Here is a 46,274-nt window from a genome sequence, read left to right on the forward strand (position 1 = left end):
AAAACATCTCGTTTACGAGACATGAAAGTGGAATCGGCAGCACTCAACGGACAAAAGTTACCCCGGGGATAACAGGCTTATAGCTTCCAAGAGTTCACATCGACGAAGCTGTTTGGCACCTCGATGTCGGCTCGTCGCATCCTGGAGGGGAAGCACCTTCCAAGGGTTGGGCTGTTCGCCCATTAAAGCGGTACGCGAGCTGGGTTCAGAACGTCGTGAGACAGTTCGGTCCCTATCTGGTGTGGGCGTTAGGAAATTTGAGAGGAGTGACTCCTAGTACGAGAGGACCGGAGTGAACGAACCTCTGGTGTACCGGTTGTTCTGCCAAGGGCATTGCCGGGTAGCTACGTTCGGAACGGATAAGCGCTGAAAGCATATAAGCGCGAAGCCGACCTCAAGATTAGATTTCCCCATTAGACCCCATGTAGACTACGTGGTTGATAGGCACTAGGTGTAAGGGCAGTAATGCTTTCAGCCGAGGTGTACTAATGGTCGATCGACTTTTTACTTATTTTTGTGAGCTTGGCCTTCGGGCTGATATCGCAAAAATTGAGATTTGTTTGACTAGCAATTTGGGCACGTAAACTTGAGAATCGAGTAGGTTGCAGGATTTATCGTGCAGCTTGCCCGGTGCTTATGGCGAGAGGGCCACACCCGTTCCCATCCCGAACACGGAAGTTAAGCCTCTCTGCGGCGATGGTACTGCATTAGCGGGAGAGTAGCGCGGTGCCGGATTAATCAAAAACCACCCTTTACGGGGTGGTTTTTGGCGTCTAAATTGTCATCGTGAGTATCGCGCGGCCATCTAATAGTGAAGTTGCTTTTCTTTTGCGACTATGAGAAATTTGAGGCAACTAGGAGGGAATTCAAATGCCGATGCCAGAGGGCTCAAACCCCGGAGAAGACGAGCTAAAGGGTTTAGGCCCCAATGAACTAGCTCAAGCTAGAAAATACGCTTCGAAAGAAGATTGGTCTGCTAGACAAGTTGAAGGTGACACTGAGGACAAAGAAGCGGCTGAAGCTAATGAAGAAACCTTGGCTCGTGCCGCTAATATGATAGTGAAGAATACGGGTGAAAAGCTCCCAGACGAGCTAAGATCAGCACAGAAGACCGCTCGGAAAGAGGCCGATGAACTGAGAGATTCTCTGCAGACTAACACAGACATCAGAGATGCTAACCTTTGGCGCTCAGAGCAACATTTCCGTAAAGACGAAGAGGGCTACAAAGAGCAAGCCATCAAAGACGCGAGAGAGGCAGTTAGTGAGGCCCACCCCGACGGCATTGACGTGAAGTACCCACCCTATACAGACGAAACTCCACCAGAAGTTAAATAGCTGAAAGATTCTTAACAAACCCACCCTTTACGGGGTGGTTTTTGGCGTCTAGGCAAGCTAAGATAAGCATAATCGTGATAGCCTTGCCTTATTCTATCTTGCGCCATCCTAGGTTTAGGATCGTGACTTTTATTCTGCTCGCAGTCCTAATGGCTGCTATCGGAATCTATTTGATTTATCACGCTCGGGCCACCAATGCTGACATCAATAATGACGGCAAAGTCGACGTCAGCGATCTTTCAATTCTGGCCAGCAATTATGGTTTGGGCGGGAAGACCTTTAGCCAGGGTGATCTCAACGGTGATGGTTATGTGACCATTCTAGACATCTCGATTCTAGCGGCCAATTGGGGCAGGATAACCATTTCGCCGCCGTCTAGTATTAACACAGATTGCTCGACCGACGTCACCGACGCCATGCAAGCCTGGTTGGATAGTGTGCCCAACAATTCAGTCATTGAACTAAAACCCGGGGCCTGCTATCGGTCCGAAAATACACTAGCCCTCATCAATAAAACCGGGATTATTCTAAACGGCAACGGCGCCACCATCAAAGCCATAACCGATGGATCTGGTACGTCTAATCGCTATAAGAACGACCCCGATTGGCCTAGAAACCGCTACCATCTAGGAATCATCACAAGCACTAGCATTCAAGTTAATAACTTGAAGATTATCGGCCCTAATCCCTCGAACGTTTATCTTGGCAACGGTAATTTTGATGATACTTGCTACAATCAAACCCTAGAGGCTCAACACGGCATCATTGTTGATAGCTCTTCCGGCGTCGTTATCGATGGAGTGACGATAAATAATGTCTACGGAGACTTCGTTAATTTTACTGGCGGCAGCGAAGCTACTTGGTCTAACGGGGTAACGCTCAAGAATTCAACACTAAGCAAAAACGGCCGGCAAGGCCTCGGGCTGACTGGCGTCAAAAACTTAACAGTCAATAATAATACAATAGATAACGTTTGCCGGACGGCGCTGGACCTTGAACCCAACTCGGATACTGGCGGGGTCACAGATGCGGTATTTCAAAACAACACTTTTGGGGCTGTCCGCTTCAGTTTCTTCAGCGCTGGTGGCAGGAGTGCCAATATTCACCGCATCACCATCCAAAACAATAACGTTCAGCGCTTTAGCTTTAGTGCTGAGACAGGACCGCTGGCGTTGCCGTTTGGTCGCCGCAGTGGTTTTTATGTCATCGGTAATACTCGGGGCGATCCGGGGATTAATGAAGACAACATGAGTTTTGTGGAAATTGATGACATCATTGTCTCGGGTAATCACAACTTCTATCAATCACCCAAAACCGCTAAAGAAGGGGTCACCCTAAATGACACTAACCAGGTTAAGGTTTATCGCAATGACTTCAATAACTCGCCGGCGCCGCTGGGGCTAGTTGGGACCAATACCTCTGTAATTGAATGCGAGAACAAATCTAACGGCGTCTATTTGCCTACTTCATTAGTACCTTGCCCAGGTGGGTTATAAACCATAAGTAAAAAAATCGCTTATGCTATTGACAGCATAACCGCATTATGCTAGAATTTGCCCAATTTGGTGGTGCCAGCGTCCTCAACCAAAAATCATAAGCATTATGGCTAGCTTTTTGTTGAAACGTCCAAAGGCAGATGAGGGTCCGCTGTGGCACCATATAAAGTAATTAAGCACTAAGGAGTTGACTATGTCAGGCACAAACCTAGGTGGCACTAAGGCTGCTAAGACCAACAAGCAACGCTACGGGCTGAACTTCTACCAAGAAATCGGCCGCATGGGTGGTAAAAAGAGTACGGGTGGAGGCTTTGCCAAAAACCCTGAACTGGCTCGCGAAGCCGGCCGCAAAGGCGGCTTGCGATCACGCCGCTCAAAGAAAAGCGAAGCTAGCGACCAATTAGCGGCTTAAAGCCACTAAACTAAAAAAGACCCCTCGGGGTCTTTTTTAGTTGTGAGCTAGCCTGGGGCGCTCGAAATTATCTATGACTGTGCGTTTAACGCGGCTGAGTTGATTTTGATTAGTGGTCCACCTGGAGCCACAAATGAAGCAGCTGAAGCTGTGACGGCCGCTCTGGAGGCTAAAGTTATCACAACTGGGGCAGGTCGCCCGTTTGCTCAGCCATTCGTCGTAGCTGGCGATGCAGCGGTTAATGTGGGCCTCATCGATTTTAATGCTATAAGTCATAGCCATCCGGCGGACAAAGTCCCAGGCGTCCATTTCCATGGTTAGAAGTTGCATATCGTAGGTGTAATATTTATGACCCAGATAAGCGTGGCCGATTTCGTGTAATAAGCCGATTTTACCGTCGTTACGCTTCAAGCGCTTAGGGTCATAAGTAATGGTTTGAGCTTTGGGTGAGTACATAAAAAACCTTCCAGGGACGAATGTATACTCAGGAAAGTTCTTCAAAAAATCCAAAATTGTGCACCCTCCAGTAGCCAATTACAGTATAGTTTTGCGGCCACTTGCTGTCTAGCATTAGAGCAATAGCCGCTCGGCCTGGCTGGCCAGGAGTAGAGCACCAATAACCGGGGCCGTTTCAACATACTTGGCCAGCTTAATTGGGGGGATGCCATAGCGAAAATCGGCCGCCATATAGTGAGCCAAGGGTCTCGCAAAACGGCGCCAGTGGACGCTAACCCCACCTGCTAGCACCAATACATCAGGGGCGTAGACGGCCACTAACGAACTCAAACCCGCGGCCAAATGCTGAGCGATTTGATCCCAAGTTTTGGCGTCATGAATCTCGTAAGCAAACTTGCCGTATTGGCGCTTGATAGCGCGACCTGAAGCCAGGGCCTCAAAGTGGCCGCGAGCGCCACAGCTGCATTCAGGACCATCTTGAGCGATCGTGATATGGCCGGCCTCAATGTTTCTAGCGGCTCCATGATAAACTTGGCCATCCGTGATCAAACTAACACCAATACCAGTGCTGATAGTGACGTAGAGGACCCTTTGGTAGTCTTTGCCGGCACCCAAAATGGCTTCGGCCAGGCCGCCGCAAGCAGCATCATGCTGCACGACTACATTGGCGTGAAGGCTGCGTTCCAAACCGCGCTTAATCTCGACGTTATGCCACGGCAGATTAGGTGGCGTCAGGATGACACCTTTATGGAGATCCAACGGCCCGGGAGTTGAGACACCAATGCTGGCCACCGGCCGACCGGCTGAGACCTGATGCACCAATTCAATCATGGCCGCGAGGGCTGCCCGCGGGTCTTTGGGGGTGGCGATTTTGTGCGAGCGAATCATCCGGCGTCCGTCGTTTGAAGCCGCTGCTAGCAGCTTGGTACCGCCGATGTCGATGCCAACATACATACATGTATTGTAGGCCGAAAAGCCATGATAATCCAAAACCTTAAGCGAAATAAGCGAGAAGTGTGTTGACAAAAAAATGCAATTGTGTTAGACTCTTAAACCATACCGTGATTATTGCCGAGGTGGTCCCAGGTTGGGGCTTTGTAAGTTTGGTATATGAGTGCTCACCTCCTTATATGCCATGTACCTTCCAAAAGCCCCATCCTCGGATCGGCTCACAAATGGCTCTCAAGTTGCTTGGGATGCGGCGCGCAAGCGATCCCTTCCTCAGCAGCTTGAGGGCTTTTTGATTGCTAATCTTTACAGATGGGGTGTCATTAGGTTAGAATAAGCCTAAATCGCCGCCGCATTTTGGGCGGAGAAAATTTGTTCGAAGGAGGAAGCCAGCCAAGAGGGCTGGCCCTGTCTACTATGCCTAGTAAAAGTAAAATCGAAAATCCAACCATGGAGGAGCTGTTAGCTGAGCAACCGGCCGTTGGCATGGCCGTGGGTGATGTGGCCGAAGGGACTGTGATTGCGGCCGAAAAGCATGAGGTCTGGTTAGACCTTGGCATGCGTGGCACCGGTCTAGTGGTCGGTCGCGAAATTGAACAAGCTAGTGATATCAAGCCGGGCGACGTTATTAGTGCTAGCGTGTTAGAACCTGAAACTGAGGGTGGTTACGCCGTTTTAAGTCTAAAGAAAGTGGCCAAAGAAAAGGGCTGGGAAGTCCTGGAGGAACGGGCTAAAACCGGCGAGGTCTTCAGCGTGCATCCCTATGATGCCAACAAAGGTGGCCTCTTGATCGAGGTCGAAGGCATCCGCGGATTCTTGCCAGTTTCGCAATTATCAGCCGAAAACTATCCCCGAGTATCTGGTGCCGACAAAGATGAAATCTTACATCGCTTGGTTAGCTTAGTTAATAAACCCTTGCAGGTTAGGATTCTGGACGTCAATCGCCGCGAGAGCAAATTGATTCTATCGGAGAAAGCCGCTCGGCGCGAGGACACCGAAGGCAAGGTGGCCAAACTGAAAGTCGGCGATGAAATTGAAGGTGTTGTAACCGGCGTAGTCGATTTTGGCATCTTCGTTAACGTCGATGGCATCGAAGGCTTGGTCCACATATCGGAAATCGCTTGGGACCGAGTTGAGAGCCCCGCCAAATACGTCAAAGTCGGGGATAGCGTCAAAGCTAAAATAATTTCGATTGATCGCGATAAACTGTCGCTTTCAATGAAACAGCTCCAGCCCGATCCTTGGCTCAAAGAAATTGCCAAACTGAAAGTTGGCGATGAGGTTGAGGGCAAAATCACGCGGATCACACCTTTTGGCGCCTTTGTCCAAGTTACCCCTGCCATTGAAGCTCTGGTGCACATTTCGGAACTGAGCGACGAGCACGTCGAAGACCCCAACAAATTGGTCAAGCTGGGTGAGAATAAACAATTCCGCGTTATTGCCATTGATCCGGAAGCTCACAAACTTTCCCTAAGCTTAAAAGCCAAAACCACCAAACCCCGGGCCAAGGCGGCTAAGAGTGAGGACTAGTGGCCGAAGTTCGGCGAATGTGTCGAATTTGCCGGCTGCACCATCCCAAAGCTGAAATGACTAGATGGGTCATTGACCGAGGCGAACCAAAACCAGACCCAAAACAAAATCAGCCCGGCCGAGGGCTCTACACCTGCAGCCCAGAATGCGCCACCAAATTAACCAAACTAACAGGTCTTAAACGATGAGTGAAACGACAGATCAGTTAAAAAGCGTGGAACTACCAGCCGTTATTTCGGTCGGCGACTTTAGTCAGGCCCTGGGTCTGCCAGTCACTAAGGTGATGGCTGAACTAATGCGCAATGGTGTGATGGCAACCATCAACGAGCAGATTGATTTTGACACTGCGGCTATAATTGCCAGCGACTTGGGTTTTGAAGCCAAGCCAGAGGCCGAGGTGGCTAATGTGGCGTTGCCCCAAAGCGATCTGCCTAAAGGCGAGGGTGCACCCAGGCCGCCAGTAGTGGCCGTTATGGGCCATGTTGATCATGGTAAAACTTCTTTGCTCGATGCCATTCGCAGTGCCGATGTGGCCTCGGCCGAAGCCGGCGGCATTACTCAACACATCGGCGCCTACCAGGTCAAACGCAACGACCGGCTGATTACATTCTTGGACACACCGGGGCATGAAGCCTTTTCGGCTATTCGAGCTCATGGTGCCAGAATCACCGATGTAGCCATCATTGTGGTAGCCGCCGACGACGGGGTTAAGCCTCAAACCAAAGAGGCCATTCGATTTGCTAAAGAGGCTGGTGTTCAGATAGTGGTGGCAATTAATAAAATCGACAAACCCGGAGCCGATGTTAATCGGGTCAAGCAAGAACTCAGTGAACTCGAACTGGTCCCAGAGGATTGGGGCGGCCAAACGGTGACAGTCGAAGTCTCAGCCAAAAGTGGCACCAACATCGATAAATTATTAGACATGGTCTTGCTGGTGGTTGACCTAGAAGACTTACGGGCCAGAATTACTGGTTTAAGTGATGGCGTAGTGGTCGAATCTCATTTGGAAAGCGGCCGCGGCCCGGTAGCCACCCTCCTGGTTAGTAATGGCCAGCTGGATATCGGTGACGTTATCGTCTCCGGTGCCACCTACGGCAAGATCCGGAGCTTACAAGACTACCTAGGCCATCGGATCAAGCACGCTACCCCCGGGACCCCGGCGGTGGTAACTGGACTCAAAGCCGTTCCGGCCTTTGGTGATCCGTTCCGCGAGGTCGAGGACGAGCGTCAAGCCAAAGTCGATACCGTAAACGTAGCCCGTCAGAGCCAGGTCAAGAGTTTAATGGGGGTTAAAAAAATCGGCTTCGAAGAAATTAAAAGTGCGATTACGGCCGGTAAGGTCAAAGAGCTCAATATCGTCATCAAAGCCGATGTCCAGGGTTCGCTGGAAGCCCTATTGGAAAACCTGGGCAGCCTGCGTAATGAAGAAGTCGGCGTTAAAGTTGTCCAATCCGGGTTGGGCGACATTGCCGAATCAGACGTTACTAGTGCTAAGACGGCCAGTGCGCTCCTGATCGGCTTCAACGTCGGCATCAGCTCACCGGTGCGTCAATTAGCGATCAGAGAAAACGTTAAGATCCAACAGTACAAGGTCATCTACGAATTACTAGATGATATTCGCAATGTGCTCTCTAGCATGCTTTCGCCTGAAGTCATCGAAACCACCGCTGCCAAACTGGAAATTCTAGGTGTCTTTAAAACCACCAAGACCCAAGTCGTTTGTGGCGGCCGAGTTACTAGTGGCAAAGTAGAGCCAAACCTCGAAATCAAAATTTTCCGCGCTGGGCAAGAGGTCGGGCGCGCCAAATTAGCCAGCTTGCAAAAGAATAAGCAAGCCGCCAAAGAAGTCCTAGAAGGGGAGGAGTGTGGGTTGAGTCTTAATACCACCACTAACATTGAACTTGGCGATGAGCTCGAATTCTACACCACCGAGGAACGGTCCCGTAGTTTATGAGTCAAAGAACCGAAAAGGTTAAAAGTCTGTTGCGCCAAAGAGTTGCAAGTGAACTGAGCCAAGCCATTGGGCCCGGCTCAGCCAATATTACGGTGACGGCTATTGATGTCTCCCCAGATTTAAAACAAGCCACTGTCTGGTTAGGTCTGCTGGGTCAGCCCAAAGATCAAGAGGCTCTTTGGCAATCAGCTGAGGCTGTGCGCCCAGATGTTCAAGCTGCGGTGGCTAGCGTCATGACCACCAAGTTTGTACCGAAATTGGTTTTCAAACGCGATCTCAGCGGCGACTACGCTCAGCACATCGAATCGATTATTCGAGAGCTTTAGCGCTTTTGTGATATAGTTTAGGCAAATAGGAGGCCCAACCTGATGCCAGGGGAAACCAACCCGACGCCGGATGAAATTACCGCCGAAATTGATCGAAACACCATTCAAAGCGACCGAGAAGAGGCTGGCGAAAAAGCCGGATATATCCTAGACAAAGATCTAGCTCGGGCCATGGCCGAAAAACAGCTCGAAGTTCGCAATGAGGCTGAGGCCAAGGAGGCTGAGCTTAAGGCCAACCCAAATAATGTTCGCAAAACCGATAACGAATTAACCAAACGAGCCAGGACTCGCGTCGAAAAAATCTTATCCAAAAGTCAGTCCGAGGGCGAAGCTGCTGGTCGGGCTCAGGTTGAAAGCGGGTTGAAGGAGCGGGCCAAGAAAGAGGCTGGCTATGAAGCCAATGAGGACAAAGCCTTTGAAATGGCTTCGGCCGAATACGCTGATCGGACCATGGCCGATAACCTGACAGATATTGGTAGCCCGGATCTAGCCAAGGGGCGAGTTGAGCAAGCCAAAGCTCAAGGCGAAAAAGCTGGGCAAACTTATAAAACTGAAATGGATAAGGCGCTAACGGATGTTGATACGGTTAGTCGGGGGCCAGCTGGTGGTCGGGCTACCCTGCGGGGCGAACAAACCAAAATAACTGACAGCTACATTGAGGCTGTGGCTGGTCGTGGTGCTCAGCCGGTTTTCGAGATGGATAAGGGCCGAGGATCGACCAAAATTCATGAAAGCTATTATCAAGCGGGGGTCAACGCCGAGACGGTCTCAGTCGTGCGCCAAAACGCCCGCACCGGTGAAGTTATTTCGGTTCACACTATGAAGCTTGAACGAACACCATTTACTAACAAAAGGGGAGTCAAAGTACCTTCTGGCGCGCTGCAGCAGGCTATGCAAGAGCCTAGGGCTAAGGACAAAGAGTTGGGTGGCCAAGCCATTTCCGGCCGCGGTACGCCACTGGAGTTTCCACCCGGAGCTTCTAGTGTCGGCGAACTTAATTATTTGCGCCAGACCGGTTTTGGCTATAACCCCGGTGAGCAGTTTAGCCTTGGCCGAACTGAATCGGCCTTGAATGAATACCGCAAAAAGCAACGCCAGCAATCTCGAGCCTCCTTTTGGGATCGCCTGTTTGGCGGCTTATAATTTACGGCCGGCTAGGAACTCTCTGCCGGTCATTTCGCGTTTGCCAGCCGGTTTGAGGCGCTCAATAACTAAGGCACCGGGATTGGCATAGACAGCCAAATCTTTATTAGCTGTTACAAAAACCTGCCCAACAGGGCCGTTGGTAGGTTCGGTGTGGGCTTTGGTGATGGCCACATCAGTTTGCAAAAGATTAGTATAACTACTAGGCCACCCCAGATAAGCTCGAACCTCGCGTTCGATTTGGACGGCCGGTTTATGCCAATCGATCAGGCCATCGGCTTTGGCTAATTTGTGGGTAAAGGTCGGTTGGCCAACTTGAGGTTTGGGTTTGATGCTACCGGCTAAATAGTTGGGTACAGTTGCGATCAGCATTTGGTTAGATAACTTAACGAGGTTGTCGGTTAACTCAGAAATAGTTTCGTGGCCAGACATTCGGTAAGTTTGCTGGACTAATATCGGTCCCTCGTCCATGCCAGCAGTAATTAGCATAATGGTCACCCCGGTTTCACTAGCGCCCTCTAGGATGGCTGGAGTAATCGGATCGGGTCCCCTCCACTGGGGCAAGAGCGAGTAGTGGCTATTCAAAATTCCCAGGGGGAAGGCATCAATAGTCGGTTGAGAAACGATGATGCCGAAATCAACCACCAAACCAGCCCTCGAGCTAAATTGCGCCAATTTAACTTGCTGCTCCAGCTCAGCCTTGTTGTCAGCGCAAATTACGGGAATTGAATGCTGGCGGCCCCAGACCTTAACCGGATGCTCAACTAGTTTGCCATGGACCTCGCGATCCGGGCGAGTGATTATGGCCTCTAAATCAAAAACACCACCTAAACCCTGGAGCGTAGCTAAACTAACGGGTCCAGTACCAAAAAAAACCAGTTTGGGTTTAGCTGTCATCGCGGACGGCCTCGACCGGCGTAAACTTACCCGAATCTTGGAGCTGGAAGAGATCATTCGGGCTTTTAATGTGGTCGATAAATAATAAGCCTTTGGTGTGATCAATCTCGTGCTGAAAAACTCGGGCCAAAAAGCCATGGGCGGTCAGGCGAACTTCTTTGCCATCAAGATTCAGAGCCTTAACTTTAACTTTAGGGTAGCGCTCAATTTTGCCGTAAATATCCGGCACACTCAGGCAACCTTCCATATCGTGAGTGGGTTCGCCTTCACGTTTAACAATTTCGGCATTTATAAAAACCATGAAACTAGTGTTAGCGCGATTTTCAAAATCTTGGCGAATAATGATTAAGCGATAGGCCTGAGCAACTTGAATTGCCGCCAGAGCCGCACCCAATTCGTGCGGCCGGGATTGTTCCCAGTCCAAGGTGGCGGCGATCATGTTTTCGGCTAGCTGGCGGATCGAAGCATCGACATGACCAATTTTGGTCGATCGTTGCCGGAGCTTGGGATTAGGGAGGTGAATAATATCGTCTTTGGTCATATTAGAGCAGGTTAATGGGGTCTAGATCGCTGGTCCAACCAGTTGGAACTTGCCGGGCAACCTCGATTAAGTTCTGGCGCCGGCGAGACTTGGCAATGATTTGCCAGTGATTTTGGCCGCTGGCAAATTGGCGAAAGGCCGGGGCCGGGCCAGTCACGATAATGTTCGGATTTGCGGACAAGTCTCGAGCCAATTTGATTCCAGCAGTTTTGGCAGTGGCTTCAGATTTGTGACTGTAACTTAATTTTAGCAGATAGTAGTAGGGCGGGTAACCAAGTTCCTGACGCTCACTCAACTCACCGTTGGCAAACCGCCAATAATCATCATGTGCCAGAGCTGCAATGGCCTGGTGATTGGGTGAATAAGTTTGAATAATAGTCCGACCTGGGTGGCTGCCTCGACCAGCCCGGCCACTGACTTGGGTTAATAAATTGTAAGTCCGCTCAGTAGCACTGTAGTCGGGGAGGTAAAGCGAGGTATCGGCAAGCACTACGCCAACGGTTTCCATGGCAGGCAAATCTAGTCCTTTGGCAATCATTTGGGTCCCGATTAGGACATCGATCTGGTGATTGTTAAGGTCTTGGTAGAGTTGGTCAAGGTTGGTTGAATTCAGGCTATCCTTATCGAGTCGCATGACCCGAGCTTTAGGAAAAACCAAATGTAACTCATCTTCAACCCGCTTGGTTCCAAGGCCCAAGAAACGCAGTTCGGCCAGGCCACAGTTGGAGCAGACGGCCGTGGGAGCCTTTGAGTAATTACAAATATGACAGAGCATTAGGGCTCGATCGGCATGAAAGGTCAGGGGCAAGCGACAGCGTGGGCAGAGGGTTACATGCTGACAGTTGGTACAGAGCTGGCTGCTGGCACTACCCCGGCGGTTTAAAAAGAGTAGGGCCTGGCGCCCTCGTTCAAGCGTTTCATCCAAATGGCTTAAGAGGGTTTGGGAAAAGATTTTGTGGCCGCGAAATTCGCTAGGGTCTTTTAGATCAACGATAATCGGCGGTGCTGGGGCAATTTGGTTATAACGCTCTCTTAGCTCAACTAATTTTATAACTCCTTGTTTGGCCAAAAAGGCCTCGCGCAACCCCGGAGTGGCGCTGCCGAGTAATAACTTGGCTTGGTGTAAGTGCGCCAGTTTTGCCGCCACAATGGCGGCCTCATAGCGCGGCGCTTGCTCTTGCTTGTAAGAGCTTTCGTGGCATTCATCGATGACAATTAACCCCAGCTGCTTAATTGGCAAAAACAAGGCTGAGCGCGGCCCGACCACAATTTGGGGGTCGCTAGATTCTAGAACCTGGCGCCACACCCGAAAGCGCTGAGCCTCTGTTAGACCAGAATGGGTCAGCAAGACCTGATTACCAAAACGGGTGCGAAAACGAGCCTCGGTTTGGGGGGTCAGGGCGATTTCTGGCACCAAAATGATACTCGAGCGTCCGGCGGCTAGGGTTTGTGTGACAATCTCCAAATAAACCTCGGTTTTACCGGCACCGGTCACACCGCGCAGCAATATAGTGGTTTTATCGCTTGAAGCGATGGCCTGAACAGTCGTAGTTTGTTCTCCAGTCAACTTTGGTATCTTGATTTCGGATTTAGTAGGCGACTTTTCGGTCGTGGCTCGGCGGGTTTTGAGGGCCCCGGCCGGAATGATGGTTTGCCAAGCTGCGGCGGCATCGCAGGCATAGTAGTGCCACAACCAATCGCCAAGCTCGACTAGCTGTGGTGGCAGGGCAGCCAGATCCAAAACGCGCTCCACTGCCTTAGTGGTAAAACTGGGTTTTGGCACGCTACTCAAGATAACCCCAGCCATTCGCCTCTGCCGCAGGCTAACTTCGACCAGCTGGCCAACCGCCAGCTCCCGCTCAGCGTGGTAGGTCAGGCCAGCACCGCCGGTGGGTTGAGTTACTCCAACCAAATAATAATGTCTTGCCATAGGGTTATTATAGAGGAAGCCGACACCTTAGGCTGCGCCTAGAGGCTAGAAGCTCTAGATTGACGCCAGCAGGCCGTCTGGTTATAGTCCTTGCAAGAGCCATGACAACAAAGACCAAACTCATTTTAATTGGAATTTTAACCCTGATAGTTGCGGTGCTGGCCTATCCCAAAGAGGATAGCTTACTGCATAAAATCGGCTTTAAACATTCACACCTCCAAGTTCGAGAGGGCCTTGATTTGCAGGGGGGTGCTCATTTGGTCTATCAAGCCGATTTAACTCAGACTAAAGCTAGCGATCAGGCCGCTGCCATGGCTTCGCTCAAGGATGTTATTACTAAGCGAGTTAATAGCGTTGGTACCTCAGAAACCAATGTTCAACAGCTTGGCTCAGATAAGATTATCGTTGAATTACCAGGAGTAACTGATGTTACCGCAGCTGAGAATCTGATTGGCCAGACTGCTAATTTGGTTTTTCTGGAAATTGATCCCAAAACCCAAGGCGCTAGCGACACTGGGATTTCAGGCAAGGACGTTCAAAAAGCTACGGCTGACTTTGATCCCCAAAGTGGTCAACCAATTGTGACGCTGCAAATGAAATCGGGGGACTCAACCAAACGTTTCGGCCAAGTTACCACCCGCATCAACCAAACCGGCACCCAGCTCCTAACCCTACTGGATCAGGATCCGATCTTTGGACCCGCGACCGTCTCGAGTCCGATTACCGATGGCAAAGCTCAGCTATCGGGTAATTTCGACGTCAAAACCGCTAAACGCATCGCTCAATTAATTAACGCTGGCGCCCTGCCGGTACCAATCCACCCGGTCCAACAACAGACGGTCGGGCCGACTTTGGGTCGGGAGTCGGTTCGCCATAGCTTGGTAGCGGGTGTTATCGGGCTGGGTGTAGTGGCCCTGTTTATGATTATGTATTATCGCTTGGCCGGCGTGGTGGCTGTGGCGGCGCTCGGAATTTACACCGCTCTAACACTAACAATCTATAAACTGAGCGCTTTTACGCCTTACGGAATAGTTTTAACACTGGCAGGTATTGCCGGCTTCATTTTAAGTATTGGTATGGCGGTTGATGCCAACATTTTAATTTTCGAGCGGATGAAAGAAGAATTGCGGGCCGGCAAGAGCTTTGTAGCGGCAGTTGAGGCTGGCTTTGATAGAGCTTGGCCCAGCATCCGTGATTCCAACGTCTCAACCCTAATTACTTGCGTGATTCTGTACTCATTTTCGAGCTCAATTCCAATCATCCGCGGTTTTGCTGTGACGCTTGGATTGGGAGTCGTCATCAGTATGTTTACGGCCGTGGTAGTGAGCCGAACTTTCCTGCGGGGCATCATCATGACCAAAGTTGGCAAGAACCCTAAACTCTACGGATTAAAGCTGGAGGAGTCGCCCAAATGAACATCATTGGCCGCCGCCGAATCTGGTACTCGATTTCATTAGCAGTCATTTTGCCAGGGCTAATTTCGCTAGTGGTCTTCCATTTAAAGTTGGGTATTGATTTCAAAGGCGGCTCCTTGCTCGAAATTCAAGGTGGGGGGAATGCTAGCGCCATTACGGCTCAGGCCAAAACTTTGGGTTTTCAGGACGTAACTGTTACCTCTGGCAGTGGTGAACATTTGCTAATTCGCTACCGAGATCCCGGCAGCCCAGATCAAGCCGAAGCCCGTCACAAGGAATTCAAGGCTGCCTTAGCCACTACTGGTTTGAGTGAAATTAGCTATAGCACGATTGGTTCAAGTGTTAGCCGCGATATTACCCGCAATGCCTTGCTAGCAATTGCCGCAGCCTCATTTGCCATCGTTTGCTACGTGGCCTTTGCCTTTCGTAATGCGCCACCGCCGGTCAGCCCGTGGAGTTTTGGCGTTACCGCGATAATTGCCTTGTTGCATGATGCCTTCTTTGTACTAGGTGTTTTTTCGCTGCTAGGACACTTCTTTGGCATCGAGGTTGATGCCTTGTTCGTGACTGCGGTTCTAACCGTTATTGGCTTTAGTGTCCACGATACCATTGTGGTGTTCGACCGCATTCGCGAGAACTTGCGCCGCGAACGGGCCAGCTTTGAAACCGTCGTAAACGATAGCATTCTGGAAACCTTCGCCCGTTCCATTAATACTTCGCTAACCGTGCTACTAACGCTTCTAGCGCTCTTCCTCTTCGGCGGCGAAAGCATTCGCTACTTCGTGCTAGCGCTATTAGTCGGGGTAGCATCCGGTACTTATTCATCGATCTTCAACGCCTCACCACTGCTAGTGAGCTGGCACAACTATAAATTGAAGCGAGCTAAAGCCAGGCCATGAGTCTTCAATTCGAACTAATGAATTATGGTATCGTCAGTATATGATTGAGCACGAAACAGGTAACGAGCGACAGCCTACAAGCCGTGGTGCGGGTATTATCTTTCATATCAAGCCCACCGATCAATTGATGTTTTTCTTGCGAGACGATCGGCCCGATATATCATGTCCGGGCATGATTGATATTATTGGTGGTCACCTTGAAGGTGACGAATCCCCGGAAGAAGCTGCTCGTCGGGAAGTCGGTGAAGAATTAAAAGACAAAGATACAGGTCAGTCCTTTGTAGCGAGCGACATTAAGCTCTTCAAAACTTGGGTTGATGATAGGCCTGGAGAGCATAATGTATTTGTAGCTGAGCTAGATAGTGTACCAAATCTTAGAACTGACGAGGGTCAGGGCCTGGTTTTTTTGACTAGAGAACAAGCTCGCAGTACTAATTTTGCATATGGTTATAGCGAAGTGGTTAATGAATATCTCGATTCTCTTGAGGCAACTTCGGAAAACCCAGCTTCGTAGTTTAGTGTTCCCAAATCCTGGCGATACCAACGCCTAGCTGCGGTTCCGGTTTGCTCTTGGCTCTGGCTTTTTTCTTGTTCAAAGAGGCCAATGTGCCGCAGTCGGTACAGAAGAGGCCATAGGTTGTAGCGAGGTTTTTGGGGTGGGGGCAATTGTTCATAATCTTTACACCAGCTAGTAACAATGGTAACATAGCATAAGCGAAATCCAAGAGGTGGACGTAGCTGTAGGAGGGCCTGGATGCTCGATCTCTTTATCACATCCAAAACGCGGCGTAAGATTATTACGTTATATACCAAGTATCCGGATTTTCGGATACATGTGCGCGGTTTGGCCAAAATGATTAAAGAAGATGCTGGCAATGTTCAGCGCGAGCTCCAACGCCTAGAAAAGGCCGGTTTTGTCAAAAGTGCCAAGGAGGGTAACTCCAAGGTTTACTTTGCCAACCAGCACTTTAAGCTCTACCGAGAGCTCCAAGGCATAGTCTTAAAATCTCAAGTGAGGCATATAAAAGCATAAAAACCCCAACAAAATGTTTAAAAAATTCAGACAAAAAACTAACCAAATAAATATCACAAGCAAGTACCAACTCCGCAATCTCTACCAACCCGAACCGCCGGCCAATTTTGTACCCCGCAGCGATCCCAGCTTTGCGGGACTGCGTCGTTGGATTTAATTAAACTCAGCCTGGCAGTACCAACGGGTTGTGCTAACCTAGGGGTATGCCTGAAGTTAGACAATCCACCCAGTTATCAGCTCTGGTAGCGCAGATTTTGGCTCAGCGCGGTTATACCACGCCGGGTCAGATCCAAGAGTTCCTGGATCCTGATTATAATAGTGGGCTGCATGATCCATTTTTGTTAACCGGAATGGCAGCGGCGGTTGAGAGAATTATTAGCGCCATTAAAAATCGCCAGTCAATTGGCATTTACGGTGATTACGACATTGATGGCTTGACTGCCAGTGCCGCTATGCTGGACTTTCTGAGTAGCCTGGGCGCCAAGGCTGAGGTCTACATTCCTGATCGATTTGAAGAAGGTTATGGCATAAACACCGAAGCCTTAACTAAACTCAAAGCCAAGGGCATTGATCTAGTCATCAGTGTTGACTGTGGTATTACCAGTTTGGCTGAGGCCGATTGGGCTAGGACCAACAAGCTTGATTTAATTATTACTGATCACCACTCGGTGCCGGATCAACTGCCGCAGGCGTTAGCGGTTATCAATCCCAAACAACCTGGCGACAATTATCCCTTCAAGGATCTGGCTGGTGTTGGGGTGGCCTTTAAGTTGATTCAAGGTATCCAACAAAAGTTGGGGCGGCCGGAGCCCGGCCAGGAAAAGTGGCTGCTTGATCTAGTGGCCTTGGGTACGGTTTGTGATGTCGTGACTTTGGTCGGTGAGAATCGCCTGCTGGTGAAATATGGGCTAAAAGTTATGGCCAAAAGCCGTCGGGTGGGTTTAAAGGCGTTGGCCGATGTGGCGGGTATCGATCTGGGTGGAATTTCTAGTTATCACTTGGGCTTTATGCTTGGCCCCAGACTAAATGCGGCTGGCCGGTTGGAGCATGCCCAAAAGGCCTTAGCCCTATTAACGGCTACTAATTCTAGTGAGGCGGGGCAACTAGCGGACTATCTTGATGGCTTGAACCAAGAGCGGCGTGACCAGCAGGCCCAAATTTTGGCCGAAGCTGGGACTCAGGCCGAACGCTACCAAAATGATCCCATCTTAGTACTAGCTAGCCCAGATTGGAGCCATGGCATAGTGGGGATAGTAGCTTCAAAACTAGTTGAGCGGTGGCATAAACCAGTTCTGATCATGCAAATTATGGGAGATTTGGCCAAAGGATCGGCTAGGAGCACAGCAAATTTCAATTTGATTGAAAACTTACGGAAGCTAGACGAGCGCTTTGTTAAACTGGGCGGCCATCATTTTGCCGCTGGCTTCACAATTAAGAGCGCCGATATCGAAAAACTCCGCGCAGAGTTGATTGAACGAATGGCTGCTGCAGACCCGGCGCGTTCAGAAGGAGAAGAGGCTGACCTTGAGGTCGATAATTTTAGTAGCTTGAAGCTCGATTTAATTCGCGAAATCGATTTACTAGAGCCCTTTGGCAATGGTAATCCTAAACCTATCATTGCCATCCCAAACCTGAAAGTGGTTAGGGTCGGCCAGGTTGGAAAAGATCAAAAACACCTTAAACTGGCCTTGGCTGATACCGGCGGCGAAACTCTAACAGCCTTGGGCTTCAATATGGCTGATCGTCACCCCAACCTCAGCATTGGGCAGTCGATTGAGGTTAAAACGCAGCTAGTTTCGAACGCTTTCTTTGGCCAGCCCGAACCAGAATTAGTTCTGATAAGCTTGCAATAAAAACGAATTTTGAATAAATAAGTTTATCAATTAATTTTCGTACTCAAATTTAATAACATTTGTGTTCAGAAATCCGCAATTTGCGCCCCTCCATCAAGGATGATACGCTTGCGGTCTAGACAGCGGTGGAGTAGCGATGGCTAAGAATAAGTTTCAAAATGTTCGCGGAATGCCCGACATTCTGCCTCCAGATCAACCTCGTTACGAGCAGGTAATGGGGCTTTTTGAGGTTTTGGCCAGCGACGCCGGCTACGAGCGCATCGATACACCAATCATTGAAGATTCAGGGCTATTTGAGCGCAGCGTTGGCCAAGAAACCGACATTGTGTCCAAGGAAATGTACACCTTTAGTGATAAATCGGATAATCAGTTAACGCTTAGGCCAGAGCCAACTGCCGGCGTTGTTAGGGCCTACATTCAGCATGGTATGGCTTCACTGGCGAAGCCAGTTAAGTTATTTGTAGCCGGGCCAATGTTTCGCTACGATCGGCCGCAGGCCGGCCGTCAGCGCCAATTTACCCAAGTGGGGGTAGAGGTCTTCGGCGAATCAAACCCGAGCATTGACGCCCAGGTGATTATTTTGTCGCATCGCTTTATTACTCAATTAGGGTTAAGGGATGTTTCGGTTCAAATCAATTCGATCGGCGATGAAGTTTGTCGACCAAAATATAAAACCGCTTTGGTGGAATATTTGGAAGGCCAAAAATCCCAGCTGTGTGAGGATTGCCGCCAGCGACTTAAAACCAACCCGCTCAGAGTTCTAGATTGTAAGGAGCCGGGATGTGTGAAGGTGGTGGCAGGAGCACCCCAGATCCTGGATTTTCTCTGTAAACCCTGCCGGGCTCATTTTACCGGAGTATTAGAGTACCTGGATGAATTTGAGGTGACCTACGAGCTCAATCATCTCTTAGTTCGAGGGTTGGATTACTATACACGGACCGTTTTTGAGCTCTACGGCACCAGAGAGGGGGCTCAAAGTGCCCTGGGTGGAGGTGGCCGCTACGATAAGCTGGTCGAAGAATTAGGCGGCCAACCAACCCCAGCTGTTGGCTTCGGCTTAGGCGTCGAACGCATCATCATCGAACTTGATCAAAATAATGTCCCAGTGATCAAAAGCACCGGTCGCAAGGTCTTTGTGGCAAGCCTAGGTGAGCCGGCTAGACTAGCTGGCTTCAAACTAATCGAAGAGCTGCTGGATGCCCGGGTCGGCGCCGTGGGCGTGATTGATAAGGACGGCATCGCTTCACAGCTGACCAGGGCCGATAAATTGGGTGTGCCTTTTGCCATCATCATTGGTCAAAAGGAAGTTTTTGATAAAGTCGTGATACTAAGAGATATGACTTCCGGTGCCCAAGAAATGATCCCGCGCAATAAGATCGTTGGCGAATTGCGCAAACGCTTCGACCAAAAATAGACTAGCTAGTTGACAGTTAGAACCAAAGTGGTTAATCTATCTTAGTTCTTGTGGTCTATTCGCCAAGGGGGCGTGGTGGTACAAACCAGTCGTTATGTACATGTTCGGACGACTACCAGGCAAATGGCTGAGGAGCGCCAAGAGCTGATAGAGACGAGATTGTATCAGCTCAAACAGCTGTGCCTTGAGCAATCGATCGATCGCCTCGGAGGGCAGTGGGTCAGCGAGATGATAGGCGTATGTGCCATGCGACGGTTGGAAGCAATATTGGAGCTTGAACCAATCGTCCTTCCGGGGGAGCGGCCGGTCCAATCAACGTATCAACGGCCCAGCCGGCCAACTCGGGAATACATGATCGCCGACCTGAGGGATTCTGGCTACAAAGGCAAGTTGAGGTCGTTGAGCACCCGAAAGCTCTACTGCCTCTGGCGCCAACGCTGCGATGAAGCTAGCTAGTCGCATCGGCCCTAGTCCATACCCCGTCCAAGTGACGGGGCTTTACTTTTTTAGCTATAATACTGGTTATGAAAGACTGTTTGTTTTGCCAGATTGCTGGTGATAAATCTAAACTGGTTTGGGAAAACGCTATCGCAGCTGCCTTCCCGGATATCAACCCTAAGGCGCCAGTCCATGTATTGTTAGTGCCCAAAAAACATATTGAGAGCTTGGATCATTTGGAAGATCCAACTCTTGGTGGGCAGCTGCTGGAAGCTGTAGCGGCTTGTGCCAGGAGTTTGGGTATTGGCGGTGGCTACCGGGTGCAAATCAACGTCGGGCGCACCGGCGGCCAGATCATCGATCATCTTCACATTCACATCATGGGCGGCCAGCGCTTCCGGGACTAAGCGTCTTGATAAACAGCTCCTGGTATAGTAGACTACTCAGGTTAGAATCATTACTCACCCAGGAGGTGAACTAAACTTGTTACAAGTTACCCGTAAAGACGACCGCGAAAGTCTCGAAAACCTAATCCGACGCTTTAATAAAAAAGTTCAGCAGTCGGGTGTTTTGGGTGTGGCCAGACGCAAAAAATATTTTGAAAAGCCTCTAAGTAAACGCGAACAGCGCGAGATTGCAATTCGCAAACGAGCTCGCAAAGAGATTAAGGCCAAGCAATACCTAGGAATCCGTTAATGTTGGTTGATCAAATCAATCAGGAAACCACCCAGGCTTTGCGCGATGGAGCATCCGACAAGTTGGCGGTTATGCGCTTAATTAAAACCAGTTTGAAGAACGAAGAAATCAAACAAGGCCACGAGTTAGCTGATGGCGAAGCTATGGCGGTGTTAATCAAAGAGGCCAAACAGCGTCGTGATTCAATTGCGGCATACGAAGGCGCCGGGCGAGGTGATCTGGCCGCGGCCGAATCGGCTGAGCTGGACATCATCCAAACCTATTTACCAAAGCAATTAAACCCAGACGAACTCAAAGCGCTAGTTAGCGAAGCCATCACTGACGCCGGCCCCAATCCCCAGATGGGAGCCATTATTGGTGCCGTCAAAGCCAAGGCTGGTCCGAGTGCCGATGGGTCAGAAATCGCTAAATTAGTTCGCGAGAATTTAAGTTAGTGGCCCTCAAATTAGCCCTTAGCGGCCCTTTACCCAAGGGCGTTAAAAAGGCTTTACTAGAAGCTGTTATCACCGCTCTAAATGCCACGGCGCAGAATCTGCCAAACGGCACAATTAACCTTAAGCTAGTTGACGATAGCGAGATTCGAGCCTTAAATAAGAAGTATAGCGGCAACGATTACGCCACCGATGTGTTGAGCTTCAATTACTTAGAAGATGGGGCAGAGCCGGGTGGCGAAATCGGCGATATGGCGATAAGCCGTGAGACGGCCGAACGCCAGGCCGCTAAAGCCGGTACCGATCTAGAAACCGAAATCGTTTTGCTCTTCATCCACGGCTGCCTCCATCTGATCGGACTTGATCACGCCGACTCAAGCGGCCGTAGGCGAATGGAGATCATCCAGGCCGGGCTGATGCACGATTTAGGATTAACCTATAGGAACTTTGAATGGGATTCATCCGCAGCCTAACAGATGCTATGAACGGGGTAATCAGCGTTCTGCGTAGCGAGCGCAATGCTCGAATTCACGTTGTGATAGCGCTACTAACGCTCTTACTCGGTCTGATTTTAAATATTTCCAACGCTGAGATGGCAGCGATTTTCTTTGCTATCCTACTGGTCTTTTTGGCTGAACTCTTAAATACAGCTATCGAAGAAACCCTAAACTTAGTTGATGGCAAAGAAAATCCCAAGGTTAGGCTGATCAAAGATATGACGGCCGGGGCGGTCCTAGTAGCGGCTTGTGGTGCTATTGTCATCGGTATCGCTATCTTTTGGCCCTATATATTGGGATTGGTATGGCAGGGCTAGTCGATATTATCCTAGGGCCCCCAGGTTCGGGGAAATCCGAACAGGCTAGCCGGCTGGCCGCCAGCCACCGCTACGTCCAGATATCGACCGGGGCCTTGCTGCGGGCATCAAATGATTCGGCCATCAAGGCTACGATCGATTCGGGAGAGTTGGAGTCCAGCGAAGTCGTTGAAAAGGTTCTGCTGGCCGCCATTGAGCAAATTGACGCTAGTCTACCAATTCTGCTTGATGGTTTTCCCAGACTCAAGGCTGAGGCTAAATGGCTAGATCAGGCCCTAAACAAACTAGGCCGGGAGTTGGGCCATATTTTCGTTATCAATGTTACTGAAGCCGAAGCTCTCAAACGCCTAGAGTCTCGCGGACGCTCAGATGATCCTAAGGCTGTGATCAAACATCGGTGGCAGGAATACACTACCCAGACTGAACCAGTCATTTCTAGCTACCGTCACGATGGGCGCTTAATCGAAATCGAGGGGGCTGGGACGCCAGAAGAAGTGGCTGAGCGCATTGCTGCAAGCCTATGATGAACCGCGTCAAAACTGAGAGCGAAATTACCGCCATGAGAACGGGTGGCCAAATTTTGGCCCAGGTGCTGGAATTTTTAAAACCCCAAACTGTGGCTGGGATCACCACTGGTGAGCTATCGGGCCTAGCAGCCTCGGAAACCAAGCGCTTGGGCGGCGGGACGCCGATTCTGGGCTATGAGGGCTACCCCGAACCAATCTGTATTTGTATTAACGATGAGGTCGTTCACGGCATACCTGGAGATAGGGTAGTTCGTGATGGTGATATTGTCTCGTTTGATTTTTGTGTTTCATACGATGGCATGATTACCGATGCTGCTACCACCATCGGTGTGGGAGCGGTCTCAAAGGAGGCCAAGCGTTTAATGCATGCCACGGCCGACTCACTGGCCCTGGGTATAAAAGCTGCTCAAGCGGGCATTGTGGTCGATGACATCTCGGGTGTCATCGAGGACCGTTTGCGGCGCGATAAGCTAGGCGTAGTTGAAGCCCTCTGTGGGCATGGGGTTGGTCACGGCATTCACGAGGATCCGGAAATACCCAATTTTCGGACCGGCTACCCTGGACCAAAATTATTAGCCGGCATGACCATTGCAATTGAACCGATGGCCACACTGGGCCATCACGCCGTCCGGTTGGCTCCTGATCGCTGGACTTTCAAAACGGTTGATGGCAGCCTGTCAGCTCAATTTGAACACACTATTTTAATAACTGATCGGGGCAGCGAGATTCTAACCAAGGCCTAGTGTATACTGGAGCGTGATACGCTTGAAAGCCCAGACCCTGGCAGTCTATAATAACCTAGAAAAATAGGAACAAATTTTGTGTCCGCAAAACAGCCCGAACAAACTTACATAGGTCTCGACATCGGCAGCACCAAAGTCTGCTGCGTGGTTGGGCTAGCCGAGGAAGGTGCCACCAACCCCAGCATTATCGGCGTTGGCACCGCACCGACTACTGGCATGCGTAAGGGGGTGGTGGTAGACGTTGAGGAAACCGTTACTTCCATTACCACAGCCGTTGATGAAGCTGAGAGAATTTCTGGGGTTACGATTGATCGAGCGACTATCAGCATTGATGGTGCCCACGTCACCAGCCTTAATTCCAAAGGCACTATCGCTGTCGGTCGGGCTGATCAGGAAATCACATTGGATGATGTGCATCGGGCCGAAGAGGCCGCGACCGCGGTTCAATTGCCGCCCAACCAAGAAATTTTACAAGTTTTCCCCCGTAGTTATAACGTTGACACTCAAACCAATATCAAAGACCCAGTCGGCATGAATGGCGTTCGTCTGGAGGTTGAAGCCCACATTATTACCGGAGCCAGCCCAGCCATTAAAAACCTCAATCGCAGTATTTATCAGGCTGGTATCGATATCGAAGGTCAGGTGTTGGTACCGCTGGCGGCCGCTCGGGCCGTGCTGACCAAGCGGCAGAAGGAGCTCGGTGTGGCTCTAGTCGACATCGGCGGCGGCACCACTGGCATTGCGGTTTTCGAAGAGGGGGATGTCCTCTACAGCAGTGTGCTACCGATCGGGGCCGGACATATTACCAATGATCTAGCGATTGGCCTAAGAACCAGCATCGATGTAGCCGAAAAAATAAAACTCAAATACGTCAACGCCCACCCGGGTAAGGTTAGTTCAACCGAGAAGTTACGCATTGAAGAACTAACCTCAGACGAAGTGGTCGTCTCCCGGCGTGAACTGAATCGAATTGTCGGCGCTAGACTAGATGAGATGATGCAGATGATTAAAGCTGAACTTAAGAAAGTCAGTAAAGACGGGATGCTACCGGCCGGCGTGGTCTTAACTGGTGGTGGCGCTAAGCTACCGGGACTGGCTGATCTGGCCAAACAAGCCTTAGGCCTGCCAGTCGCAATTGGCAAGCCGGAGGGTTTGAGCGGCATCGCTGATCGCGTGAGCGACCCAGCCTACGCCGCACCAGTCGGTTTGATGTTAGAAAATATGGCCTATTCGCATACCGAAGACAAAGCCAACCTCAAAATTGGCCAGACCGTTGACCGCATCAAAAAGACACTTCGCAACCTGTTACCATAATTATCTTTAAGCCAACTGCGGCTGAATGAACCGCTACATAAATGAAATTGTTCAAAAAAAGTATTCGCCAGTATTAATGTATTCAGGGCGAATAAAAAAGTTGCATTAACTAGGGCGTTTGCATATACTAACGACTGTACCCACGTGGGAATTGTTGGGTTTTTTATAACCAAATTAGAATTAAGGGTTTTCAAATAAAGGGGAAGATGGCAGAGATAATTCCAGAAGTTCAGACCTTTGCTCGGATTAAGGTGGTTGGAGTTGGGGGAGCCGGCAGTGCCGCCATCGAGCGTATGATTACATCGAGAGTCCAGGGAGTGGAGTTTGTCGTGGTTAATACCGATGCCCAGGCTCTGCACTATTCTAGTGCCCCCAGGAAAGTCCACATTGGCAAGGAAACCACTCGGGGTCTTGGTTCTGGTTCGGATCCAGCCGTTGGGCGCAAAGCCGCTGAGGAAAGCGAAGCTGATATTTATGAAATGCTAAAAGGCGCCGATATGGTCTTCATCCCGATCGGGGCCGGCGGTGGCACCGGTTCTGGTGCTGGACCATTCATTGCTGGCGCGGCCAAGGAGCTGGGCGCTTTGGTGGTCGGAATTGCTACCAAACCATTCACCTTCGAAGGCGAACGCCGGCGGCGTAATGCCGATGTGGCCATTGATGAGCTCAAAGATAACGTTGATACCCTGATTACTATTCCGAATGATCGCTTGCTCCAAATGATCGATCGCAAAACCTCACTAATGGATGCTTTCCATGTGGTTGATGAGGTCTTGCAGCAAGGCGTGCAAGGGATATCGGATCTAATTACCATTCATGGTTTGATCAACCTAGACTTCGCCGATATTAAGGCCATTATGACTGATGCCGGGTCATCGCTGATGGGCATCGGCAAAGCCGGAGGCGAAAATCGCGCCATTCAGGCTGCCCGCCAGGCTATCGATTCACCGCTACTAGAAGTCAGCGTCGAAGGCGCCAAAGGCGTATTGTTCAACATTACTGGTGGGCGCAACATGACCATGCACGAAATCGACGAGGCTGCCAAAACCATTACCGATGCGGTTGATCCGGAGGCCAACATTATCTTTGGGGCTGTACTTGATGAAACCCTCGATGACGATATCAAAATCACGGTGGTAGCGACTGGTTTTGCCGGCCATATTAAATCGACCCCAGAGACGGCCGAAACCGAGCCGCTGTTTGAACCCGATGTTATTACCGAGGCCCGCCAGCCCTTCATCAACGAGCGACCCCAAGGCTTTGGCGAACCAATTCCAGCCGAGGTCGAAGAGCCTGAGGTTCAACCTGAGCCGGCCAGACGCTCGGCGCTGGCTAGCATCGAGCCCGAACCTGACCCTAGCGAACTCGATACCACCATGAGTGTTGATCAAGCCATCAAAAGCGCTGATAAGCCGGTGGAAGCCAAAAGTTCAGTCGTAGCGGATGTTAGTAGCCTCAATTTAGAAGATGACGATTTAGATGTACCAGCCTTTATTCGCCGCAAAGTCGAATAGACATTCAAGATAATCGTAAAAAAGTCTTGACGAGGGTAGTAAGCCTAGCGTTATACTAGTATAGTACTTACGCTATATATGGCGTCTAAACAAATATAAGTCCGAATTCTTAGGAGGGGAAATGAAATGCCGCGAGTGCGATTATCTCGATTCGAAAGTCATTGAATCGCGGGATTTAGATGAAGGCACCGTGGTCAGGCGCCGCCGTCAGTGTTTGCGCTGCGGCCACCGCTTTACAACTTACGAGCGCTTGGAGATGCCCTCAATCGCTGTCGTCAAAAAGGACGGCCGGCGAGAGTTATTCGATCGTAGGAAGGTGGCTGGGGGGATTTATAAAGCTTGCGAGAAGCGACCGATTGCTATTGCCTTGGTGGAAGAAATCATTGCCCAAATCGAACGCGAAGTCCGTGGGTGGGGGGAGGCCGAGGTCGAGAGCGATCGCATCGGCGAATTAGTCATGCAAAAATTATTTTCGCTCGACGATGTGGCCTACGTTCGCTTTGCCAGTGTTTATCGCAGTTTTGCCGACGTGGCGAGCTTTGAACAAGAATTACTGAGGCTCAAAAATAAGGGGACTTAAAGGGGTTTTTGATGGTTGGTTTTTGCCCCAGGGCAGGAACGAGCCATCAAGCTCGAAGAGAACGTTGACAATATGTGACTAGCTAAATGGTCATGGCATGAGCGCCAGACTGACTGTACGGGCTATGAGGGTGCGTTAGGGGGTAACGTGCCCTGGTAGTCCGTACAGTCGAAGGCAGAACACCTCTGCTGCTCTACGGCAAACGAAAGTCTGCCGCCAGCGGCAGAAAGGAGCTACTACCATGACCGCAACCATCGAACTCGAGCGACTGACCAAGCTGGACGCTCGGATCCAGGGGGCGTTTGCGATGGCCACCATCTTTGAGCCTCCGTACAACCCTAATTCCCTCAAGGTCTTCAACAAGCGTTATCCGCGCAAGGACGACGATGGTGAGCCGACCGAATCGCCGGCCGAAACGCATTGGCGAGTCAACGTCAACGTAGCCAGCGTTACTGTGCTCTACGTCGAAGGGGCCGACTGGGAAGAGGGCGACGTTGAGCCGGAGAGGATCGACCTCACAAGGCTGACTTACGAGGAGATGCCGTTCCCATACCGCACAATTGTGCGCCAGTTCAACTGGCAGCTTGAGCACGGACGGAAGCTCAAGAGCTTCTGGGACTTGGTGGAAAACGGCATCGACGACTGGTTGGAGAGAGCCGCCGCCTACTACGAAATGACCAGCCGGCTCATTTTCATCCCGAACTCTCCCACCTGGACGGGTGCGGGTACACCGCTTGGTCAACTCGCCGCCTGCTTCGTACTTCCCATTGAGGATACATTGGTGGACGGGTATGCCAACATCATGAAAACGGTGCGGGATGCCGTTGCCATTCAGAAGACTGGCGGCGGCAACGGTTTCTCGTTTGGGCGCTTGCGTCCGGAGGGGTCAATTGTTCGGTCGAGTATGGGGCAGTCTACCGGAGTGGTTGGCTATCTGCGGATGTACAACGCTGTCTTTGAGGAGATCCGGCAGGGCGGTAGCCGGAGGGGGGCTAACATGGGTGTCTGCCCAATCTGGCACCCGGATGCCCTAGCCTTTATTCGCGCAAAGGTAGAGGAGGGCTTACTCAAAAACTTCAATATCTCGGTCGGCGTGACTGATCGCTTCCTCGAAGCCGTCGAGAACAACAGCGACTGGAACTTCCACTTTCCCGGACCCGATGGCCCCGTGGCCAAGGTTGAGTGGAAGGGCGAAAAGGTCACGAGTATTCCAGCTCGGGAACTGTGGGATTACATTGTGCGCTGCGCCTGGGAGAAGGGCGATCCTGGCCTCCTCTTCATCGACGAGGCCAACCGGTTCAACCCGTGCCCCACGCGCTACACACTGGAGTCCACTAACCCTTGTGGTGAACAGTGGCTTGCGCCATACGAGAACTGCTGCCTCGGCTCGATTGCCATCCAGAACTTTGTTCGTGAAGATGGCAGTCTTGACTGGGGCGAGTTCGACCGCTACCACCGCTTGGCCTACCAGATGTTGGATGACGTGGTCGATGCCAACGGCTACGTGCCCAGCGTTCCGGAGTTGGAGTTTGCCGCCCAGAACGGTCGGCGGGTTGGTCTGGGAGAGATGGGAGTGGCCGATGCCATGGTCAAAGTCTTCAATCCGGGTCGGGGCGCTATTGGCGTTCGGTACGGCTCTGAGGATGGGCTCGACTTCGCTAGCCAGGTGGCTGAGCGGATGCGCTTCATCTCCATGATGTCTGCTATCGAGCGGGCAGAGGAGCGCGGGGCCTTCCCCTGGATCGCCAACTCCATCTACGACCCAGCGCTGCTGCGTGAGCACGGATTTGGGGCTAAGGTGCAGACGGTGATGGACGACGGTGAGACACCTTGCACCATCAACCTCTGGGAGACACCCAAGCCGCTGGTCGAGCACAAGCTTGACTTCGGCCGGCCGCCCTGCAACTGGCAGCTGGTGGAGGAGGGGCTGCTGGCTCACGGCATTCGCAACTCAGCCACCAATACCTTCGCCCCAACAGGGACAATCGCCTCAACGGCCGGCGTCGAAGGATACGGTGGCGAGTGCATGTTCGCGTTGATCTACAAGCGCATCATGATGCAGGAAGCTGAGAACATCGAGCTTTCATACGTCTCAAGCCTCTTGGAAGAGGCATTGAGGCGTGAAGGCTTCGATGAGAACATGCTTGCAGTAGTTGCCGAGGCTGTTGCCATGAATAACGGCTCCTGTCAGGGGCTGGACTCAGTGCCCGAGTCAGTGCAATACGCCTTCGTGGTGGCAGCCGACCTGACTCCGGCCGAGCATGTCATGACCCAAGCGGCATTACAGGCTTTCGTGGATAACTCCATTTCCAAGACCATCAACTTCGCTAATGCAGCGACGGTCGAGGATGTGAACGAGGCCTACCACCTTGCTACCCGAACGCGTTGCAAGGGGATCACGATCTACCGTCAAGGTAGCCGTGATCTCGAGGTGCTTTCGGTCAGTACTGAGACTCCGGAAACTGGAGAGCTTGAGGTGCTCGACGAGGCTCACTGGCCATTTGTGCGGCCGTTGCCTCTGCCGGATTACATCAGCACTCCGGGCAGAGGGTTGCCCACAATCGAGTACGCCGTTCGTACTCCGTTCGGCAAGCTCTGGGTTGACGTCTGCGAACTTCGAGAACACCCTGGGCGGCCGTATCACATCCGATGCAGCATCGGGAAGTCCGGTGAGGACATCCCGGCATTCATGGAGGCTATCGGGCGGCTCTTCTCGTGGGGCCTTCGGCTCGGTGGTGACGTCCGGGATGGCGCAGATGCCATCATGGGAATTGGAGGTAGCACACGCGAAGAGGGACTTCGTCCCGAACGCAAGGCACTCTCGATTCCGGACGCGCTGGGTCATTTCTTGCTCCAGCATGCTGATGCCGTGGAAGCCGCCATCACTGCGGCAAGGGATGAGGCTTCTGAAACGCAGGCCCAGGTTTCAATGATCACCGAAGTGGTGGCATTGACACCCACACAGCCCGTCGAAGAGAAAGCTGTCGTGGAGACCCGTGGCAACATCTGCCCCGAGTGCCGCTCAGCTCAAGTCATCTACTCCGAGGGCTGCCAGAAGTGTGCAAACTTCCCCCATAGCTGCACCTATAACAAGTGCGGCTAGTCAGCTAGTCACAAAGTTCAACCCCCCATGGGCCCGGGTTTGCCGCAAGGCGAACTCGGGCCCGTAAACTTTATTAAGCTTTTGCTTGCAAGCAGGCAAACTTTATTTAATACTTACTTACGTCCAATTTCTTTGACACCTGGAGCCCGCATGGAAATGCTGATGCCTAAGGGTGGCGTCCACGTGACATCGCCAGCCGCCAATACCCGCTTGGAGCTTGAGGTCATCTGGTTTGATCACAGTTGGCAGATCAACCACAAACGGGCTGGTCGTTGGCAAAGACTTGCGATCATTCCCAAGTTGTCGCTTGAAGCTCTCGATACTGAACCTTTGCCGGAGCCGAAACACAGGCTTATCAATTTGAGACTCGACGAAGCACTTGAACTGCGGATCATTCATGCCCGCCGACCTGGCAATCCGGAAACGGACTTTGATCGGTTGCGTATCACCGCAACCCCCACTGGTTGGAACTTCGTGCGCTATTTCCGGGACCAAGAGTATCCTTGGCTGTATTTACCAATCCCAGCTGAGGACCGGCTGCCGGACAACGAGACCCGGATCTGCCATGTCTGTGGCGACCACATGCAAAGAGCTGGCTCGTGTTGGGCCTGCCCCACCTGCGGCGCCACCTCTGGTTGTACCTAGAACATCTGGGCCCGAGTTCGCATCAGCGGATCCGGGCCCTAATACTTTGTGATCAATCTTGACTTTATCTACCTGCAGGAGTAGCCTAGCTAACGTGAAAGCTTTAAAGCAGCCAATTTGGGTAAGCATTTGCGGCATTACAGCCGACTTTATGCTGTTGCCCAATACATGCGCTTAAGGCCCGCCACAAATCGATTGCCCGGCCTTGAGCAAACCGCCAAGGCTAATTTTTTTCGGGGAGAGCGCGCATCAGCGCAGGCCGGTTGGTGTGAATGGTCGTTGTTGGACAGCGCCCATCCACATCAGTACGTGGGTTCGAATCCCACCTCCCCGGCTAGGGGCGAGTGAGGCCGGTGGTGGCTCTTGGATCGCCAATCCAGGAATAAGTCACTAACCAATGCCCGCTCAGTCCCTCTGGGGGCGTAGCTCAGTTACGGTAGAGCAGCCGAGGTCCAAACTCGGAAGGTCGTGGTTCGAATCCGCCGCCTCCACTATATTTCACAATTCGGTTCAGAGAGGGATCTATGGCCGATCTAGTGCGGTTCAAGGTCAAGCCCAACCTTCCGGCGGGCACGGTTCAGGATTGCCTCGCGGCCGTCATGGGTCGTGGTGCCCGGAAGGTCAGACCAGGTCAAATCGTGGAATTCCCACGCCGCAATCTGCGGGCCCTATCACAATCAGACCGGTGCTCGGTGCATCAAGTTCTGTCCAAGATCACCTAGAAATAGCCCGCCCTCAGTCTGAAAAAGCGAGCCAGTCTCGCAAACGGCCCCTGCGCTCCATGCGCGGGGGTCTTTCCTTTTATGCTACAATTTTCTTGATGAAAACTTATTTATTCTATACCACCGGCGCATCCAGTCAGGACCAAACCCAGGCTCTAACTGATCAGTTAACCAAGCTGCAAGTCGAAACTATTAATCTGGACGCCGATAGCGTGGAGGGTGCGCGCCTCAGCGAACTCTACGATATGACCATGCGCCCCGGAGCTGTCATCACCCGCGATGATGGCCAAATGATCCACCGTTGGCTAGGCGTTTTGCCGAACGCTAGCGACGTTAGTTACTACGTGAACGGCTGATGATTCCGATCATCGTCACTTTTATAGATCTGTTTTCGCTGGTGTTTACGATCTTGTTGTTGGGCCGAGTGGTGCTGAGTTGGATTTATCCTCATCCGGGCAGTAATGCAATAACCACCTGGCTCTATGAATTAACCGAACCAGTGCTGGTACCCATTCGCAAGTTAATGCCTCAGACCGGCATGATAGATTTGGCACCGCTGGCGGCTTTCTTTTTACTTCAGGCTCTAGTCTGGGCGGCTCACTATTTACTTCTGCACCTGGGTTAGGCATAATTAAGCCACAATCATAAATGCGCCGGAGTGGTTATCAGCCACGAGCAGCCAGAAGAACCCTCCTTCGCTAAAGCTACGAAGGGCAAGCGAGAAAAAGGTAGTAGAACTGGTCGCAGCACCGCGTAAGAGTGCAGCAATGAAGTCCACCAAGCAGGGTGGTACCGTTTGGCCTGAGGCCGAGCCCCTGTAGCGGTGGTTTTTAATTTGAGGACTGTGATGAAGCGCGCCGAACCCGCTGATTTTCCAAAATTTGAAGCCGAGTTGTTAAAAGTCTGGGATCAGGAAAAGATTTTTGCAGCTAGCTTAGAGCAACGCCAGAGCGGCAAACGATTCCGCTTTTACGACGGCCCACCCTTTACCTCGGGGGAGCCACATTACGGCCACGTTGAGCAATCGGCCATTAAAGACGCCGTGGTGCGTTATAAAACCATGCGGGGCTACTACGTACCGCGTCGGACCGGATCTGATACCCACGGTCTGCCGATCGAGTATTTGGTCGAAAAAGAACTGGGCTTTACTGGCAAACAAGACATTATTAAATTCGGCATTGATAAATTTAACCAAGCCTGCCGGGCCATTGTTTTCCGCCACAAAGCCGATTTCGAAGAGCTCTACCATCGCTTGGGGCGCTGGGATGATCCCAAAAATTCCTATGCCACTTTGGACCATGACTACATTGAATCCGTCTGGTGGGTCTTTAAATCGCTTTATGATAAGCAGTTAATTTACAAGGGCTTTAAGAGTATGCCGTATTGCCCCCGCTGCGCCACGCCTCTAAGTAACTTTGAGGTTAATGATGGTTATCAGGATAACATTGAAGATCCCAGTCTGTACGTCAAATTCAAGCTGAAAGGGGAAGATCGCTATTTGTTGGCTTGGACGACCACACCTTGGTCCTTACCCGGCAATGCGGCTCTGGCCGTAAACCCTAAAGCCAAATACGTTGAAGTCGAAGTTTCAACCGATGATGGCATGAGCCAGCGACTGGTTCTGGCAGCTGACATGCTGGAGGTTTTATCTCAAGACTATAAGCAAATTAAACAGTTTTTGGGTCAGGAATTGGTGGGGTTGGGGTACGAAGCTCTGTTTGAAGTTGATCAGGCCAAAGGCGTCAAAAACATTTACCAAGTTTGGGCAGCCGACTTTGTATCGGTGGAGGATGGAACCGGCATCTTACATGTGGCTCCGGCCTTTGGCGAAGACGACCTAAGTCTCGGCCAAGCCCATGATCTGCCGGTGCTAGCAACCATTGATCCTAATGGCCGGGTGACGGGAGATATTGGTTTTGACGAAATTGAAGGTATGTTCTTCAAGGAGACCGACGACCATATTATTGAGCATTTAACCGAGCAAAATCGAGTCTTTTCGGCCGAGCGCTTCAAGCACACCTATCCCTTCTGCTGGCGTTGCGAAACGCCGCTGTTGTACTACGCGACGCCCAGCTGGTTTGTGGCTGTCAGCAACTTCCGGGATAAATTAGTTAAAACTGGACAGGCTACCAATTGGGTGCCAGCCCATGTTAAAGCCGGTCGGTTTGTGAAGTGGCTGGAAGGCGCTCGCGATTGGGCCATCTCGCGCAATCGATTTTGGGGTTCGCCAATCCCAGTTTGGCAATGCGAACGGGGTCATTTTAACGTCATCGGTTCTTTGGAAGAACTAACAAAAAGAGCTGTAAATATGCCCAAAGAGCTTGATTTGCATCGCCCCGGCATCGATCAGATCGAGGTCAAGTGCACAGAATGTAGCGGAACTGCCAAACGGATCGAAGAAGTCTTTGATTGTTGGTTTGAGTCCGGGAGTATGCCTTATGGGCAAGACCACTACCCATTTGAGAACAAGGCTGATTTTGATGCCTCATTTCCGGCCGACTTCGTGGTCGAATCCATTGAACAAACTCATCTGTGGTTCTACACCCTGCACGTTCTAGCGACGGCTTTATTTGATCAACCAGCCTACCAAAGTGTGATTGCTAGCGGGCTGATCCTTGGTGGGGATGGACGTAAATTGAGCAAACGATTACGGAATTATCCTAATGTCGAGGAAGTTTTTAATCAGTATGGCGCCGACGTTCTGCGCTACTTCATCTTAGCCAGTCCGCTGATGACGGCCGGGGACATTCGCTTGAGCCAAGATGGTCTCAAAGATGTTCAGCGCAACATCTTCATGACCCTTTGGAACGTCCATAGCTTCTTTACCACCTATGCTGCCATTGATAAATGGCAACCGCCAAAACAGTTAAAGGCACCAGCCAGCGATAATTTGCTCGACCAATGGTTGTTAGCCCGTCTCAACCAAACCATTGCCGAAACCACCGAACAGGCTGAGCTTTACCAAATTGCCAAAGCAGTTCGGCCGATCACAGAGCTGATTGATGATTTAAGCAACTGGTACGTTCGTCGCAGCCGCCGCCGGTTTTGGAAAAGCGAAGATGATGGCGATAAGCAAGCCGCCTATGCCACCTTGCATTACGCCTTGGTGCGCATCTGCCAATTGCTGGCACCGTGGTCGCCGTTTGTGGCTGACAAAATCTGGCGCGAGCTGACAAAGGGGATGGAAGTGCCGGCGTCAGTGCATTTGAGCGATTGGCCGGAGGCGGGGGAGAGCAAAGACAACCTTGGTTTAGATCAAATGAAATGGGCAAGAGAAATTATACGAGAGGCACTTTCTCAAAGAGCGGCAGCAGGCATTAAAGTGAGACAGCCTTTGGGCAAGATTGAGCTCGCTGCAGCAAATGAACTAGCGTCCGGAATAAAAGAACTTATTCGGGATGAGGTCAACGTCAAAGAAGTCGCATTTTCAATCAAAGATCACCCTGGTCTATTCTGTAATCTCGATACGACCATCACCCCCGAGCTCAAACAAGAGGGGCTGGTGCGCGAGCTGATCCGCCACATTCAAAGTCGGCGCAAATCGGCTGAACTGGAAGTGGACGATCGAATAGAATTAACCGTTGGGACAGGGTCAAACGACCTTCAAGCCGCTATAAAAACTTTTGAAGATCTGATCAAGACCGAAACACTAGCTACTTCACTGACAGTTGTTGAACTGAACGCCGCAGCCGTACCCGTCAATGTCGACGGCGATGAGGCCTCGATCGGTCTTAAAAAAGCCTGATTGAATGCTAAACTAGAACGAGTTCGGAGGGGATTTGCTTAGATCACGTTTTTGGAAAAACTTTGATTGGTGGTTATTTGGTGGGGCAGCCTTGCTGTCGCTGGTCGGTATTCTGGTCATATTTTCGACCAACCTTAAAGCCGCCAGCGTAGCCTCGGCTACGGATGTGCGTAATCAAATCATTTTTTTGGGCCTGGCTCTGGCCGGATTCTTTTTGCTAGCTTATCTGGATTACCGCGTTTGGTCCAAGCTAACTAAACCGCTCTATGCCATTATGGTCGGCTTGCTGCTGGTGGTGATGGTCTTAGGTAAAACGGCGCTGGGGGCAACCCGCTGGATTAACTTGGGCTTTTTTCAATTTCAGCCCTCAGAACTTGCCAAGCTAGTCCTGATCATTGTTTTGGCTAAGTTTTTTAGCGATCATTACGACCGTTTAGACGACCCGCGCCAGGTTTTGCTATCGCTAGCGTATTTATTAGTTCCACTGGGTTTGATCCTGGCCCAGCCGGACTTAGGGACGGCCTTGGTGTTAATTGTGATTTGGCTGGCCATGGCGCTAATTAGCCCTATGCCTAAACGTTATCTCGTAGCACTGGCGGTGGCAGGGTTGGTGCTCTTGCCGACGGGTACTCATTTATTAAAACCTTACCAGCGGGCACGTCTAGACACTTTCTTGCAGCCAAAAGCTAACCCGCTCGGTAGCGGCTATAATGTGGTCCAATCAACCATTGCCGTCGGCAGCGGGCAGGTGTTTGGGCGCGGCTTAGCTGCCGGTAGTCAAAGCCAACTGAATTTTTTGCCGTCTCAGCACACTGATTTCATCTTTGCGGTGTTAGCCGAAAAGCTGGGCTTTGTCGGCGGCAGTATTTTGCTGGTGCTATTTGCGGCCTTGCTGGGCCGAGCGCTGATCGTGACGTATCGGGCTCAGGATCGATTTGGTCTGTTTTTGGGGGTAGGGATTGTAGCTATGCTAACTTTCCATATTCTAATTAATGTTGGTATGAACATGGGCATCATGCCAGTGACGGGCATTCCGCTACCATTCGTTAGCTATGGCGGCACCAGTTTGCTGATCAGCCTAGCGGCGGTTGGTTTGCTCGAAAGCATCTCAATTCGGCGTCAAAAAATTCAGTTCGGGGTCTGAAAAGCTGTCATTCTTGGACTTGATCCGAGAATCGACTGCCAATCAGGTCCCTCGACTTCGCTCGGGATGGAGCAGCTTAACACTTGCCCAGGGGCTCATTTTGTGTTAAGCTACTCCAGTTATGAAAGCGGTAATTTCAACTGGCGGCAAGCAATATTTAGTTTCAGACAATGAAGTTCTGGAAGTGGAGAAAGTGCCAGCCGAAACTAATAAATTGGAGTTAGAGCCTCTACTCGTGATTGATGGCGAGAAGGTCCACGTTGGTACCCCGGTGGTCAAAGGCGCCAAAGTTACAGCCGAGGTCATGGGCGAGGTTAAAGGCGATAAAATTAAGGTCCTGAAATTCAAAGCCAAGAAGCGCGAAAAAACCCTGACCGGTCACCGCCAAACTTACTCCCAAATCAAGATCACTAAAATAACCGTTTAACCAAACGACCCACCGGGTCGTTTTTGCTATGATTACACTAATGAAAATCGAAAAATTAAGCCTACCCTGGGTAGATTCAACTAAGCGAATTCAACCCACAGCAATCGTATTACATTGGTGGCAGGTACCAACCTGGTTTGGCGGGATAAAGTGGTTTATTTTCGCACTGAAAAGGAAGAAGCTATCAGTTCAATTTGCGGTTACGAAAGATGGGGAAGTCTATCAGTTAACCGAATCACCAGACGTTTGGTGTCGCCACGCCCGTTGCGCAAACAATAGCAGTATCGGGATTGAGATCCAGGGACTAGGCCGTCGTGATCTGGATGAAAACCAGCTTCAGTTCCAAGCGGTCGTGGGGCTAGTTAAGGAACTCTGCCGCCAGTTTATAATTGACCCCAAGTTTAGAGTAGAGCAAGGAGAAAACACTCGCTTTTATGGCATCACATCTCACAAAGTCGTCGATAAGTATTGTTCGGGTAAACGAAGGCTACCGAAACGTGATGTCCATGACGAGTACGTGACGCGTCTAATAGAAGCATTGCAACGATGAGCATAAATTGGTTTTTGGCTGTTAGTCTCTTCTTTGCCTATATGTTAGTCGATGGGCTCTACGCCTATTACACCATCGCGGTCGTTAAAAACCGGGCATTGGTGGCAGCATCCACCAGCTTTTTCATGCATTTTTTATTGGCGGCGGGAGTTTTTGCCTACACCAAAAATTTCGCCTATGTTTTACCCCTGGCCCTTGGATCTTTTGTCGGCACATTCTTAGTGGTTAAGCACCATTCGGCTGTGATCTGATATCATAGGAACATGTTCGAAGACATTACTGTTACGCCGAAAAAGTTTAGCGATTATAAAACGATTATTGAACCAGAACTCTATGACGAGGTTATTGATCTGGCCCACAAGCTAAAGGGTCGGCGAATCGTGGAGATTAATGCGACTGCCAACGGTGGTGGGGTGGCCGAAATTCTGCGTAGCTCGATAGCCCTGCAACGGGATTTGGGCATTGATGCTCATTGGTATGTACTTAGTGCCAACCAGGCTTTTTTTGAAGTTACAAAAATGCTCCACAATGCTCTCCAGGGCGATAAGCTGGCTCCCGATGATCAGCAGTGGGACATTTACCAAAACCACAACCGTGAGCTAGCCGATAATTTTTTGGCCAACGCCTGGGATTTTGTGTTGGTGCACGACCCGCAACCGCTAGCCATGCGCCAGTTCAGTTCGGTATCCAAAGCTAAATGGGGTTGGCGTTGCCACATTGATACCTCATTCCCAAATATCGAGGTCGGAGATCGCATTGCGGGTTATTTAAATGATTACGAAGGCGCCATTTTTACGCTTGATCAATTTGTCTTACCGAACCTCAAAAACGCGCGTCCAGCCGAGCACCTGGCCATTATTCCGCCGGCCATCGATCCGCTCAGTCGGAAAAATCAGCCCATGGATAGCGCCAAGGCCCGCGCGTTAGTGGCTGGAGCCGGCATTGATACCAAGCGGCCCTACATTACTCAAATTTCGCGTTTCGATCCCTGGAAAGATCCAATCGGAGTAATTAAAGCTTGGCAAAAGGCTAGAGAGCAAATCCCTAATTTGCAGCTAGTCCTAATGGGTGACATGGCCGATGATGACCCCCAGGGGGCCAAAATATTGGTCATGGTTAAAGCCGCGGCTGAATCGTATTCCGACATTCATCTAATTACTGAGAATGATGAATTGCTGGTGCACGCCTTGCAACTAACTTCCAACGTCATTTTACAAAAGTCGTTGCGCGAAGGCTTTGGGTTGACGGTTTCGGAAGCCCTATGGGCAGCCACGCCAGTTATTGGGGGTGATGTCGGTGGCATTCCCTTGCAAATTTCTGATGGCCAAACCGGCTTCTTGGTCCTAGATACCAAGACTACTGCTCAGAGAATTGTTGAGCTAGTGAACAATCCAACCAAGGCCAAAGCCATGGGTCAGGCCGGTCGCGAGCAGGTTCGTAAGCATTTTCTGCTGCCCAGATTGCTGCGCGATCAATTAGCTTTTTGGCTGGAATTAGCTTAGGCGCTTTGCGGCTGAACCTGTCCAGATGGTACAATAAAGCCGGCAGTAAGAGGGTAATGTGGCAACAATAATTGCAGTGGCAAATCAGAAGGGCGGAGTGGGCAAGACTACTACCACCATCAACCTGGGGGCTTATTTAGCTAAATCCAGGCGCAAAGTTCTGATCGTCGATCTCGATCCGCAGGGTAATACTTCGACTGGTCTGGGTATTGCCAAAGAGGGCTTGGAAAAAGACCTTTATAGCGTACTACTAAACGGTTTGCATCCGAGTGAGGCCACTCAAGTTACACCCTATCATGGGCTCTCAGTCCTACCGACTTCGCCCGAGCTGGCCGCTGCCGAAATTGAATTAGTTTCTCGCAGTGGCCGGGAATTTCAACTCAAACAAGCGCTAGCGGACTTAGATTATGATTACATTTTGATTGATTGTCCGCCCTCGCTCGGGCTGCTGACCATTAATGGGTTAGTAGCGGCTGATTCGGTCCTAATCCCGGTCCAAGCTGAGTTTTATGCCCTCGAGGGACTAGGGCAGTTGATTTCGACCATTAATCGGGTCAAAAAAGCCCTCAACCCCAACCTGGAGCTCTTGGGTGTAGTTATGACCATGCATAATGGTCGGACGTCTTTGAGCGGGCAGGTTCACGATGAAGTCAAAAAGCATTTTAGCGATAAAGTCTTTGAAACCGTCATCCCGCGTAATGTCCGTTTAGCCGAGGCTCCCAGCTACGGCATGCCAATTGTTCACTATGATAAGTGGAGTAAGGGTGCCAAAGGTTACAAACAATTAGCCCGGGAGGTGATTAGTCGTGCCAAATAATCGCCGTGGTTTGGGACGGGGTTTGGAAGGGTTAATTCCCACCGAACTGCCAGATGATCCCGAGTTTGATCCGATTGCTAAGGTTTCGAATCAATCTGAGCAGGTAGTAAATATTGCCGCAAATGATATCAGCCCCAACCCCCACCAACCCCGCCAGCAATTCGATGAAGCCGGCTTAGAAGATCTGGCCACCTCAATTCGCCAATATGGCATAATTCAACCTTTGATCGTGACGCAAACGGCTAATGGGTATGAACTGATCGCGGGGGAGCGACGCCTGCGAGCTGCCAAGTTGGCTGGACTATCAGAGGTGCCGGTGATTGTTCGTAGCATCGATGATCAGTCCAAGCTCGAATTAGCCCTGATCGAGAACATCCAGCGTTCAGAATTAAACCCAATTGAAACGGCGGCGGCCTACCGCAAATTAGTCGATCAGTTCAATCTAAAACTCGAAGATATTTCCAAGCGGGTGGGGCGCGAAACTTCAACCGTCTCAAATACTATGAGGTTGTTGGGGCTGCCAACCGAGGCCAAGCGGGCGTTAGTCGAAGGCCGCATCAGCGAAGGGCATGCCAGAGCGGTCTTATCCCAACCAAATCCGAAAAAACAGTTGGAGTTACTGAGTTTAATTATTTCGCGCAATTTGACGGTGCGCCAAGCCGAGACTTTGGCGAGGGGCTTAAAGCCAAAAGGCGCAGCTACAGCTGCGGCCTTGGGCCATTTGGAGACTCAGAATCAGTGGACTAAACGTTTAGGGCAAACCCTCGGTACAGTCGTTAGTATTGCCCGCTCAGCTAAAGGCAACCGCCTGATTATTAATTACCAAGACGATACCGAACTCGAACGAATTGCCCGCCAGCTACTCGGAGATTAAAGGATCTTTATTTGGTCAATCGGCAGCAAACGAAAGACGGCTTCGCCAATAATGTAGCGATAGGGTAGAGTGCCCCATTCTCTGGAATCATAAGAACCGTTGGGCGTGCGATTATCGCCAACTACAAAAACGTTGGCCCCAGGTACAATTTCATCGATTTCACCAAGCGTTGCGGTATCAGCTCGATTGGTACCTGAGTCTGGATCAAAGCCCTCCGGATGGGCTTGATTGTAAATCGTGACATGACCGTTATGTACGACGACTCGCTCGCCGGGCAAGCCGAGCACCCGTTTAACGAAGACCAGCGATGGGTCTTGGGGATAATGAAAGACGATGATTTGATCGCGCTTGGGGATATAGGGCTGGCTTCGACCAAAGCCCCTCAGTAGGGCTGATTGGCTGGCTCCAACTTTGGAGACAATTAGATAATCGGTGTCGTGCAGAGTCGGTACCATGCTACTACCGATGACGTGGAAGGCTTGAAAGACAAAATTATGAAGGATAAGGACAATGGCCAAGGGAATCAGTAACCAATTGACCACACCCAACAGGATGGTTTTGAGCCAAGATTTTTCTGGCGTGAGTGTTGGTTCGGGTGTTGGTTCAGGCTGGTTTGGCGACGGATAAATTAATGGTTCCTGCGGCGGAATTGGCGGCGCAACTGGGCCTGGAGTTGGGGGATCGGGCGCTGGGGCTGGCGGCGGGGTAGCAGGAGGGGAGATTGGCTCGGTTGCCGGCACTGGGGTGGGGGCTGGAATACCTTCAGGATCAGGTTGAGCGGGGGGTTGGGGAGGAGTTGGGTCCATATTAATTAAGTATAACGGCTGAAGCGACCTACCAACAAGCGCTTTACCAGTCCTATCCACCTCCGCTATACTTAGGCACAATGGATATTTTCCCCAGACCCGGTAAGGAAGCACCTGAGCGGCGGGTAGTTAAACCAGTCCCAATAGCAGGCGATAATCCCGCCCAACCTGAAGTTAGTAAACCAACTAGGTTTCGATTCGCGAAATCATTTCCGGTTTCGTGGAAGAAGCGGCTGATAGTAATTGGCGGCGGCTTAGTTTTGGCCGTTGGTTTATTTTTTGGTACCAAACTGGTCCTAGCCGCCAAACGCATTATTGCTCACAACAATGGCGGTGGGGCACCGGCTCTAGCTGGCAATATTGACCCCACTAAATTGCGGGGCGAAGGCGACGGCCGGATTAATATTTTGCTTTTAGGTATTGGCGGCCAGGGCTGGGATGGTCCCTATTTAAGCGATACCATCATGGTACTAAGTATCGATCCTAGGACCAAGGATGTGGCCATGCTTTCAATTCCCAGAGATCTCTACGTTAAGATTCCTGGTTACGGCTGGAGTAAAATTAACGCGGCCGATGCCTATGGTGAAAGTAAAAAGGCCGGCGACGGACCCAATCTAACCAAACAGGTTGTCCAACAGGTTTTAGGCATTCCCATACATTACTATGTGCGGGTTGATTTTTCGGGCTTTAAAAAAGCTGTTGATTCTGTTGGTGGGGTCGATATCAACGTTGATAAAGCTCTCTACGACCCCGAATATCCGGGCGGAACAGTTAATATCAAAGCCGGTTATCAGCACATGAATGGCGATACAGCCCTCAAATATGCCAGATCGCGTAAAACCACCAGCGACTTTGATCGAGCTGCTCGGCAGCAAAAGCTCTTGTTGGCGTTACGCACCAAAGCGCTGAGCGTCAAGACATTATCAAACCCAGCCAAAATCGCTAGTTTAATAGATGCATTGGGTTCAAGCGTTCGAACTGATTTGCAGCTTTCGGAAATGAAGAAGCTAGCCGAAATCGCCCAATCGATTAATGGCAACCAAGTCACTAACCAGGTGCTGGACACCACTCCCAACGGCCTGCTGGTCTTTGGTGATATTCCGGGGGCCGGTTCAATTGAGATTCCTAGAGCCGGGATCGGCAATTATACTGAAATTCAGCAGTTGGCTCATACCATCTTTGCCGACAGTTACATTAAGCAAGAGAACGCCACTGTTGAGGTTCAAAATGGGACGACCCAGAGTGGCTTAGCCACCAGTGTCGGCAATCTGTTAAAGAGTTATAATTATAACGTCATCTCAATGGTGACCGCGGATCGCCAAACTTATGCCACAACGGTAATCTATGACTATACCGGAGGGAGTAAACCATACACCATCAATTATCTAGAAAACCGTTTTGGTGTAAGGTCAACGCGGGCAAATCGCGGACCAAGTGATCCAGATATTCGAATTATTGTGGGGGCGAGCTACCAACCGCCTAGGTAAGGGCTCGTAAAACTATGCTTAGCTTAAGACGATTCCTAATCGCAACAGCCGAAGGCGCCAGCATCTTAGCGCTGGGACGGCTGTTTAGCGTGTGGTGGGCGCTGGCGCTAGTGGTTGGATTATGGCTCTACTGGCGCCAAAGCCTAGATTTGGAGCACCAATCGCTCTTTGCCATTGGCTTGGTCAGCTTAGCTTTGGTACTGTCGCTAAATCATAACTTGATTGGGCAGCTGATTATTCTGGCGGGATACGTTTGGTGGCGTAGCGGCCTGCTGGCTGATCAAACCACGACTCACTTTGACATTTGGCAAGCCGCTTGGCTAGAGTTCATTAGTATTAGTGCAATTTTTAGCGCTGAAGCGATTTGGCACTGGCCCCTGACGTTAGTTTTAGTCAGCGCCTATGTCTCGAGTGTCATTATCGCCTACAGCTTCTTTGGTGAGGGCGAGCGAGCAACTCGAGCGCTGTCGGCGGCCTGGGGGTTGATAGTAGCTGAATCTAGTTATGTTTTTTCGATCTGGCTGGTGCACTATGTCTTGCCCGGTAATATTCTCTTAATTCCCCAAGCGGCAGTCGTATTGACCGCCCTGGGTTACTGTTTTGGCAGTATTTACTTAGCCCACACTAGCTCCAAATTATCCAAAGCCAGACTGGCCGAATATGCCATAATAGGACTATGCCTAATTGTCATTGTGATTGCCGGCACCAAATGGAGTGGGTCGGTTTAAATCTAGAAGGAGTGATTTAAAAAGTGTTAGAATCAGTCTTCAAGCAACTTAAAGCCTCCAAAGTGGTCTTAATCTCGGCCCTAGTAATCGGTCTTGTGGGTGGAGCGGCTGGCGGGGTCCTGTTTGTGCGCTTCGGCGCCAGCCACATTCCGGTTGATAAGAAACAGATTCTGGTCCAGGAAAATTCAGCTGTCATTGATACGATCAAAAAGGTTTCACCCAGTGTCGTTAGTATCACCTCTGAAGCCACTGCCACCAGCCTATTCGGAGCAAATCAGACTATCGAGGGAGCGGGAAGCGGGATTATTATGAGTAGCGATGGTTTGATCCTAACCAACAAGCATGTTGTCAGCGACGCTTCAGCTAGCTACAACGTCTTTACCTCCGACGGGAAACAACACAAAGCCACCGTGGTGGCTAGGGATTCAATTAACGATGTCGCCTTTGTGCGAATTGATGCCAAAGGGCTAAAAGCCGCTGAGCTGGGGGATTCTAGCGGTGCACAAGTTGGCCAGTCTGTCATTGCGATTGGTAATGCCCTCGGCCAATTCCAAAATACTGCCACCCAAGGCATAATTTCTGGCTTGGGCCGACCGATTGTGGCCGGCAGCAGCGGATCACAAGAAAGCCTCCAAGATCTAATTCAAACTGATGCCGCCATTAACCCTGGTAATTCTGGTGGCCCATTGGTCAACCTAGAAGGTCAGGTTATTGCATGAATACAGCTGTTGCCGGTAATGGCCAAAATATCAGCTTCGCCATTCCTATTAACGAAATCAAATCCACAATCACAACGGTTAAAACCCAAGGCAAAATCATCCGGCCTTATCTGGGCGTGCGGTATTTGCCGATCACCAAACAGATCGCCAGCCAATATTCTCTCTCGACTGATCAAGGCGCCTACGTTATTGGTAATAGTGCCAATGCAGCGGTTCTGGCTGGCAGTCCAGCCGATAAAGCCGGTCTGAAAAATGGTGATATTATCGTTCGCGTTGGTAGTGATAGCATTACCGATAGTGCCTCACTGACAACTCTGATAGCCAAACACAGCGTTGGTGAAACGGTTCAGCTAACGATTATTCGTGATGGCAAAAGCCAGAGCGTTAATGTGACGCTAGAGGCTGCTCCACAATAACCGGCTGTTTGAAACCCAAAATAAAATAATCTTCGAACATTGGTTTAAGTCCAGCTGCTCGGGCCAGCTCGACCAACTCTGGATGCTGCCAGGGATCGGCTTCAATGTATATCAGGCCTAATGGTTTTAGGTGGGTCTGGGTTTGCCGGAAGAATCGCCGGTATAGATCAAGACCGTCGCTGCCGCCGATTAGGGCAACTCTTGGCTCGTGCTGTCTAACTTCCGGCATTAGTTCAGCATCCTCGCATAAATAGGGTAGGTTGGCCGTAATGCAATCGAACCTCTCGTTTACGTCTTGAAATAAATCGCTGGTCAAAAAGTTTATTTCCGCCCCATGCTTTTGGGCGTTTTGCTGGGCGATAGCTAGGGCCGAGGGACTAATATCGGACGCAGTCAAGACAAGATCAGGCCGGTGCCTGGCGATAGCAATGGCAATGGCGCCGCAGCCAGTCCCTAGATCTAACAACACCCCGGCCTTTGGTGCCTGAGCTATGACTTGCTCAACCAACACCTCGGTTTCACTTCGGGGAGTTAGGACATCCGGGGTGATTTTGAATTCGAGGCCGTAGAATTCCCGCTGGCCCAGCACTTGCGACATCGGTTTGTGGGTTAAGCGTTGACTTGCCAGGCGATCGGATCGCTCAAGTTCTGTCGGCGAAAGGGCAGTATCCGGATGAGCTAGTAAATATTCTCGTTTGCGCCCAGTGGCTTTTTCTAAAATCAGGCGACTATCGAGTTCAGTAAGTTTGGATTTAGCTAACCACTCTTGAGCCGTCATTTATGAATTCTCAGCGGCCAAGGCTTTGGCTAGGCTGGCGGCCGCCAGAGCATCAACCATTTCCTGGATCTGCCCACCCAAAAAGCCAGGGACATTATGGAGGGTTTTAGCGATCCGGTGGTCGGTGATGCGATCTTGGGGGAAATTATAGGTGCGAATCTTTTCGCTGCGATCGCCGGTCCCAATTTGGCTGCGCCTAGTGGCATCCTGCTTGGACCGCTCAGCCTCAATCTGCTGAGCATACAATCTGGCTCTTAGCACACTCATCGCTTTAAGCTTGTTCTTAAGCTGGCTTTTTTCGTCTTGGCAGGTTACCACCAATCCAGTCGGCAGATGTGTAATACGCACGGCCGAATCGGTCGTATTGACCGACTGCCCGCCGTGGCCGCTAGAGCGATAGACATCAATGCGCAGATCATTCGGGTTAATTTCGACCTCAGCTTCTTCGGCCTCCGGCATAATAGCCACCGTCACGGTCGAAGTGTGAATGCGGCCGCCGGATTCGGTCGCCGGCACCCGCTGGACTCTGTGGACGCCCGATTCAAATTTGAGCGCTTGATAAGCATTGGTGCCTTTGATTGAGAAAATAACTTCTTTGTATCCACCAACTTCGCTGGCACTTTCGCTCAACATTTCTGTCTTCCAGCCCTTGATTTCGGCGTAGCGCAGATACATACGCGTAAGCTCGCCAGCAAATAAGCTGGCCTCGTCGCCGCCGGCTCCGGCTCTAATTTCGACAATCACATCTTTGCTATCGGACGGATCGGTTGAAACCAGCGCCAGCTTCAATTGATCTTCCAGCTTGGCGGCCTCAGTCTCCAATGTCGGCAGCTCGTCGCGGGCCAAATCTCCCAGGATTGGATCGCCGACCAACTGCTTGGTTTCAGCCATATCTGACTTAAAGCGAGCCAAAGCCCTTATTTGCTCAACGATTGGTTCCAGTTGGGCTTGGCGCTTGGAAATTTTAACCATTTCTGGAGTGCCAGCCAACCCCGGATCAGCCAGCTTCAAGTCATTAGCTTCGTATTCAGCCAAAATGTTTTCGATCATTTGTTCCATAGCTAAAGCCCTGCCTTAATAGTAGCAGAGCGGCCTCGACTAGTAATTTAGCTGTCTTGAGCTTCGTGGGTAGTTTCGACTGTATCGGCCTGGAGTTCGTCTTGAACTTCAGC

General features: G+C 50.8%; 47 protein-coding genes and 2 rRNA genes. 41 read left to right on the plus strand and 8 right to left on the minus strand.

Annotated features, from left to right (window positions below):
* From VLE72_00835 to VLE72_00855, 5 genes are all read left to right on the plus strand, one after another.
* A 23S ribosomal RNA gene (locus tag VLE72_00835) occupies window positions 1-509 on the plus strand; the annotation flags it as partial.
* Between the two features lie 117 nt (window positions 510-626).
* Window positions 627-735 (plus strand): 5S ribosomal RNA (rrf, locus tag VLE72_00840).
* 135 nt (window positions 736-870) lie between these two features.
* Window positions 871-1,335 carry a hypothetical protein gene (locus tag VLE72_00845; GenBank protein HSX14443.1) on the plus strand — a complete coding sequence of 155 codons (465 nt, stop codon included), beginning with the start codon at window positions 871-873 and terminating at the stop codon, window positions 1,333-1,335.
* Window positions 1,336-1,484: 149 nt separating this feature from the next.
* Window positions 1,485-2,831 (plus strand): right-handed parallel beta-helix repeat-containing protein, encoded by a 1,347-nt coding sequence (locus tag VLE72_00850; protein HSX14444.1) that lies wholly within the window; start codon window positions 1,485-1,487, stop codon window positions 2,829-2,831.
* 193 nt (window positions 2,832-3,024) lie between these two features.
* Entirely contained in the window at window positions 3,025-3,243 is a 219-nt protein-coding gene (locus VLE72_00855; GenBank protein HSX14445.1) for a KGG domain-containing protein, read from the plus strand.
* Between the two features lie 36 nt (window positions 3,244-3,279).
* On the opposite strand, the gene VLE72_00860 is transcribed toward VLE72_00855, so the two are convergent.
* Complete coding sequence (locus VLE72_00860; protein HSX14446.1) at window positions 3,280-3,699, minus strand: hypothetical protein; 420 nt, start codon at window positions 3,697-3,699, stop codon at window positions 3,280-3,282.
* Between the two features lie 114 nt (window positions 3,700-3,813).
* Entirely contained in the window at window positions 3,814-4,653 is an 840-nt protein-coding gene (locus VLE72_00865) for an ROK family protein (protein HSX14447.1), read from the minus strand.
* Between the two features lie 411 nt (window positions 4,654-5,064).
* Here VLE72_00865 and VLE72_00870 point away from each other — a divergent pair, with 411 nt between their 5' ends.
* The 4 genes from VLE72_00870 (at window position 5,065) to VLE72_00885 (ending at window position 9,600) form a co-directional block, all read left to right on the plus strand.
* Complete coding sequence (locus tag VLE72_00870) at window positions 5,065-6,177, plus strand: S1 RNA-binding domain-containing protein (GenBank protein HSX14448.1); 1,113 nt, start codon at window positions 5,065-5,067, stop codon at window positions 6,175-6,177.
* A gap of 184 nt (window positions 6,178-6,361) precedes the next feature.
* A complete protein-coding gene (infB, locus tag VLE72_00875) occupies window positions 6,362-8,131 on the plus strand; it encodes a translation initiation factor IF-2 (protein HSX14449.1) in 1,770 nt (589 codons plus the stop codon).
* The gene (locus tag VLE72_00880) at window positions 8,128-8,457 is read left to right on the plus strand and encodes a ribosome-binding factor A (protein HSX14450.1); all 330 of its coding nucleotides are present in this window, start codon (window positions 8,128-8,130) and stop codon (window positions 8,455-8,457) included. Before infB ends, VLE72_00880 begins: the two co-directional genes overlap by 4 nt.
* Window positions 8,458-8,499: 42 nt before the next feature.
* On the plus strand, window positions 8,500-9,600 hold the full coding sequence (locus tag VLE72_00885; protein ID HSX14451.1) for a hypothetical protein: 1,101 nt from the start codon (window positions 8,500-8,502) through the stop codon (window positions 9,598-9,600).
* Here VLE72_00885 and VLE72_00890 read toward each other — a convergent pair.
* The 3 genes from VLE72_00890 to priA are packed head-to-tail and all read right to left on the minus strand — an operon-like array spanning window position 9,595 to window position 12,968.
* Window positions 9,595-10,497, minus strand: a complete 903-nt coding sequence (locus VLE72_00890; GenBank protein HSX14452.1) for a methionyl-tRNA formyltransferase — start codon at window positions 10,495-10,497, stop codon at window positions 9,595-9,597. The genes VLE72_00885 and VLE72_00890 overlap by 6 nt on opposite strands.
* Window positions 10,487-11,038 carry a peptide deformylase gene (gene def, locus VLE72_00895; GenBank protein ID HSX14453.1) on the minus strand — a complete coding sequence of 184 codons (552 nt, stop codon included), beginning with the start codon at window positions 11,036-11,038 and terminating at the stop codon, window positions 10,487-10,489. The genes VLE72_00890 and def overlap by 11 nt, the downstream gene beginning before the upstream one ends.
* Before the next feature lies 1 nt (window position 11,039).
* Window positions 11,040-12,968, minus strand: a complete 1,929-nt coding sequence (gene priA, locus VLE72_00900) for a primosomal protein N' (GenBank protein ID HSX14454.1) — start codon at window positions 12,966-12,968, stop codon at window positions 11,040-11,042.
* Between the two features lie 101 nt (window positions 12,969-13,069).
* On the opposite strand from priA, the gene secD reads away from it, so the two are divergent.
* The 28 genes from secD (at window position 13,070) to VLE72_01040 (ending at window position 40,168) form a co-directional block, all read left to right on the plus strand.
* Window positions 13,070-14,383 carry a protein translocase subunit SecD gene (gene secD / locus VLE72_00905; GenBank protein HSX14455.1) on the plus strand — a complete coding sequence of 438 codons (1,314 nt, stop codon included), beginning with the start codon at window positions 13,070-13,072 and terminating at the stop codon, window positions 14,381-14,383.
* Complete coding sequence (gene secF, locus VLE72_00910) at window positions 14,380-15,282, plus strand: protein translocase subunit SecF (protein HSX14456.1); 903 nt, start codon at window positions 14,380-14,382, stop codon at window positions 15,280-15,282. Before secD ends, secF begins: the two co-directional genes overlap by 4 nt.
* A gap of 40 nt (window positions 15,283-15,322) precedes the next feature.
* Window positions 15,323-15,796 carry an NUDIX domain-containing protein gene (locus VLE72_00915; GenBank protein ID HSX14457.1) on the plus strand — a complete coding sequence of 158 codons (474 nt, stop codon included), beginning with the start codon at window positions 15,323-15,325 and terminating at the stop codon, window positions 15,794-15,796.
* 240 nt (window positions 15,797-16,036) lie between these two features.
* Window positions 16,037-16,315 (plus strand): winged helix-turn-helix domain-containing protein, encoded by a 279-nt coding sequence (locus VLE72_00920; GenBank protein HSX14458.1) that lies wholly within the window; start codon window positions 16,037-16,039, stop codon window positions 16,313-16,315.
* 203 nt (window positions 16,316-16,518) lie between these two features.
* Window positions 16,519-18,168 (plus strand): single-stranded-DNA-specific exonuclease RecJ, encoded by a 1,650-nt coding sequence (recJ, locus tag VLE72_00925; protein HSX14459.1) that lies wholly within the window; start codon window positions 16,519-16,521, stop codon window positions 18,166-18,168.
* 136 nt (window positions 18,169-18,304) lie between these two features.
* Window positions 18,305-19,582, plus strand: coding sequence for a histidine--tRNA ligase (hisS, locus tag VLE72_00930; protein ID HSX14460.1), 1,278 nt, complete (start codon window positions 18,305-18,307; stop codon window positions 19,580-19,582).
* 524 nt (window positions 19,583-20,106) lie between these two features.
* Window positions 20,107-20,427 (plus strand): HIT domain-containing protein, encoded by a 321-nt coding sequence (locus VLE72_00935; GenBank protein HSX14461.1) that lies wholly within the window; start codon window positions 20,107-20,109, stop codon window positions 20,425-20,427.
* A 76-nt stretch (window positions 20,428-20,503) separates the two neighbouring features.
* Window positions 20,504-20,716 (plus strand): 30S ribosomal protein S21, encoded by a 213-nt coding sequence (rpsU, locus tag VLE72_00940; protein HSX14462.1) that lies wholly within the window; start codon window positions 20,504-20,506, stop codon window positions 20,714-20,716.
* Window positions 20,716-21,150: a GatB/YqeY domain-containing protein gene (locus VLE72_00945; protein HSX14463.1), complete on the plus strand. Its 435-nt coding sequence runs from the start codon at window positions 20,716-20,718 to the stop codon at window positions 21,148-21,150. The genes rpsU and VLE72_00945 overlap by 1 nt, the downstream gene beginning before the upstream one ends.
* Window positions 21,150-21,620, plus strand: coding sequence for an rRNA maturation RNase YbeY (gene ybeY / locus VLE72_00950; protein ID HSX14464.1), 471 nt, complete (start codon window positions 21,150-21,152; stop codon window positions 21,618-21,620). The genes VLE72_00945 and ybeY overlap by 1 nt, the downstream gene beginning before the upstream one ends.
* An 8-nt stretch (window positions 21,621-21,628) precedes the next feature.
* Window positions 21,629-21,961: a diacylglycerol kinase family protein gene (locus VLE72_00955; GenBank protein HSX14465.1), complete on the plus strand. Its 333-nt coding sequence runs from the start codon at window positions 21,629-21,631 to the stop codon at window positions 21,959-21,961.
* Window positions 21,949-22,485, plus strand: coding sequence for a nucleoside monophosphate kinase (locus VLE72_00960; protein HSX14466.1), 537 nt, complete (start codon window positions 21,949-21,951; stop codon window positions 22,483-22,485). The genes VLE72_00955 and VLE72_00960 overlap by 13 nt, the downstream gene beginning before the upstream one ends.
* Window positions 22,482-23,231, plus strand: coding sequence for a type I methionyl aminopeptidase (gene map, locus VLE72_00965; GenBank protein ID HSX14467.1), 750 nt, complete (start codon window positions 22,482-22,484; stop codon window positions 23,229-23,231). Before VLE72_00960 ends, map begins: the two co-directional genes overlap by 4 nt.
* 78 nt (window positions 23,232-23,309) lie before the next feature.
* Window positions 23,310-24,545, plus strand: coding sequence for a cell division protein FtsA (ftsA, locus tag VLE72_00970; protein HSX14468.1), 1,236 nt, complete (start codon window positions 23,310-23,312; stop codon window positions 24,543-24,545).
* A gap of 206 nt (window positions 24,546-24,751) precedes the next feature.
* Window positions 24,752-26,059, plus strand: a complete 1,308-nt coding sequence (ftsZ, locus tag VLE72_00975; GenBank protein ID HSX14469.1) for a cell division protein FtsZ — start codon at window positions 24,752-24,754, stop codon at window positions 26,057-26,059.
* Window positions 26,060-26,180: 121 nt separating this feature from the next.
* Window positions 26,181-26,639 (plus strand): transcriptional regulator NrdR, encoded by a 459-nt coding sequence (gene nrdR / locus VLE72_00980; GenBank protein HSX14470.1) that lies wholly within the window; start codon window positions 26,181-26,183, stop codon window positions 26,637-26,639.
* A 241-nt stretch (window positions 26,640-26,880) separates the two neighbouring features.
* Window positions 26,881-29,742 (plus strand): adenosylcobalamin-dependent ribonucleoside-diphosphate reductase, encoded by a 2,862-nt coding sequence (locus VLE72_00985; protein ID HSX14471.1) that lies wholly within the window; start codon window positions 26,881-26,883, stop codon window positions 29,740-29,742.
* A gap of 150 nt (window positions 29,743-29,892) precedes the next feature.
* On the plus strand, window positions 29,893-30,387 hold the full coding sequence (locus tag VLE72_00990) for a hypothetical protein (protein HSX14472.1): 495 nt from the start codon (window positions 29,893-29,895) through the stop codon (window positions 30,385-30,387).
* 820 nt (window positions 30,388-31,207) lie between these two features.
* Window positions 31,208-31,465 carry a hypothetical protein gene (locus tag VLE72_00995; GenBank protein HSX14473.1) on the plus strand — a complete coding sequence of 86 codons (258 nt, stop codon included), beginning with the start codon at window positions 31,208-31,210 and terminating at the stop codon, window positions 31,463-31,465.
* Window positions 31,465-31,734, plus strand: a complete 270-nt coding sequence (locus VLE72_01000) for a YggT family protein (protein HSX14474.1) — start codon at window positions 31,465-31,467, stop codon at window positions 31,732-31,734. The genes VLE72_00995 and VLE72_01000 overlap by 1 nt, the downstream gene beginning before the upstream one ends.
* A gap of 222 nt (window positions 31,735-31,956) precedes the next feature.
* Window positions 31,957-34,854: an isoleucine--tRNA ligase gene (gene ileS, locus VLE72_01005; GenBank protein ID HSX14475.1), complete on the plus strand. Its 2,898-nt coding sequence runs from the start codon at window positions 31,957-31,959 to the stop codon at window positions 34,852-34,854.
* A 34-nt stretch (window positions 34,855-34,888) separates the two neighbouring features.
* Complete coding sequence (rodA, locus tag VLE72_01010; protein ID HSX14476.1) at window positions 34,889-35,998, plus strand: rod shape-determining protein RodA; 1,110 nt, start codon at window positions 34,889-34,891, stop codon at window positions 35,996-35,998.
* A gap of 121 nt (window positions 35,999-36,119) precedes the next feature.
* Window positions 36,120-36,425 carry a 50S ribosomal protein L21 gene (gene rplU / locus VLE72_01015; GenBank protein ID HSX14477.1) on the plus strand — a complete coding sequence of 102 codons (306 nt, stop codon included), beginning with the start codon at window positions 36,120-36,122 and terminating at the stop codon, window positions 36,423-36,425.
* Window positions 36,426-36,465: 40 nt separating this feature from the next.
* On the plus strand, window positions 36,466-36,975 hold the full coding sequence (locus tag VLE72_01020; GenBank protein ID HSX14478.1) for a peptidoglycan recognition family protein: 510 nt from the start codon (window positions 36,466-36,468) through the stop codon (window positions 36,973-36,975).
* Window positions 36,972-37,226, plus strand: coding sequence for a hypothetical protein (locus VLE72_01025; protein HSX14479.1), 255 nt, complete (start codon window positions 36,972-36,974; stop codon window positions 37,224-37,226). Before VLE72_01020 ends, VLE72_01025 begins: the two co-directional genes overlap by 4 nt.
* A 12-nt stretch (window positions 37,227-37,238) precedes the next feature.
* Complete coding sequence (locus VLE72_01030; protein HSX14480.1) at window positions 37,239-38,477, plus strand: glycosyltransferase; 1,239 nt, start codon at window positions 37,239-37,241, stop codon at window positions 38,475-38,477.
* Between the two features lie 58 nt (window positions 38,478-38,535).
* Complete coding sequence (locus tag VLE72_01035) at window positions 38,536-39,294, plus strand: ParA family protein (protein HSX14481.1); 759 nt, start codon at window positions 38,536-38,538, stop codon at window positions 39,292-39,294.
* Window positions 39,284-40,168 carry a ParB/RepB/Spo0J family partition protein gene (locus VLE72_01040; protein HSX14482.1) on the plus strand — a complete coding sequence of 295 codons (885 nt, stop codon included), beginning with the start codon at window positions 39,284-39,286 and terminating at the stop codon, window positions 40,166-40,168. The genes VLE72_01035 and VLE72_01040 overlap by 11 nt, the downstream gene beginning before the upstream one ends.
* Here the strand turns inward: VLE72_01040 and lepB are convergent.
* Window positions 40,165-40,974, minus strand: a complete 810-nt coding sequence (gene lepB, locus VLE72_01045) for a signal peptidase I (protein ID HSX14483.1) — start codon at window positions 40,972-40,974, stop codon at window positions 40,165-40,167. The genes VLE72_01040 and lepB overlap by 4 nt on opposite strands.
* 80 nt (window positions 40,975-41,054) lie before the next feature.
* Here lepB and VLE72_01050 point away from each other — a divergent pair, with 80 nt between their 5' ends.
* From VLE72_01050 to VLE72_01065, 4 genes are read left to right on the plus strand one after another with little or no spacing between them, the layout of a single operon-like run.
* Entirely contained in the window at window positions 41,055-42,461 is a 1,407-nt protein-coding gene (locus tag VLE72_01050; GenBank protein ID HSX14484.1) for an LCP family protein, read from the plus strand.
* Between the two features lie 14 nt (window positions 42,462-42,475).
* The gene (locus tag VLE72_01055; protein ID HSX14485.1) at window positions 42,476-43,189 is read left to right on the plus strand and encodes a hypothetical protein; all 714 of its coding nucleotides are present in this window, start codon (window positions 42,476-42,478) and stop codon (window positions 43,187-43,189) included.
* 23 nt (window positions 43,190-43,212) lie between these two features.
* Window positions 43,213-43,908 (plus strand): trypsin-like peptidase domain-containing protein, encoded by a 696-nt coding sequence (locus VLE72_01060; GenBank protein HSX14486.1) that lies wholly within the window; start codon window positions 43,213-43,215, stop codon window positions 43,906-43,908.
* The gene (locus VLE72_01065; protein ID HSX14487.1) at window positions 43,905-44,324 is read left to right on the plus strand and encodes a PDZ domain-containing protein; all 420 of its coding nucleotides are present in this window, start codon (window positions 43,905-43,907) and stop codon (window positions 44,322-44,324) included. The genes VLE72_01060 and VLE72_01065 overlap by 4 nt, the downstream gene beginning before the upstream one ends.
* Here VLE72_01065 and prmC read toward each other — a convergent pair.
* Together prmC and prfA are read right to left on the minus strand one after the other, a co-directional pair.
* Window positions 44,293-45,102: a peptide chain release factor N(5)-glutamine methyltransferase gene (gene prmC / locus VLE72_01070; protein HSX14488.1), complete on the minus strand. Its 810-nt coding sequence runs from the start codon at window positions 45,100-45,102 to the stop codon at window positions 44,293-44,295. The genes VLE72_01065 and prmC overlap by 32 nt on opposite strands.
* Complete coding sequence (gene prfA, locus VLE72_01075) at window positions 45,103-46,161, minus strand: peptide chain release factor 1 (protein ID HSX14489.1); 1,059 nt, start codon at window positions 46,159-46,161, stop codon at window positions 45,103-45,105. It abuts the gene before it with no gap.
* Between the last annotated feature and the right edge of the window lie 113 nt (window positions 46,162-46,274).

This window comes from Candidatus Saccharimonadales bacterium (assembly GCA_035480635.1).
In the GTDB taxonomy this organism is placed as follows: Bacteria; Patescibacteriota; Saccharimonadia; order UBA4664; family DATIHN01; genus DATIHN01.

Excerpts from the sequence above, each read along its gene's own strand:
- VLE72_00845 (HSX14443.1), top strand. The coding sequence starts at position 871 with ATGCCGATGCCAGAGGGCTCAAACCCCGGAGAAGACGAGCTAAAGGGT.
- VLE72_00850 (HSX14444.1), top strand. The coding sequence starts at position 1,485 with ATGGCTGCTATCGGAATCTATTTGATTTATCACGCTCGGGCCACCAAT.
- VLE72_00855 (HSX14445.1), top strand. The coding sequence starts at position 3,025 with ATGTCAGGCACAAACCTAGGTGGCACTAAGGCTGCTAAGACCAACAAG.
- VLE72_00860 (HSX14446.1), bottom strand. The coding sequence starts at position 3,699 with ATGTACTCACCCAAAGCTCAAACCATTACTTATGACCCTAAGCGCTTG.
- VLE72_00865 (HSX14447.1), bottom strand. The coding sequence starts at position 4,653 with ATGTATGTTGGCATCGACATCGGCGGTACCAAGCTGCTAGCAGCGGCT.
- VLE72_00870 (HSX14448.1), top strand. The coding sequence starts at position 5,065 with ATGCCTAGTAAAAGTAAAATCGAAAATCCAACCATGGAGGAGCTGTTA.
- infB (HSX14449.1), top strand. The coding sequence starts at position 6,362 with ATGAGTGAAACGACAGATCAGTTAAAAAGCGTGGAACTACCAGCCGTT.
- VLE72_00880 (HSX14450.1), top strand. The coding sequence starts at position 8,128 with ATGAGTCAAAGAACCGAAAAGGTTAAAAGTCTGTTGCGCCAAAGAGTT.
- VLE72_00885 (HSX14451.1), top strand. The coding sequence starts at position 8,500 with ATGCCAGGGGAAACCAACCCGACGCCGGATGAAATTACCGCCGAAATT.
- VLE72_00890 (HSX14452.1), bottom strand. The coding sequence starts at position 10,497 with ATGACAGCTAAACCCAAACTGGTTTTTTTTGGTACTGGACCCGTTAGT.
- def (HSX14453.1), bottom strand. The coding sequence starts at position 11,038 with ATGACCAAAGACGATATTATTCACCTCCCTAATCCCAAGCTCCGGCAA.
- priA (HSX14454.1), bottom strand. The coding sequence starts at position 12,968 with ATGGCAAGACATTATTATTTGGTTGGAGTAACTCAACCCACCGGCGGT.
- secD (HSX14455.1), top strand. The coding sequence starts at position 13,070 with ATGACAACAAAGACCAAACTCATTTTAATTGGAATTTTAACCCTGATA.
- secF (HSX14456.1), top strand. The coding sequence starts at position 14,380 with ATGAACATCATTGGCCGCCGCCGAATCTGGTACTCGATTTCATTAGCA.
- VLE72_00915 (HSX14457.1), top strand. The coding sequence starts at position 15,323 with ATGATTGAGCACGAAACAGGTAACGAGCGACAGCCTACAAGCCGTGGT.
- VLE72_00920 (HSX14458.1), top strand. The coding sequence starts at position 16,037 with ATGCTCGATCTCTTTATCACATCCAAAACGCGGCGTAAGATTATTACG.
- recJ (HSX14459.1), top strand. The coding sequence starts at position 16,519 with ATGCCTGAAGTTAGACAATCCACCCAGTTATCAGCTCTGGTAGCGCAG.
- hisS (HSX14460.1), top strand. The coding sequence starts at position 18,305 with ATGGCTAAGAATAAGTTTCAAAATGTTCGCGGAATGCCCGACATTCTG.
- VLE72_00935 (HSX14461.1), top strand. The coding sequence starts at position 20,107 with ATGAAAGACTGTTTGTTTTGCCAGATTGCTGGTGATAAATCTAAACTG.
- VLE72_00945 (HSX14463.1), top strand. The coding sequence starts at position 20,716 with ATGTTGGTTGATCAAATCAATCAGGAAACCACCCAGGCTTTGCGCGAT.
- VLE72_00955 (HSX14465.1), top strand. The coding sequence starts at position 21,629 with ATGAACGGGGTAATCAGCGTTCTGCGTAGCGAGCGCAATGCTCGAATT.
- VLE72_00960 (HSX14466.1), top strand. The coding sequence starts at position 21,949 with ATGGCAGGGCTAGTCGATATTATCCTAGGGCCCCCAGGTTCGGGGAAA.
- map (HSX14467.1), top strand. The coding sequence starts at position 22,482 with ATGATGAACCGCGTCAAAACTGAGAGCGAAATTACCGCCATGAGAACG.
- ftsZ (HSX14469.1), top strand. The coding sequence starts at position 24,752 with ATGGCAGAGATAATTCCAGAAGTTCAGACCTTTGCTCGGATTAAGGTG.
- nrdR (HSX14470.1), top strand. The coding sequence starts at position 26,181 with ATGAAATGCCGCGAGTGCGATTATCTCGATTCGAAAGTCATTGAATCG.
- VLE72_00985 (HSX14471.1), top strand. The coding sequence starts at position 26,881 with ATGACCGCAACCATCGAACTCGAGCGACTGACCAAGCTGGACGCTCGG.
- VLE72_00990 (HSX14472.1), top strand. The coding sequence starts at position 29,893 with ATGGAAATGCTGATGCCTAAGGGTGGCGTCCACGTGACATCGCCAGCC.
- VLE72_00995 (HSX14473.1), top strand. The coding sequence starts at position 31,208 with ATGAAAACTTATTTATTCTATACCACCGGCGCATCCAGTCAGGACCAA.
- VLE72_01000 (HSX14474.1), top strand. The coding sequence starts at position 31,465 with ATGATTCCGATCATCGTCACTTTTATAGATCTGTTTTCGCTGGTGTTT.
- ileS (HSX14475.1), top strand. The coding sequence starts at position 31,957 with ATGAAGCGCGCCGAACCCGCTGATTTTCCAAAATTTGAAGCCGAGTTG.
- rplU (HSX14477.1), top strand. The coding sequence starts at position 36,120 with ATGAAAGCGGTAATTTCAACTGGCGGCAAGCAATATTTAGTTTCAGAC.
- VLE72_01020 (HSX14478.1), top strand. The coding sequence starts at position 36,466 with ATGAAAATCGAAAAATTAAGCCTACCCTGGGTAGATTCAACTAAGCGA.
- VLE72_01025 (HSX14479.1), top strand. The coding sequence starts at position 36,972 with ATGAGCATAAATTGGTTTTTGGCTGTTAGTCTCTTCTTTGCCTATATG.
- VLE72_01030 (HSX14480.1), top strand. The coding sequence starts at position 37,239 with ATGTTCGAAGACATTACTGTTACGCCGAAAAAGTTTAGCGATTATAAA.
- lepB (HSX14483.1), bottom strand. The coding sequence starts at position 40,974 with ATGGACCCAACTCCTCCCCAACCCCCCGCTCAACCTGATCCTGAAGGT.
- VLE72_01050 (HSX14484.1), top strand. The coding sequence starts at position 41,055 with ATGGATATTTTCCCCAGACCCGGTAAGGAAGCACCTGAGCGGCGGGTA.
- VLE72_01055 (HSX14485.1), top strand. The coding sequence starts at position 42,476 with ATGCTTAGCTTAAGACGATTCCTAATCGCAACAGCCGAAGGCGCCAGC.
- VLE72_01065 (HSX14487.1), top strand. The coding sequence starts at position 43,905 with ATGAATACAGCTGTTGCCGGTAATGGCCAAAATATCAGCTTCGCCATT.
- prmC (HSX14488.1), bottom strand. The coding sequence starts at position 45,102 with ATGACGGCTCAAGAGTGGTTAGCTAAATCCAAACTTACTGAACTCGAT.
- prfA (HSX14489.1), bottom strand. The coding sequence starts at position 46,161 with ATGGAACAAATGATCGAAAACATTTTGGCTGAATACGAAGCTAATGAC.